This is a genomic window from Stutzerimonas marianensis (assembly GCF_022810315.1).
Classification (GTDB): domain Bacteria; phylum Pseudomonadota; class Gammaproteobacteria; order Pseudomonadales; family Pseudomonadaceae; genus Stutzerimonas; species Stutzerimonas marianensis.
Genome location: NZ_JALGRD010000011.1, coordinates 113,705 through 169,190, shown reverse-complemented (window position 1 = coordinate 169,190; position 55,486 = coordinate 113,705). Strand labels below are relative to the sequence as shown.

The 55,486-nt window shown below is 62.2% G+C and carries 56 protein-coding genes, 2 pseudogenes and 1 riboswitch (1 of these 59 only partly in view); of the genes and pseudogenes, 26 read left to right on the top strand and 32 right to left on the bottom strand.

Translation table 11 applies throughout. The features are described from left to right. Positions 1–167: 167 nt before the first annotated feature. From MST27_RS19185 to MST27_RS19160, 6 genes are all read right to left on the bottom strand, one after another. On the bottom strand, positions 168–497 hold the full coding sequence (locus tag MST27_RS19185; RefSeq protein WP_230724350.1) for a four-helix bundle copper-binding protein: 330 nt from the start codon (positions 495–497) through the stop codon (positions 168–170). Between the two features lie 476 nt (positions 498–973). Next, positions 974–1,783, bottom strand: coding sequence for a c-type cytochrome (locus MST27_RS19180; protein WP_230724351.1), 810 nt, complete (start codon positions 1,781–1,783; stop codon positions 974–976). A 9-nt stretch (positions 1,784–1,792) separates the two neighbouring features. Continuing rightward, positions 1,793–2,791, bottom strand: a complete 999-nt coding sequence (locus MST27_RS19175) for a copper resistance protein B (RefSeq protein ID WP_015275567.1) — start codon at positions 2,789–2,791, stop codon at positions 1,793–1,795. After that, positions 2,781–3,083: a hypothetical protein gene (locus tag MST27_RS19170; protein ID WP_003292637.1), complete on the bottom strand. Its 303-nt coding sequence runs from the start codon at positions 3,081–3,083 to the stop codon at positions 2,781–2,783. The genes MST27_RS19175 and MST27_RS19170 overlap by 11 nt, the downstream gene beginning before the upstream one ends. Before the next feature lie 12 nt (positions 3,084–3,095). After that, on the bottom strand, positions 3,096–4,937 hold the full coding sequence (locus MST27_RS19165; RefSeq protein WP_003292636.1) for a copper resistance system multicopper oxidase: 1,842 nt from the start codon (positions 4,935–4,937) through the stop codon (positions 3,096–3,098). Positions 4,938–5,254: 317 nt separating this feature from the next. Further along, positions 5,255–5,464: a co-regulatory protein PtrA N-terminal domain-containing protein gene (locus tag MST27_RS19160; protein ID WP_015275566.1), complete on the bottom strand. Its 210-nt coding sequence runs from the start codon at positions 5,462–5,464 to the stop codon at positions 5,255–5,257. Positions 5,465–5,888: 424 nt separating this feature from the next. On the opposite strand from MST27_RS19160, the gene MST27_RS19155 reads away from it, so the two are divergent. The 4 genes and pseudogenes from MST27_RS19155 to MST27_RS19140 all read left to right on the top strand — a co-directional run. Further along, positions 5,889–6,569 (top strand): heavy metal response regulator transcription factor, encoded by a 681-nt coding sequence (locus MST27_RS19155; protein WP_003292635.1) that lies wholly within the window; start codon positions 5,889–5,891, stop codon positions 6,567–6,569. A 600-nt stretch (positions 6,570–7,169) separates the two neighbouring features. After that, positions 7,170–7,448 carry a BPSL0761 family protein gene (locus MST27_RS19150; RefSeq protein WP_015275580.1) on the top strand — a complete coding sequence of 93 codons (279 nt, stop codon included), beginning with the start codon at positions 7,170–7,172 and terminating at the stop codon, positions 7,446–7,448. A 212-nt stretch (positions 7,449–7,660) separates the two neighbouring features. Next, on the top strand, positions 7,661–10,186 hold the full coding sequence (gene hrpB, locus MST27_RS19145; protein ID WP_003292681.1) for an ATP-dependent helicase HrpB: 2,526 nt from the start codon (positions 7,661–7,663) through the stop codon (positions 10,184–10,186). Positions 10,187–10,411: 225 nt separating this feature from the next. Beyond that, positions 10,412–10,615 (top strand): annotated as a pseudogene (locus MST27_RS19140) (PDC sensor domain-containing protein); the annotation flags it as partial. Between the two features lie 78 nt (positions 10,616–10,693). On the opposite strand, the gene MST27_RS19135 reads toward MST27_RS19140, so the two are convergent. The 5 genes from MST27_RS19135 to MST27_RS19115 all read right to left on the bottom strand — a co-directional run bounded on the left by MST27_RS19135 (position 10,694) and on the right by MST27_RS19115 (position 16,811). Then, positions 10,694–12,157, bottom strand: coding sequence for a tyrosine-type recombinase/integrase (locus MST27_RS19135; protein WP_243607519.1), 1,464 nt, complete (start codon positions 12,155–12,157; stop codon positions 10,694–10,696). Further along, positions 12,154–12,762 (bottom strand): hypothetical protein, encoded by a 609-nt coding sequence (locus MST27_RS19130; protein WP_230724353.1) that lies wholly within the window; start codon positions 12,760–12,762, stop codon positions 12,154–12,156. The genes MST27_RS19135 and MST27_RS19130 overlap by 4 nt, the downstream gene beginning before the upstream one ends. Next, positions 12,763–13,080 (bottom strand): hypothetical protein, encoded by a 318-nt coding sequence (locus MST27_RS19125; RefSeq protein ID WP_024161792.1) that lies wholly within the window; start codon positions 13,078–13,080, stop codon positions 12,763–12,765. Between the two features lie 175 nt (positions 13,081–13,255). Continuing rightward, positions 13,256–14,860 (bottom strand): integrase, encoded by a 1,605-nt coding sequence (locus MST27_RS19120; RefSeq protein WP_243607518.1) that lies wholly within the window; start codon positions 14,858–14,860, stop codon positions 13,256–13,258. After that, positions 14,850–16,811 (bottom strand): hypothetical protein, encoded by a 1,962-nt coding sequence (locus MST27_RS19115; protein ID WP_230724355.1) that lies wholly within the window; start codon positions 16,809–16,811, stop codon positions 14,850–14,852. The genes MST27_RS19120 and MST27_RS19115 overlap by 11 nt, the downstream gene beginning before the upstream one ends. Before the next feature lie 402 nt (positions 16,812–17,213). Between MST27_RS19115 and hrpB (MST27_RS19110) the strand changes: the two are divergent. Further along, a pseudogene (hrpB, locus tag MST27_RS19110) lies at positions 17,214–19,370 on the top strand (ATP-dependent helicase HrpB); the annotation flags it as partial. Between the two features lie 4 nt (positions 19,371–19,374). Here the strand turns inward: hrpB (MST27_RS19110) and MST27_RS19105 are convergent. Next, on the bottom strand, positions 19,375–20,121 hold the full coding sequence (locus MST27_RS19105) for a substrate-binding periplasmic protein (RefSeq protein ID WP_338052459.1): 747 nt from the start codon (positions 20,119–20,121) through the stop codon (positions 19,375–19,377). A gap of 61 nt (positions 20,122–20,182) precedes the next feature. Then, positions 20,183–21,142, bottom strand: a complete 960-nt coding sequence (locus MST27_RS19100; RefSeq protein ID WP_243607517.1) for an endonuclease/exonuclease/phosphatase family protein — start codon at positions 21,140–21,142, stop codon at positions 20,183–20,185. An 85-nt stretch (positions 21,143–21,227) separates the two neighbouring features. Here MST27_RS19100 and MST27_RS19095 point away from each other — a divergent pair, with 85 nt between their 5' ends. After that, positions 21,228–22,058, top strand: coding sequence for an SDR family oxidoreductase (locus tag MST27_RS19095; protein ID WP_243607516.1), 831 nt, complete (start codon positions 21,228–21,230; stop codon positions 22,056–22,058). A 7-nt stretch (positions 22,059–22,065) separates the two neighbouring features. Here the strand turns inward: MST27_RS19095 and MST27_RS19090 are convergent, their stop codons facing one another. Together MST27_RS19090 and MST27_RS19085 are read right to left on the bottom strand one after the other, a co-directional pair. Then, positions 22,066–22,500 carry a VOC family protein gene (locus tag MST27_RS19090; RefSeq protein WP_243607515.1) on the bottom strand — a complete coding sequence of 145 codons (435 nt, stop codon included), beginning with the start codon at positions 22,498–22,500 and terminating at the stop codon, positions 22,066–22,068. Positions 22,501–22,566: 66 nt separating this feature from the next. Then, positions 22,567–23,244 (bottom strand): YciC family protein, encoded by a 678-nt coding sequence (locus MST27_RS19085; RefSeq protein WP_243607514.1) that lies wholly within the window; start codon positions 23,242–23,244, stop codon positions 22,567–22,569. Between the two features lie 114 nt (positions 23,245–23,358). On the opposite strand from MST27_RS19085, the gene MST27_RS19080 reads away from it, so the two are divergent. From MST27_RS19080 to adhP, 3 genes are all read left to right on the top strand, one after another. Further along, a complete protein-coding gene (locus MST27_RS19080) occupies positions 23,359–23,835 on the top strand; it encodes an NYN domain-containing protein (RefSeq protein ID WP_243607513.1) in 477 nt (158 codons plus the stop codon). Between the two features lie 118 nt (positions 23,836–23,953). After that, a complete protein-coding gene (locus MST27_RS19075) occupies positions 23,954–25,279 on the top strand; it encodes an RNA helicase RhlE1 (protein ID WP_243607512.1) in 1,326 nt (441 codons plus the stop codon). Between the two features lie 115 nt (positions 25,280–25,394). Continuing rightward, complete coding sequence (adhP, locus tag MST27_RS19070; protein WP_243607511.1) at positions 25,395–26,423, top strand: alcohol dehydrogenase AdhP; 1,029 nt, start codon at positions 25,395–25,397, stop codon at positions 26,421–26,423. A 9-nt stretch (positions 26,424–26,432) separates the two neighbouring features. Here the strand turns inward: adhP and MST27_RS19065 are convergent, their stop codons facing one another. Both MST27_RS19065 and MST27_RS19060 read right to left on the bottom strand, forming a co-directional pair. Further along, positions 26,433–27,662, bottom strand: a complete 1,230-nt coding sequence (locus MST27_RS19065; protein ID WP_243607510.1) for a TIGR03862 family flavoprotein — start codon at positions 27,660–27,662, stop codon at positions 26,433–26,435. Between the two features lie 112 nt (positions 27,663–27,774). Next, positions 27,775–28,695 carry a histone deacetylase family protein gene (locus tag MST27_RS19060; protein WP_243607509.1) on the bottom strand — a complete coding sequence of 307 codons (921 nt, stop codon included), beginning with the start codon at positions 28,693–28,695 and terminating at the stop codon, positions 27,775–27,777. A 74-nt stretch (positions 28,696–28,769) separates the two neighbouring features. Between MST27_RS19060 and MST27_RS19055 the strand changes: the two genes are divergently transcribed. From MST27_RS19055 to MST27_RS19045, 3 genes are all read left to right on the top strand, one after another. Next, a complete protein-coding gene (locus MST27_RS19055; RefSeq protein WP_243607508.1) occupies positions 28,770–29,333 on the top strand; it encodes a GNAT family N-acetyltransferase in 564 nt (187 codons plus the stop codon). Positions 29,334–29,412: 79 nt separating this feature from the next. Beyond that, complete coding sequence (tesB, locus tag MST27_RS19050; protein ID WP_243607526.1) at positions 29,413–30,282, top strand: acyl-CoA thioesterase II; 870 nt, start codon at positions 29,413–29,415, stop codon at positions 30,280–30,282. After that, positions 30,279–30,872 carry an HAD family hydrolase gene (locus MST27_RS19045; protein WP_338052458.1) on the top strand — a complete coding sequence of 198 codons (594 nt, stop codon included), beginning with the start codon at positions 30,279–30,281 and terminating at the stop codon, positions 30,870–30,872. The genes tesB and MST27_RS19045 overlap by 4 nt, the downstream gene beginning before the upstream one ends. Positions 30,873–30,976: 104 nt before the next feature. Here the strand turns inward: MST27_RS19045 and trxA are convergent, their stop codons facing one another. The 4 genes from trxA to MST27_RS19025 all read right to left on the bottom strand — a co-directional run bounded on the left by trxA (position 30,977) and on the right by MST27_RS19025 (position 33,587). Further along, positions 30,977–31,846, bottom strand: coding sequence for a thioredoxin (gene trxA, locus MST27_RS19040; RefSeq protein WP_243607507.1), 870 nt, complete (start codon positions 31,844–31,846; stop codon positions 30,977–30,979). Positions 31,847–31,933: 87 nt separating this feature from the next. Then, positions 31,934–32,464, bottom strand: a complete 531-nt coding sequence (thpR, locus tag MST27_RS19035; RefSeq protein WP_243607506.1) for an RNA 2',3'-cyclic phosphodiesterase — start codon at positions 32,462–32,464, stop codon at positions 31,934–31,936. 35 nt (positions 32,465–32,499) lie between these two features. Next, positions 32,500–33,159 (bottom strand): class I SAM-dependent methyltransferase, encoded by a 660-nt coding sequence (locus tag MST27_RS19030; protein WP_243607524.1) that lies wholly within the window; start codon positions 33,157–33,159, stop codon positions 32,500–32,502. Beyond that, positions 33,159–33,587 carry a YbaY family lipoprotein gene (locus MST27_RS19025; RefSeq protein ID WP_243607505.1) on the bottom strand — a complete coding sequence of 143 codons (429 nt, stop codon included), beginning with the start codon at positions 33,585–33,587 and terminating at the stop codon, positions 33,159–33,161. Before MST27_RS19025 ends, MST27_RS19030 begins: the two co-directional genes overlap by 1 nt. 229 nt (positions 33,588–33,816) lie before the next feature. Here MST27_RS19025 and nrdR point away from each other — a divergent pair, with 229 nt between their 5' ends. After that, complete coding sequence (gene nrdR / locus MST27_RS19020; RefSeq protein WP_243607504.1) at positions 33,817–34,284, top strand: transcriptional regulator NrdR; 468 nt, start codon at positions 33,817–33,819, stop codon at positions 34,282–34,284. Continuing rightward, positions 34,281–35,390 carry a bifunctional diaminohydroxyphosphoribosylaminopyrimidine deaminase/5-amino-6-(5-phosphoribosylamino)uracil reductase RibD gene (ribD, locus tag MST27_RS19015; RefSeq protein ID WP_243607503.1) on the top strand — a complete coding sequence of 370 codons (1,110 nt, stop codon included), beginning with the start codon at positions 34,281–34,283 and terminating at the stop codon, positions 35,388–35,390. Before nrdR ends, ribD begins: the two co-directional genes overlap by 4 nt. On the opposite strand, the gene MST27_RS19010 is transcribed toward ribD, so the two are convergent. Continuing rightward, positions 35,286–36,164, bottom strand: coding sequence for a hypothetical protein (locus MST27_RS19010; RefSeq protein WP_243607502.1), 879 nt, complete (start codon positions 36,162–36,164; stop codon positions 35,286–35,288). The two genes, ribD and MST27_RS19010, sit on opposite strands and share 105 nt — an antisense overlap. Positions 36,165–36,468: 304 nt before the next feature. After that, positions 36,469–36,661: riboswitch (FMN riboswitch) on the top strand. Positions 36,662–36,780: 119 nt separating this feature from the next. On the opposite strand from MST27_RS19010, the gene MST27_RS19005 reads away from it, so the two are divergent. The 10 genes from MST27_RS19005 to MST27_RS18960 all read left to right on the top strand — a co-directional run bounded on the left by MST27_RS19005 (position 36,781) and on the right by MST27_RS18960 (position 43,779). Next, on the top strand, positions 36,781–37,443 hold the full coding sequence (locus MST27_RS19005) for a riboflavin synthase (protein ID WP_243607501.1): 663 nt from the start codon (positions 36,781–36,783) through the stop codon (positions 37,441–37,443). A gap of 11 nt (positions 37,444–37,454) precedes the next feature. Then, positions 37,455–38,534: a bifunctional 3,4-dihydroxy-2-butanone-4-phosphate synthase/GTP cyclohydrolase II gene (gene ribBA, locus MST27_RS19000; RefSeq protein ID WP_243607500.1), complete on the top strand. Its 1,080-nt coding sequence runs from the start codon at positions 37,455–37,457 to the stop codon at positions 38,532–38,534. 64 nt (positions 38,535–38,598) lie between these two features. Further along, positions 38,599–39,075, top strand: a complete 477-nt coding sequence (gene ribH, locus MST27_RS18995; protein ID WP_019340068.1) for a 6,7-dimethyl-8-ribityllumazine synthase — start codon at positions 38,599–38,601, stop codon at positions 39,073–39,075. Then, entirely contained in the window at positions 39,072–39,554 is a 483-nt protein-coding gene (gene nusB, locus MST27_RS18990) for a transcription antitermination factor NusB (protein ID WP_243607499.1), read from the top strand. Before ribH ends, nusB begins: the two co-directional genes overlap by 4 nt. Positions 39,555–39,568: 14 nt before the next feature. After that, positions 39,569–40,537, top strand: coding sequence for a thiamine-phosphate kinase (gene thiL / locus MST27_RS18985; protein WP_243607498.1), 969 nt, complete (start codon positions 39,569–39,571; stop codon positions 40,535–40,537). Between the two features lie 71 nt (positions 40,538–40,608). Further along, positions 40,609–41,076 carry a phosphatidylglycerophosphatase A family protein gene (locus MST27_RS18980; protein ID WP_420864256.1) on the top strand — a complete coding sequence of 156 codons (468 nt, stop codon included), beginning with the start codon at positions 40,609–40,611 and terminating at the stop codon, positions 41,074–41,076. Positions 41,077–41,157: 81 nt separating this feature from the next. Then, positions 41,158–41,808: a retropepsin-like aspartic protease family protein gene (locus MST27_RS18975; RefSeq protein ID WP_243607496.1), complete on the top strand. Its 651-nt coding sequence runs from the start codon at positions 41,158–41,160 to the stop codon at positions 41,806–41,808. A 152-nt stretch (positions 41,809–41,960) separates the two neighbouring features. Then, the gene (ribA, locus tag MST27_RS18970) at positions 41,961–42,578 is read left to right on the top strand and encodes a GTP cyclohydrolase II (RefSeq protein ID WP_243607495.1); all 618 of its coding nucleotides are present in this window, start codon (positions 41,961–41,963) and stop codon (positions 42,576–42,578) included. Then, entirely contained in the window at positions 42,575–42,982 is a 408-nt protein-coding gene (locus MST27_RS18965; protein ID WP_243607494.1) for a hypothetical protein, read from the top strand. The genes ribA and MST27_RS18965 overlap by 4 nt, the downstream gene beginning before the upstream one ends. 44 nt (positions 42,983–43,026) lie before the next feature. Next, entirely contained in the window at positions 43,027–43,779 is a 753-nt protein-coding gene (locus tag MST27_RS18960; RefSeq protein ID WP_243607523.1) for a cobalamin-binding protein, read from the top strand. Here the strand turns inward: MST27_RS18960 and dxs are convergent. The 5 genes from dxs to cadR form a co-directional block, all read right to left on the bottom strand. Further along, positions 43,776–45,683, bottom strand: coding sequence for a 1-deoxy-D-xylulose-5-phosphate synthase (gene dxs / locus MST27_RS18955; protein ID WP_243607493.1), 1,908 nt, complete (start codon positions 45,681–45,683; stop codon positions 43,776–43,778). The genes MST27_RS18960 and dxs overlap by 4 nt on opposite strands. A gap of 94 nt (positions 45,684–45,777) precedes the next feature. Then, positions 45,778–46,665, bottom strand: a complete 888-nt coding sequence (locus MST27_RS18950) for a polyprenyl synthetase family protein (RefSeq protein WP_243607492.1) — start codon at positions 46,663–46,665, stop codon at positions 45,778–45,780. After that, on the bottom strand, positions 46,662–46,904 hold the full coding sequence (locus MST27_RS18945; protein WP_243607491.1) for an exodeoxyribonuclease VII small subunit: 243 nt from the start codon (positions 46,902–46,904) through the stop codon (positions 46,662–46,664). The genes MST27_RS18950 and MST27_RS18945 overlap by 4 nt, the downstream gene beginning before the upstream one ends. Positions 46,905–46,997: 93 nt before the next feature. After that, positions 46,998–47,783, bottom strand: a complete 786-nt coding sequence (locus MST27_RS18940; protein WP_243607490.1) for a sulfite exporter TauE/SafE family protein — start codon at positions 47,781–47,783, stop codon at positions 46,998–47,000. Positions 47,784–47,897: 114 nt separating this feature from the next. Beyond that, entirely contained in the window at positions 47,898–48,302 is a 405-nt protein-coding gene (gene cadR / locus MST27_RS18935; RefSeq protein WP_243607489.1) for a Cd(II)/Pb(II)-responsive transcriptional regulator, read from the bottom strand. Positions 48,303–48,383: 81 nt separating this feature from the next. On the opposite strand from cadR, the gene MST27_RS18930 reads away from it, so the two are divergent. After that, on the top strand, positions 48,384–48,998 hold the full coding sequence (locus MST27_RS18930; RefSeq protein WP_243607488.1) for a cation efflux transmembrane domain-containing protein: 615 nt from the start codon (positions 48,384–48,386) through the stop codon (positions 48,996–48,998). On the opposite strand, the gene MST27_RS18925 is transcribed toward MST27_RS18930, so the two are convergent. Both MST27_RS18925 and rloA3 read right to left on the bottom strand, forming a co-directional pair. Beyond that, on the bottom strand, positions 48,995–50,005 hold the full coding sequence (locus MST27_RS18925) for an SDR family oxidoreductase (RefSeq protein WP_243607487.1): 1,011 nt from the start codon (positions 50,003–50,005) through the stop codon (positions 48,995–48,997). The two genes, MST27_RS18930 and MST27_RS18925, sit on opposite strands and share 4 nt — an antisense overlap. A 104-nt stretch (positions 50,006–50,109) precedes the next feature. Further along, entirely contained in the window at positions 50,110–50,634 is a 525-nt protein-coding gene (gene rloA3, locus MST27_RS18920; protein WP_243607486.1) for a retropepsin-like aspartic peptidase RloA3, read from the bottom strand. A 299-nt stretch (positions 50,635–50,933) separates the two neighbouring features. Between rloA3 and MST27_RS18915 the strand changes: the two genes are divergently transcribed. After that, positions 50,934–51,821, top strand: a complete 888-nt coding sequence (locus tag MST27_RS18915; RefSeq protein ID WP_243607485.1) for a manganese catalase family protein — start codon at positions 50,934–50,936, stop codon at positions 51,819–51,821. Positions 51,822–51,909: 88 nt separating this feature from the next. On the opposite strand, the gene MST27_RS18910 is transcribed toward MST27_RS18915, so the two are convergent. The 3 genes from MST27_RS18910 to MST27_RS18900 all read right to left on the bottom strand — a co-directional run. Beyond that, the gene (locus MST27_RS18910; RefSeq protein ID WP_476756134.1) at positions 51,910–54,174 is read right to left on the bottom strand and encodes an MHYT domain-containing protein; all 2,265 of its coding nucleotides are present in this window, start codon (positions 54,172–54,174) and stop codon (positions 51,910–51,912) included. Between the two features lie 563 nt (positions 54,175–54,737). Beyond that, entirely contained in the window at positions 54,738–55,265 is a 528-nt protein-coding gene (gene ppa / locus MST27_RS18905) for an inorganic diphosphatase (protein ID WP_003290517.1), read from the bottom strand. A gap of 140 nt (positions 55,266–55,405) precedes the next feature. Then, positions 55,406–55,486, bottom strand: the end of a protein-coding gene (locus MST27_RS18900; RefSeq protein ID WP_243607483.1) for a M90 family metallopeptidase. 732 nt of this gene lie beyond the right edge of the window; the window shows 81 of its 813 coding nt (coding positions 733–813); its start codon lies off the right edge, out of view; the stop codon is at positions 55,406–55,408.

The following is a 55,486-nucleotide window of genomic DNA, read 5'->3' as shown; positions in this document are numbered from 1 at the left end:
GCAGCATTAAGTTGATTAACCTAGTATTAGCGGTGAAATATGGTAAATGCTTTGGCAAGATAAAGTGCGTTACGGTGTTGGCCATCGGGTCGCGTAATGAGACCTCCTTTTCCTCGACCGGCTCTGGCAACGCTAATTTAGTGTGCCAGAGCGGTGAGTTAGGGGTGTTATGCTGCCATACGCTCACATTCCTCAGCGCAGTTCATGCACGCTTTGGCACACTCTTGGCAGTGATCCATTTGATGTTTCGCACATTCCTCACCGCATGCACGGCATATCTTGGCGCAAAGGGCACAGAACTCCTTGGCGTACTCACTTTCGCGGCTCATCAGGGTAGCGGCAAGCGCACAAATGTCTGCGCAGTCACGGTCCAACTCGATGCAGCGGGCCATCATTTTCATGTCGTCCTCGCGCAAGCACGCAGAGGCACACGTTTCGCACACTAGGGCACAGTTCGAACAAGCTTGGATACAGGAAGCGAACATTGAGTTTGTCATTGCGTTCTCCAGGGTTCGATAGTTGTATGTCGTCGGTGCCTACTAGCCGAATACACCCCATAAGCGTATTAGCAGGCACAAAAATACGACAGGCTCCTATCGAACCCGTTTCGACCAACTTCATTACAATGCTGTAAGGTTCGTCCAACCGCACCGGGGATCTATACGGGCGCAATTGGGGGGCGATAAGTCAAACAGATTGCCTGGCCGGCTTCGCAAGTCTGTTCTAGATGATTGAGTGGGTATGGGAAGCTCCCTGTCGCCACGACTGGGAGCTTCCATTGGGAACGGCCGGAGCGAAAGCCGCTTAACTACGTGAGTCACTAGCCTTGCGGCCTAACGTTTGGAAAGGAAGCAATTGCAAAGCCCTCCGGTACCGTTGCGTCGACTAGGCTGGCCTAGGGCCGACCCCCTGCTTGCTGAGCCGCCTTCTAAGAGCCTCGGTCAGAACCGCGTAGGCACGCACATACCGGATGTTAGTGCTCGTGTTGCTTCCCATCTGCGTGCACATGGTTTTTTGAGGGCGATTTGCCATCCGCATCGACACGGTCATTGTCGATGCTGTGCTCTGCCGTCTGGGGCTGATCTGACGCATGATGGTCATCGCTTTCTTCTGCGCCATGATGCCCAGAGCCTGATTGGCCGGTTGCTCCACCTGAGCTGCTAGAGCCATGATGATCCGAGCTGCCGCTGTCGCCTTGATGGTGGTCGTTCGAGGCCATCTCACCATGTTGCTCACCGTGCCCAGCTGGGGTTTCCCCACCACCATGCTGGTGACCACCGCTAGATGCAACGAGCGCTCGATACGCTCTTCCATCTAGGTCAGGAAGCTTCTGCAGAAAAGCCACCATCCCCCAGATGTACGGGTCAGCCATGCTTTTACCCCACGCAGGCATCCCAGTGGCCTTGATGCCATGCTTGATGACCCAAAATGTCTTTGCTGGGTCATCGTATAGCCCTGCTTCAGCCAAGCTGGGTGGAGCGGGATAAAGGCCATTGCTTAGCTCGGTCTCAGCCATGCCTGGCGCCAAGTGACAACCCACACACATCGAGTCGTAGTTCCCCGCCCCGGCGCGGATTTGGTCTTCATCGTCGAGAGATGGCACGACTATGTCTTCGGAGCGAACCTCAATCGAGCGATTGCGAGCAGTTTCCAAGAAAGCGTGCACGGCTCCCGTATGAGGATCATCCGCGGCAACGTTTATTAGTCCCGAGAAAACAACACCGGCCACCACCAACAGGCCTAGTGCGCAGAAGGCAGCGAAGCTAATAATTATTCTTTTCATCTAGGGTCCTTAAAACCAAAGCCTGATGCCAGCAACGAACCGCGCCTCATCTACGTCTTCGCCTTCATCTCTCGCCATATCGGCGGTATTACCGTATGCCCGGCTCCACGTGACGCCGATGTACGGTGCGAACTCACGAACGATTTCGTATCGGAGGCGGAGCCCCACCTCTGTGTTTGCGAGACCAGCGCCTACTCCGCGCGCAGGATCGTCCTTGCCATAGAAATTGAGCTCGGCAGTCGGTTGGAGGATCAGCCGGTTAGTGAGGAGAATGTCGTACTCGCCTTCAAAACGTGCTGCTGTCTGCCCACCTTCACCGACGAAGGCGGTGGCTTCCGCCTCAAAGTTATACAGAGCCATCCCCTGGACGCCTAAAGCCGCCCACGTCTGCGGCGACTCGGGCTTAAAGTCCTGGCGAACACCTGCTACCACATCCCACCAGGGGCTGATGGCACGCCCGTAGAGCGCCTGAATTTCCGCATCTTCAGTAACGCCATTCGTTCGCTCACCTTCCGAGCGAAACCAGAACCGATTGATATCGCCACCAACCCAGGCAGTAGCTTCCCAACTGAGGGTGCTACCTTCATTTGCGTTCTGGTACTCAAGTTGATCTAGCAGAAGGAACCAGGCCAGATACTTGTCATGGACTGTATGACCTTGAAGACCAGGGAAAGCCGCTTCTCTATCCGCATCGGTCAATACTGGAATGAACGAGGGATGAACCATGCCGGGCATTTCGAGCGTATCGTCATGCTTCATTTGGCCATGGTTCATCGTGCTATGGTCCATCGCACCATGACCCATCGCAGAATGGTCCGTTTGCCCACCGGAGCCATGATTCTTAGCTGCGGGCTTCGCTGAAGATGCAGGGGCTTGAGCTGCCTCAGCAGGAGGGGTTTGATGCATCGAATGATCCATCATCTCGGCAGCGTTGGCTGTCCCTCCAGCCGCTGCGCTCAACGAAACTCCGAGCGCAATCAGAGCAAAGCGAGAAGGTCTAGTGGTCATGGTGCGAATCCACCTCAGTATCAGTGGCCTTGGGGTCATGATCCATCTTGCCGTGCTCCATTTCTCCATGGTCCATCGAGCCATGATCCATGTCGTCGTGGTTCATTTTTGAGTTAGAGGTGCCTTGTGTCTGAGATGCCGGCTTGTTGCCTGGATTCTGCGATGAAGCCGATGATTGCTTGTGCTGATCATGCTTTTGCTCTGCAAACGCAGCTGACATATTCATTACGCCCAGCAGACTGAACATTAACGCGCTGCCGATAAGAGTTTTACGCTTCGTAAAATTTCCCATATAAAGTTCCTCTTACTCGTCCACTCGGACTTCACGAAACATGCCCATTTCCATGTGAAGCAGTAGGTGACAGTGATAAGCCCAACGCCCGAGCGCATCGGCTGTCACGCGGTAGCTGCGCTTCGAACCTGGAGGCATGTCGATCGTGTGCTTGCGAACCATGAACTTTCCATTCTCATCTTCAAGATCGCTCCACATACCATGCAGATGAATCGGATGGGTCATCATGGTGTCGTTGACCAAAGTGATGCGTACCCGCTCGCCATATTTGAGCCGCAGGGGCTCCGAATCAGAGAACTCTATACCGTCAAATGACCAGGAGAACTTCTCCATGTGGCCGGTGAGATGGAGTTCGATCGTCCGACTGGGCTCACGGCCGTCCGGATCGGGGAAAGTGCTTCTCAAGTCGCTATAGGTCAGGACTCGGCGGCCGTTGTCTCGTAAGCCAATACCGGGATCGTTCAGCCTATGAGTTGGGCTCATGGTCTGCATGTCCACCAGTGGGTTATTGGACTCTGAGGGCGGGTGCGATTGCATACCTGCGCTCATCCCAGCCATTCCAGAGTGGTCCATCCCGGACATCCCACCCATTTTGCTGTGATCCATGCCGGCCATTGCGCCCATGTCGCCCATCCCTTGCATGTCACCGTGGTTCATGCCGGACATGTTGCTATGGTCCATCGCGCCCATGTCGCCGCCATGGTCCATGCCCGCCATACCGCCCATGCTGCCGTGATCCATCCCCATGTCGTCCATGGTGATTAGTGGTCGAGGATCGGTTTCTGGAACAGGAGCGCTCAGCCCTTCGGCAACCGCTAGCGTGCCACGGGCGTATCCTGTGCGATCCATCGATTGGGCGAAGATCGTGTAAGCCTCCTCGGTCGCAGGCTCGACAATCACATCGTAGGTTTCTGCCACGGCAATGCGGAATTCGTCGACGCTAACTGGGTTGACGTATTGGCCATCGGCTGCGACTACAGTCATCTTCAGCCCTGGAATGCGGACATCGAAATAGCTCATGGCCGAGCCGTTGATGAACCGCAGACGAAGCTTCTCGCCGGGCTTAAAGATGCCGGTCCAGTTCCCGTCGGGTGCTTGGCCGTTCATTAGATAGGTATAGGTGTAGCCGCTTACGTCGGCGAGGTCGGTGGGACTCATTTTCATCTGAGCCCACATTTTCCGATTCGCAATCGTAGCGGCCCAGCCGTCTTCGCTCACATCGTTAATGAAGTCTCCGACAGTGCGCTTGTGGAAGTTGTAATAATCGGACTGCTTCTTGAGCTTAGAAAGGATTCGAGCGGGATCCTCATCGGACCAATCAGTCAACATCACCACATAGTCGCGGTCATAGCTGAACGGTTCGGGATCCTTCGCATCGATGACCAAGGGACCATAGACACCAAGCTGCTCTTGTAGGCCTGAATGACTGTGGTACCAATAGGTACCGTTCTGTTTAACCTGAAACTTGTAGACATACATGCCATCGGGAGCGATGCCGTGGAAGCTCAATCCAGGCACGCCATCCATGTTGGCCGGCAGGATCATGCCGTGCCAGTGAATCGATGTATCTTCGCTCAACTTATTTCTGACTCGCAGCGTGACGGTATCCCCTTCACGCCAACGTAGAAGCGGCCCTGGGATGGTCCCATTGATAGTCATCGCTGTCCGGGCCGCGCCGGTGATATTGACCGGCGTCTCCCCAATCAGCAGATCGAACTCCGTGCCACTTAGTACGCTGGGCTGGCCTGGGCTAGTCACTGCCCAGACCGGAGCTCGCCACAAGCCAAGACCGCCAAGGATGCCTGCGGCAGTCAAGCCTTTAACAAAGGTTCGCCTAGAGGTTTTACGTTGCATGTGTAGGTTCCAATCAAACTAAGGAGCCAAGCCGAAACCAGCCGTAAGGTTGGTGTTGCCAGCGTTAATTGATCTTAGAAACTCGCGCACGGTCTGTCTTATCAAGCGACTCGCCTTTAATCGTAAATATGGCATGCCTAAGAAAGACGCGGGATTACATTTTTGTAAGCTTAAAGCGCTTCAGAAATCGCCCAAAAAATCGCCTGTGAGCATGTCAATCTCCAGGTGGAAGCTGCGCAATGGCTTTTGATTTCCGTGCAAGGATCCGGTTGCAACGATACTCAAGGTGCATGGTCACAGTTGCGTAAGGTTTCGCTTCAGCAATTAGCGTGGGCGTGCTTCGCTGAAGTTGCTTTTGAGGCTACCTCCTGGGCTTGGTCCTTCTGGTCAGCCTGATAACTAGCGATCGCTATTTGGCGAGCCTGCTCCATACGAGCAAAGGTACGATCACCACCACCTTCTGCCATTGCATAGGAAGAGCTTGCTGCGATGGCGAGCAGTACAGAAACGGATCTGAAGAATTTCATTACTTGTTACCTCGTTCGAAGACATGGGAGACCCAGCGCAGCTCCATAAATAGGGGCTTTGGCTTGGTCCTGTGTCTAAGCTAACCGAGCGTTCCTGTCAGAACCCTGATTTAGACATTACGGTTTCGTCAGTAATGCATAAAAGCAGTGAGCCCAAGCGAAAGCGCAGGTAGCGTGCATGGTGCCTTTTCGTTCAGGCAAATAGGTCTTGTTTCCAGCGGGCAAAAAAAGGGCGCCATCTAGGCGCCGATAGGCCAAAGGAGCATGGAAAAGGCCAAAAAGCAGAGTGTGGGAGCAACTGCTGATGTAGACGTTAACGCTACAAGCTGTCAGACAGATGATGCGAGCATTACGTTTCTGTAAGGTACTGGCTGCACGCCCTGACAATCGGCACACTGCTCCAAATGCCGGAGGGAATACTTTCATGAAGCTTCTTGTTGCTGAAGACGAGCCGAAAACAGGCACCTACCTACAGCAGGGGCTTTCAGAGGCAGGCTTCACAGTCGATAGAGTTGAAAACGGGACCGATGCTGCTCAGCACGCGCTTCATACCACATACGACTTGCTCATCTTAGACGTGATGATGCCTGGCCTGGATGGGTGGCAGGTTTTACAGAAAGTCCGCGCTGCTGGTAATGAGGTTCCCGTGCTCTTTCTCACCGCCCGAGACGGGGTTCAGGATCGAGTAAAGGGATTGGAGTTGGGCGCTGATGATTATCTCATCAAGCCGTTTGCCTTCTCCGAATTGCTAGCCAGGATCCGTACGTTGCTTCGCCGCGGCAATAATGTCCCCAACCAAACAATACTCAAACTCCTCGACCTTGAGGTCGATCTGCTCAGGCGTCGAGTTACGCGATCGGGGAAACGAATAGACCTAACTGCAAAGGAATTCGCACTTCTTGAGCTATTACTTCGGCGTCGCGGGGAAGTGCTCTCAAAGTCACTTATCGCCTCCCAAGTATGGGACATGAATTTCGACAGCGATACCAATGTGATTGAGGTGGCGGTACGACGGCTGAGAGCAAAAATCGATGATGAGTTCGAACCTAAGCTCATACAAACCGCGCGTGGGATGGGCTATTTGATCGACGCGCCAGACCCCTAGAGCGAAATGCTCGGCATTTCACGCGATGGGCCAAGCTACCGGTACCGATGCGGTTAAGGCGAGCCACCGAGCAAGGAGCGGTGCCGAACCTCAGTTCTCCGAGCTGGATTTCTTCAGCTGTGGCACGAAGTGGAAGGCATGGTGCCGCACTTCAATGAAGCGAATGGGCACGTTGCCGCGAGCAAGCTCCTCTATGTATTGAGCTCACGTGCTCGCAAACATCTTCACTTGATCTCAGAGACGGGACGACCGCGAGGACGGTATGGGGTCTATTCCCCGACCGAGTCACTCGCGGCTTGCCACTTCATCTACGACTCGAACTAGGATCACTAGTCGACTTGGCCTCTAAGGGGGTCGACTGCGTTACCGTGAGAGACCTACATCCGCTTCTGGCCATCTTTTGCCTGATGCAACTGACCGCAGCGGGTCGCTCCCTGCGAGTCAGGGCACATGAAGCGTTCCGATCAGATTCGATGCAAATGACTGGTCAGGTCGAGTGCAAATGGGTGGGCAAGTCGGTGCAATTATCCAGGCAGATAAGGCTTCATACCATGTTGACGAGAAGCCGCCTCTCCCCGCGGACATTTCAGGAGCAATACCATGACGATGGCCCATGAGCGCACCCGTAGCGTTGTTCAAACACGGGACTTCCTACAGGAGCTGGCTAGGGACACGAGCCTTCCTGAAAACGTACGGTACCAAGCAAATAATCTACTTCGGCATTACCCGACAGCAGAAGCCGTCTGGTTGGCTGGTCGAGTGGAAGAGCGATCCAAGCAAGAGCTTTCCCTATTGGCCGACAAGCATGGACCTCTACATCCGGTGTTAGTCAGCTGGCTGTTAAATGATCCGATGTTTTCGGATCACGGAGCCAGCTGAGCCGGGGCGCAACACTGGCAAGAGGATCCCCCTCGTCAGGTGTTCAAGGGGCAGATGCTGGCTGTGGCCTTGATGTCCATCATGCCGTTTAAATAGGCCCCGTTTATCTCTGAGCGGCCCGAAGGGAGCCGTGCACTGGGCGTGATTGACATACCGCCGTGCCGTAACAGCTTCCCTCGTATCTATAATTGGTGGCTCAGCTAGGAGCCATCATGAGTTTGTTGCCGATTGAATCTGTTTTGCCCGCTTTAAGAGATGCCTTGTCTGCACGTAATGAAGTTGTACTTGAGGCAGCGCCGGGGGCAGGCAAAACAACGCGAGTACCAATAGCGCTGCTGGAAGAGCCTTGGCTGGCCGACCAGACTATTGTCATGCTCGAACCACGTCGACTAGCTGCCAGAGCCGCAGCTGAGCGACTGGCGAGCGAGCTGGGAGAAAGCGTTGGGCAAACAGTCGGCTATCGAATTCGCTTGGAGAGTAAGGTCGGACCACAGACTCGAATTGAAGTAGTGACTGAAGGCATTCTTACTCGTCGGCTTCAAGACGATCCTGCCCTAGATGGCGTTGGGCTGCTCATATTTGATGAGTATCATCTGCGTAGTCTCGATGCCGATCTGGCGTTGGCCTTGTGTCTCAACGGCCGTGAGTTGTTGCGCGACGAACCGCCGCTGAAGGTGCTGCTGATGTCCGCCACGCTGGAAGGCGAGCGCCTGTCGCGCCTGCTGGACGAGGCGCCTGTGGTACGCAGCGAAGGTCGCATGTATCCGGTGGAGCAGCGTTGGGGGCGGCCGAGTCAGATCGGCGAGGCGCTCGAACCCCGGGTGGTACAGACCATGCTCCAGGCCCTGGCCGATGAACCTGGCAGCCTGCTGGTGTTCCTCCCCGGCCAGGCGGAGATTCGCCGCGTCGCCGAGCAGTTGGCCGAGCGCCTCGCTGGCCGGTCAGAGATCCTGCTCTGCCCGCTCCACGGTGAACTGGACCTCGCTGCCCAGCGCGCGGCCATCGAGCCGGCACCGGCGGGCAAGCGCAAGGTGGTGCTGGCCACCAACATCGCCGAGACCAGCCTGACCATCGATGGCGTGCGCGTGGTGGTGGACGCGGGCCTGGAGCGTGTACCGCGCTTCGACCCGGCCAGTGGCATGACTCGCCTGGACACCCAGCGTATTTCCCGCTCCTCCGCGACCCAGCGTGCCGGCCGTGCCGGCCGTCTGCAGCCGGGTGCCTGCTACCGGCTCTGGTCTGAGGCCCAGCATGAGCAACTGGCCGCCCACGGGAGCGCGGAAATCCTCCAGGCCGACCTTGCCGGACTGGCGTTGCAACTGGCGCGCTGGGGGATTGGTGATCCCAATGAACTGGCCTGGCTCGATCCGCCGCCCACGGCTGCCTACGCCCAGGGCCGTGACCTGCTGCAACGCCTCGGCGCACTGGCCGACGATGGCAACTTGACCCGCCATGGCCAGGCCATGGCCGAACTGCCCGCCCATCCGCGCATTGCCCACCTGCTGTTACGTGGCCACGCCCTGGGACTCGGCGGCCTGGCCTGTGACCTCGCCGCCCTACTGGGCGAGCGCGACATCCTGCGTGGTGGCGGTGCCGACCTGCACAGCCGCCTCGCCTTGCTGGCCGGTAACGACAAGGCAGCGCGTGGCGCTCGTGGCGGCGTGCAGCGTGCTCGCCAACTGGCGCGGCAGTTCCGTTCCTACCTGCGTGGCCCGGCCAGCGAGCCGGTGGCCGATCCGGATCACCCGCGCTGGCTCGGCTGCCTGCTGGCGTTCGCCTACCCGGACCGCATTGCCCAGCAACGTCGTGCCGGAGGGGCCGATTATCGGCTGGCCAATGGCCGTGCAGCCACCTTTGGCGAGCCGGATGCGCTGATGAAGGAGCCCTGGTTGGTGATCGCCGATCTCGGTAGCCGCCAGGGCCAGCGTGAAGAGCGCATCTATCTCGCGGCCGACCTTGATCCCGCACTGTTCGACGGCCCTCTGGCCGAACAGGTAAGGTGCCAGGACCTGCTCGACTGGGAAGAGCGCGAAGGTGTGCTGCGCGCCGAACGTCAGGTGAAAGTGGGTGAGTTGGTGCTGGCCCGCGAAGCCCTTGCCGAACTGGATGACGAGGCCCGCTCGCGTGCGCTGCTCGGTCTGGTGCGACGCAAGGGGCTGGAGCTGCTGCCGTGGAGTGCGGAGCTGCGCCAGTGGCAGGCGCGGGTGGCGCTGCTGCGCCGACTGGACCTGGCCGACACGGGCAGCAGCGAATGGCCAGACCTCTCCGACGCGGCGCTTCTGGCCAGCCTGGAGGAGTGGCTGCAGCCCTGGCTGGGCAAGGTCAGCCGCCTCAGCCATTTCGCCAACCTCGACCTCGCCGGCATCCTCCATGGCCTGCTGCCCTGGCCGCTGCCGCAACGCCTCGACGAGCTGGCGCCGCGTACGCTGGAAGTGCCCTCCGGCTCGCGCATCCGCCTCGACTACAGCGACGAGATGCCGGTTCTCGCGGTGCGCCTCCAAGAGCTGTTCGGCCTCGCCGACACTCCGCGCATCGCCGGTGGCCGTCAGGGCGTCAAGCTGCACCTGCTGTCCCCGGCCCAGCGCCCGGTGCAGGTCACCCAGGACCTGGCGAGTTTCTGGCGCAATACCTACGCGGAAGTGAAGAAAGATTTACGAGGTAGGTACCCTAAGCATTACTGGCCTGAGGACCCGCTTGTGGCCCAGGCTACAGCTAGAGCTAAGCCGCGAAAATCGTAGGCTGTTGCTCAATGCGGGCGTGTGAACCGGAACCCAGTGTTGCCTCGAGAGCAACGCAGGTTGGCTCTCTGTTGAGTGTGCCAGTCAAACCGGCGTACTAGGGCCGTGCGAGTTTTACCGTATTGCCATTCGTAGAGTCGACGTGCCCGTTTTTTGCAGATTTCGGCCCTTTGTAAATGTGTGCTCCGGAACTTAAGCGACGGTTCACCCTTGACACCCTAGTGGAGGATCATAGATGTCGTGGACTTTGGCGGCATCGACCATGCATTCCTGGTTGATCACAACGGCCAAGTGATCTTCAGCCTTGACAAGGGTCAGGTGATGACGAACCTCAAGGACATCTATCCGGACAGAGCCCTACGGATTGAGTCGGGCATTCAGGATGCCACCTTGCACGGGCAGGAGCGGATTGTCTCTTTCGCCCCAGTGAACGACCGGTAAACGTCGTCGTCATTAGACACGCGCTTTATGGACGCTTCGGCAGTGAAGCGAGTTGTATCGCAACATTTAAAGGTGATTATGCCAATGCTCCCAGCTTTTGACTGACTCCGTATTCTCTTCCTCTTCCTTTGTCTCTTTCTTGAGATCTTCTTGCCGAAGTTGCTTTAGCTTCTCCAGTTCACGCACGTACTCGTCAACTGGCATACCATTTTTTAATGCGTTCAGAAGTAGCTCCTCGGCCTGGTCATATATACGGTTAGTCCTGATTATATGGGCAGATGAAACGATGTCTTCGTATCCATCAAGTTTGGCGAATGCAAGATGAATATACCGTTCTACCGAGAGGGGATCTTCGTGGCCAGTCCACAGCATGACGTCGTAAAGAAACTTTTTGCTATTAAGCAGGGCGCTTCTGAAGTCGTCCTTTTGCTTGAACTTGTGTCTTTTGATTAGGAGTACGAAAAGATTGGTGATGAAAGCATGGCGGAACATGTGTGCACAGACTTTTTCTTCGATGCCGGCGTGACTTCTAAGTTGAATCATTTCATTCGTAATACTGCAGGCACCGAGCGGCTTACCAGTCTTTTCTTGAACAAAGAGTCTGTCGTGATCCGTGCCCTTGAAGTTTCGAAGAGATATTCTGCGGGCAAACTGAATATATTTCTTAGCTTCGCTTAGTACCACTCTTGAAATCGGGATAAAACGCTCGGAATAGGTTCCACGTTTCAAGGTTCGCAGACGTAGCAATGGGAACGACATGTTCATGGCATTACGTATGTCCGAAACGGTAATTTCAATTATCTCGCTGCGTCGAGCGCCCGTATGCTCAAGCAAGGAAATCACCAGATTCCGTCGAAGTTGAAGGTGTCTCGATGGGTGGATTTTGTTTGCTGAATCTCGCAAAAGCTTTATATGTTCGCTCGGGATCGGATCGCGCGTGTGGTAGCGCGTTCCAGATACATGAAGAGAGTGGTGATGCAGATAACTCCGCTTTATCGTTCTTCCTGAGCGCGTTGTGATAGTAAATGTTTTCATTACGGCGCGGATGGTTCCATTCTCTGATACAAATGCATCGTCGCCATAAAGACGTCCTACGAATTGCAAAAAATCTAGACAGATCCTACCAATTGCTAGGAGTGTAGTTTCGGTGCGCCTATTTACAGTGGGATCGTTGACAGATCGCTCCTTTCTTAATTCGTCAATGAAGTCTGAGAACTGTTGGTCAGACAGTCCTATAAAGTCAGTTCGGTATCTGAAGCAGTAGCGAACTAGTGGGCTTATTTTGGATGCATACTCCCCAATGCTTCCGCCTTTACCGCCGTGCCTTGATAGGCCTTTTCCACCTCGGCCAGGGCGGTCACGTAGTGCGAGCATGTAGAGATTTGCGACGTTATTGGGCGTGCCATCAGGCCAACAGCAAAACGGCAGGCCAGAACCATCTTTTGTTATAGTACTTCCATGCGCATGGTAGCTAAAGAGTGTTAGCTCTTTAAGTGGTTTAAATAGTTGTTGGCGAAGGTGGTTTGTCACTTGCGATACTCCTCCAGTCGCGTAACTCGCCCGTCTCCGGAAGAAGGGGAGGGGGGGGGTGGCTGTTCTGGAGGGAGGCTCAGTAGAGCAGTAAGTGCCTGAACGGCATCGCTTGCCCGCTTTTCAAGTAGAGCGGGATCTAGATTGCTACGTATATTTCTTAACTCGTTAATTGCCAGGCTTAATCCCTGGAGGAGGACCATGTTGGCGCAGCGCTGCTTATCAAGTCTCTCCTCTAGTTCAGTTACTAGTCGCGAAAGTCCGGACTTAGTGCGTTTTGTTGAAGTGGCCTCTTTGCTGCTATTGACCTTTTCAATGGCCCTCAATGCCGCTAGGCGGAGGGTATCAAGTTCCTTAAATCCTCCCTTGAACTGTAAGTTGGCGTGAGATTTTAAAGTGTTGATGCTCATTGGGGATTTTGACTTTATAGCCCCTGAGTCCTCGAAATTGAATTCGAGCTTGGCTAGCGCTCCTTGGCTTCTGAGAGCCTTTAGAATGTTCTCGTTTTTGGAAAAATAGTCAGGATTACGGTAGATTAGCCTTAAAAGTTCACTGGTTATTAATGTGGAGCTAGCATGTGGCTCTAGGTCGGAGATTTTTTTCATTTAGTCTGTGCTCTGAATTTTTACTACCACGCGCATATGTTGGCCGGTTTCGTCTGTGAAAAACTCTGGCTCAATCTGGACTTTCCCTGTCTTTATCATGTCGGTGATTGCGTCTTCAAGTTCAGCAGTGTCTACTAGAGCAAAATTATCTGTGTTGTAACGAATTTTTAGTATTTCGGCTAGATCTTCGTAAGCAGTGATATCGCCATTATGCAAGCTTTCTGCTATGAACTGAGCCTTAGCGCTACGCAAAACTGCACCATCAGTGGACTCAGTAATGTAATTCCAAACATGCTGCATGTCGGTGTGCCCGAGCATCCACTGCAGTGTCTCCAGTCCTCCAAAACTGCTCGAGTGGAAGAATACCATGGAGAAAAAGCGTCGAAGTTGATGTTGTCGGATATAGTACCTTTCTCCTTTTGAATTTAGTGGTAGTTCGAAATAATCGCACAACAAGTCTAGGTTTCTATTGTAGGCATACATTGTTTGCTGACTAAGCCCGGCATTTCCGAGGAGTCCGGGGGGGGGCAAAGAGGCTAGTCATTTCAGTTATGAATCCGCTTTTTAAAAGTCTCTGCTGCATGGAAATTAAGTTTTTAATCATTTTTACGGCAATGGGTTCGATTGGGCGTGCTTGGCGTTGTCTTATGCCGAACAGGTTGGATGTGCTTTTTCTATTTAAGAAGATCAACCATCTTTCGCTTTTATCTAGGCAGTCTGTCGAGTGCAAATCGAGCATTTCTCCTATTCGGCGAGCCATGATTGTTCCAACTACCATCTGGACACATCCAATATAGATGCGTAAGCACTCAATCAGTCCCACATTATTTCTGAGTTCTATGAAGTAATTTGACTGCTTTCTCAGTGCGCCGTGCCTAATAGACACCGTTTGACATACAAGCCCAAGCTTCCTAATTCCCATGTCGATAAGCTCAGGGGGCATAATGTCTTGTAACTCTCCATTGGTAAGTTGCGTAGGGGCAATTCCATTGAGGTTGCAATGCTCTGCCATGCGGCAGAAACCTTCTATTAGAAGTTCTCCATACTTGAAATGGTACTCGATTGATTTTCTGAAGGCGTCTCTCACTATTGGGTACGGCAGCGTCCGAAACCGAGCAGCTTCAGAGAGTGATGGTTCATAATCAAGTATCTGCTTCAGCTCTGATACTTCGGGAGCTGGAAGCCCAATTTCATGAAGAATTCCAAGGTTGTATGTTAAAAATCTGTAGGCGCGAAATGGACCGGATGTCATTGCTTCATGGTCACCTGTCCTGACCGATGAACCGGGATACTCTCTCGATATTATTTCTCTCTCATTATCAGTATAGAATTCTAATGAGCTTAATGTTTTTAGTTTTAGATGCCCGCCTTTCAGTGTGTTGGCATAAAGCGATTTCGCTAGCTGCAAGGTGTTAGGGGCGCGGACTCCAGCAGTTGATCTTTTTTTATAATATCCATGCAAATGCAAGGCAGCTCTTGCATAAGGTATTAAATCAAAAGGTATTTCCAGGTGATGCTCATCTAGTTGTTCGTCAGTCACAATGCGCATTCGTGGATATTGATCTAGAATGCTATCGAGTTCGATAGAACTGGAAGTGTTTATTAAGCTTAAACAAAATTTGCTGATAGTCTTGGTCCACTCGTAAACCGACTCTTCCGAACCGTTGGCGCTTGAGAAGACGTCTAGCATTCTCTTCATGTGATGGCTGTTGATTCCAGCCAATCCGAATCTGGATAGCTGATATTCTTTTGCATTCAGAAGAATGTAATCGGCAACGTGAATGGCCCTGTTAAACATCGTCATCTGTGCGGCTAGTGAACCTAATTCGATCGCCGATCCTCGAACAGAACGTGTAGATGTTGTTAAAAAATACTTTAGCCCGTCTAGTGATGGCTTGTTTTTTTGGGCAAGCAGAGAAGTTTCGTCGTCTAATGTAATGTCCCAGTTGATCGTGTTGGGGGTCGCAAAATTGAAATCATATTTCCATATGTGCAAGTCGAAATCACTCAGCAACCAACTTGATTTTTTGTATTCTGTCCTAGGGTCGGTGTAGAACGCTTTTAGGAAGTCTAGCTCTGCTGGTAATTCAACATTCATATATCAACTTCTCCATTCTGCGGGGGTTACACCTCTGCTCGGCGACATAAAGGTGGTCTTTCAGTAGTGCGTCATTATCCCTTCTGATCTCGGCAACAACGGCCTTCGTTAGATCTGCCCAGTATCGTGCTACTCCTGTCACTTCTTCGGGTCGTTCCGCTGTAGCCACTGCTTTCTCTAATGATACGAGGGCGGTCATTATCCCTGGATCCACTGAGATGTAGACCTCTGAGTACTGATTCGCTGAATAGGGTTCAGTTGTTTGAGTGTTCTCCGGGTTGACCAGGTGGTCAGGGATGTCTTTTAGTGCATGGTTCTTAAGAAATAGGTTTAACTCTTCCATTGTCTCGAAGTCTGCGGCCTCTATGAGGAAGCTGCTATCTTTCATCGCGTCACAGATTAAGCCGCGCTGAAAAATTCTTATCCAGCGGGCTTGGAAGAAGGCTAGTATTGACTCCGGCAGGTAGTGAGAAAGTTGCAGGCAGTCGTGGTTTGCGTGGCCGAGCGCTTTGGACATGGCTTCGACGCTTTGGGTTTTTAAATATACCTCTACCCCACATGAGGCTCGAAGACTAGAAAGGGTGACTCGAGATAAGAAATTTTTTAGTTCAGTACCCCTCAAGGAAGTATGATTTGAAAATTGTTGTGCAAGTCGTTCAAAAATCCGTGTGTGTTTATCGAATAGCGCTTTGTTCCAAGTCGGAATTACAGCGCTCCGCGGGTGACCGAAACCCTTCCCGCAGGTCAGGAATAACTCCTTCCATCGGCTGTCGCCAATTCCCTTGAGATATTTTCTTAACGGTGCTGTGATCTTTATTACTTCGAAGATTCGCTTTGTTGAGTTCGCGTTTAGTTGTATTTTCTGCTCGCTTAGCTTTCCACCTCTTCTATCCTTGAAGCCGACCAACTGATACCCGGTGTCGGTTTTCACAAAGCCGGATCTTCTACCTTTGTCGTCATACAAACGAAAATTCTTAAGGAAAGATTCTGTGATCTCATTGTGCTCTGCTACCAGTAAGCATTGGTAGGGATAAAGAGTGCCAGCAGCCGGAAGTCCAAGTATATTTGCGACATCAGCAGATAATATGGTGTATCCGTATTGGTGTTCGAAGTCCATGCGCGAGGATGGAAAGCCGTTGCTTTGAAAAATCGCGCAAATTGATTCGTGATCGTAACTCCGACGCTGCCAGCCTTTTCGAGGTTTGATTTCCGAGGAGTTTATCCGTGTGGTTGCGAGTATACGAAGTTGGACTCTCGAGTAAAGTTCATTGGCTTGTTCTGTTGCCCAGGATTTTACGGTTTCGATGTCTTTGTGGATACTTTTGAATAATATTTCTATTGCCTCGTTATCAGTTATTTCGAGAGGGACTCTAGTGATAAGTTTTTCATGGATTTCCACCCCCTCATCAGACACGGACACTCTTGTTTGCGCTCTGTGTTGTTTGGGGCGGATGGGCCGTGGTAGTCCATCCCCAAAAGGGGTTGCCCAAACTCCTGATTGTATAAAGGCCTCTTCGCAGTTCGATATGAACCTGTTCCACGTTTTTATCTGGGTTGGTATATTTAGATTTTCTCTATATGCGGTTAAGAAGTGCTCCTTCATGAAGTGCAAAAAGAATGATTTTATATTTTCTGGGTTTTGGAAGGTTGTAGTTGGCCACTCCAAAGAGTTCTTCGATAAATGGCTGGCCAGCTTGTTGCACAATGTGATGTTGCATCTTGCTTGCTTGGCCGAAAAAGTCTTCCATGTCCGGTAGTACTCTTCTGTAAACTCAGGGCCATGGGAGTGCCATAGTTCTCCCAGCGCGAGAAAACTTGGTACTCCTTTTAGGGAGTCGACTTGCCATCCGTTCCAATAGCGCAAGGCCAATGGGTTCAATTTTTTCTGCTGGGAATCCCAGAGTTCTTTCCCTTCTTCGAGGTCGGCCATCAAATAGTCGAAATTGGGCATGCCTGGAATTTCGTCGCGCAGACTTGTAAGTGTTTCTACGAAACGTCGAGCCCAGCGAATCCGAACAGGCTCTTTGCTATCGGCCAAAGTTCTTGATCGCAATGCACCGACAAAACCGATGATGATCGGCTCGCAGCTTCGACTCGACAGATGGACGTAGGAGAGTTCTGCCTCGATGAGTTGGAGGTAGCACTCGAGCAGCTTCAGCGGAACGTTAATCAACTCCGACGACGCGTGGGTTTGAAAGGCCTTGGCTAGGGGCTCCGAAATTTTTCGGAATGGATAGTTGGGTAAGAACAGGGTGCTGCTGATGATTGTCAACGAATTCTTGTCCTTGCTTTGGGGTGGAAGATCCCGTATTTGCTGGGTTTAGGTATCTAATGATAAATCCATGCGAATGGCAAAATGCGTGAGCGCAGTCTGGATGCCGACCTGGCCCTGGCGCTGACGCTCAATGCGCGTCAGCTGCTACGCGACGAGCCGCTCAAGCTGCTCTTGATGTCGGCGACCCTGGAAGGCCAGCGCCTGTCGGCATTGCTCGGCGAGGCGCCAGTGGTGCGCAGCGAGGGGCGCATGCATCCGGTGGCCGAGCGCTGGGGCCGGCCGTTCCAGACGGGCGAACGCCTCGAGCCGCGGGTGGTACAGACCGTCCTGCAGGCGCTCGACGAGCAGCCCGGTAGCCTGCTGGTATTTCTTCCGGGCCAGGCCGAGATCCGCCGCGTCAACGACGACCTGGCCGAGCCGCTGGCGGCGCGCGGCGTGAGGCTTTGCCCGCTGCATGGCGAGCTGGACCTCAATGCCCAGCGCGCGGCCATCGAACCGGCACCGGCCGGCCAACGCAAGGTGGTGCTGGCGACCAATATCGCCGAGACCAGTCTGACCATCGAAGGCGTGCGGGTCGTGGTCGATTCTGGGCTGGCGCGGGTGCCGCGCTTCGACCCGGGCAGCGGCATGACCCGCCTGGAAACCCGACGCATCTCACGCGCCTCGGCGACCCAGCGCGCCGGGCGCGCGGGGCGGCTGAAGCCGGGCGTCTGCTACCGGCTCTGGTCGGAGGATCAGCATGCGCAACTGGCGGCCTATGGCGAGGCGGAGATTCTCCAGGCGGACTTGGCCGGCGTCGCGCTGCAGCTGGCGCGTTGGGGGGTGGAACCGCACGAGCTGGCCTGGCTGGATGCCCCGCCGACGGCTGCCTACGCCCAGGCGCAGGATTTGCTGCAGCGTCTCGGAGCGCTTGTTCGCACTGCGCGAGGCGCTTGGCAGCTGACGGCGCACGGCCAGGCCATGGCCCAATTGCCGGCGCACCCGCGTATTGCGCATCTGTTGCTGCGTGGGCAGGCGCTTGGGCTTGCGCCGCTGGCGGCGGACCTGGCTTCGCTGTTGGTCGAACGGGACATTCAACCTGCTGGCCAGCGGGGCGATGGTGCGGACATCTCCACGCGGCTGGGCCTGCTCGACGGCAGCGCCGGGCGGCATGCCGGTGCCCAGCGCGTGCGCCAGCTGGCGCGGCAGTTCCGCAATCTGCTGCGCGGTTCCTCGCCCGCCGCGCCGCCGGATGCCGATGATCATCGCTGGCATGGCGCGTTGCTGGCCTTCGCCTATCCCGACCGAATCGCCCGCCAGCGCCGCGAGGCGGGTGGCGAGTACCGGCTGGCCAATGGGCGTGCGGCCGTATTCGGTGAGCCGGATGCACTGATGAAGCAGCCTTGGCTGGTGATCGCCGAGTTGGGAAGTCGCCAGGGACAACGCGAAGCGCGCATCTACCGCGCCGCGGCGCTGGATTCCACATTGTTCGACGGGGTGCTGGCCGAGCAGGTGAGTCAGCGCGACGAGCTGGAGTGGGACGAGCGCGAGGGCGTCTTGCGAGCCGAGCGGCAACGGCGGGTCGGCGAGCTGGTGCTCAGCCGCGAGCCGTTACCCGGGCTGGATGACGACGCGCGGGGCCAGGCGCTGCTCTCCCTGGTCCGCCGCAAGGGGCTCGAACTGCTGGCCTGGACGCCGGAGCTGCGCCAGTGGCAGGCGCGCATCGGCCTGCTGCGTCAGCTCGATCTGGATGCGGGCCGCACCAGCGACTGGCCGGACGTCAGCGATGCCGCGCTGCTGGTACGTCTCGAGGACTGGCTGCTGCCCTACCTGGGCAAGGTCACGCGGCTGGCGCACTTCGCCCAGCTCGATCTCGCCGCGATGCTTGCCACGCTGCTGCCCTGGCCGCTGCCGCAGCGCCTGGGCGAGCAGGCACCAGTGGCCATCACGGTGCCGTCCGGCTCACGCATTCGCCTGGACTACAGCGAGCAACCACCGGTCCTGGCGGTGCGCCTGCAGGAATTGTTCGGCCTCGCCGACACGCCGCGCATCGCCGGCGGCCGGCAGGTCGTCAAGCTGCACCTGCTGTCGCCGGCGCGCCGTCCGGTGCAGGTCACCCAGGACCTGGCGAGCTTCTGGGCCAATACCTATGCCGAGGTGAAGAAGGATCTGAAGGGGCGCTATCCCAAGCACTACTGGCCCGACGACCCGCTGGTCGCCGAACCCACTGCCCGGGCCAAGCCGCGGGGGACCTGAGCCGTCATTCGCCCGGCAGGCTGGTGTCCACGCCGGCGGCGACGAGTTCGGCATAGGCGCGGTCAAGCGCTTGAAGCACTGCCTCGGTATCCGGCACACGGCGCGAGGCGATGAAGCGGATCGGCACGTGATGCAGCCGCTGATAGGGCAGTGGGGCCATTCGCAACTGCTGCTGCGCCTGATTGACCGGGACCTGGTAATCCAGCAGGAAATCTGCGCGGCGGTGCGTCAGCATCTGCAAGGCCGAGGTGTGGCTGCTGGTGCGGTGCAGCCGAATGTTTAGCGCGGGGTCGTGCAGCAGGCGGTTCACGCCTGGCCAGTAGTTGTAGCCGTTGATGACGATCACCCCGCGCCCGGCGAGCCCCTGCGGCAAGGTGGGCGGCGGCGTGTCGGCCCGGTGGTAGAGGTTCAGGCTGATATGCGTCAGCGTCGCTTCGCCCTCGAGGGTATCGGCAGCCAGTTCGGGCTTGCCCGGCGCGCCCGGCCAGACGTCGATGCTGCCGTCCCGCAGGCCGGCATAGAGGCGCGCGCTCGGCAGCGCGCGAAAGCTCGCGGCGTAGCCGGCCCGTTCGATCACCGCGCGCGTCAGGTCGACGAGTGGGCCCCGCGCCTGGCCGGCGGTGTCGCTGTAGATCGCCGGGGGAAAGTCGTAGTAGCCGACGGTCAATGAGCGCTTGGGCTCGACCGCGGCCATCGCGAGACCTGGGCCGACCAGCAGGGCAGCCAGCAAAATCCGGAACGAGGCATTCAAGGGAAATCACGGCTCCTTGTGGTGTGCTCCAGCCAAGCATGGTCGGCGTCCAGCGAGCTGTCTAGCCGCCTGCGGGCAGGAGCAGGCGGACCACCAGCGGCGCATGCGGCGAAACCCCGCTGGCCTGCGGTGGCTGCAACGCATCGAGGCGTTTGATATCGACGCTGTGAATGATGCGAGTGCGCAGCGGTGACGCACCGGGCGATAGCACGCGCGAGGGGTCTTCCGGCGAGGGCGCGGTCAGATCCGGGATCTCGGCGATTGGCGCATGGCCCGGCGCCGGAGGGCGTCGCCAGCTGGCGAAATCGCCCCCGAGCAGCAATGTTCGGCCCTCCGCCAGCCATCCACCGACCCAGCGCTGGACCTGATCGCCCTGGCGTTGAGCCTGCTCGTCGGTGCCGTCGTCCAGCAGCAGATTGCCCAGCGTGATCGCGCCCCCACGGCGAAACGGCAGCTCGACCCGCTGCAACGCGTGCTGTTCGCCGAAGGCGCTCGGCTTGGCAAGCGGCAATTGCAGCCGCTCGCCATGCTCCAGGCGGTAGCGGCTGAGAATGGCCAGCCGAGTGCCGGCGCTGGCGAAGATGTCGGGGTAGGGCAGCCAGCGTGCCTGGCGGTAGAAGGCGCTGCTGCTGCAGGGGTAGCGGTTGCCTAGGCTGGCCTGCAGTGCGGCCAACTGATCGGCCCCGCCGGTTCGGCTGTCGCCATCATCCACCGCCTGCAGCAGAAGGATGTCGGGTTCCTGCTCGAGGATGGTCGCGACGACTGCGCGCAGGTTGCGTTCGAGGCGCTCAGGCTCGACCCGCTCGCCGGTTGGCGTCGGGCCGGCGAGATGGCCGATGTTCCAGCTCATGACCTTCAGCGCCTGGCCGGCGAGCACGGCCGGCGCGCGGCCGGTGCAGGCGGTGGGCGCGGCTTCGTGCGCGGCAGGGCGCCAGGCCAGCAGCCAGGGCGCCGCCGCGAGCATCAGCAGCAGAAGCAGGCTGCTGGCGAGGCTGAGAACGATCACACGGCGGCGAGTCATGGGCGGCTGGCTATGCTGTAGCAGGGGAGCCCCCAATCCTAGCAGGCACGGGTGGCAAGGAGGCAGTCGACGACGGGAGCGCTCGATGCGACGCAAGGTATTCGCCAGCAAGGTATTCGATCGCAAGGTCGTGCTGATCACCGGTGGCTGCGCGGGCATCGGCCGGGCGCTGGCCGAGCGGATGGCCCAGGCCGGGGCGCGCTTGGCCATTTTCGACCTCGACCAGCAGGCGCTCGACGGTCTCGTTCAGCACCTGCGCGACCACCACAACGTCGAGGCGCTGGGGCTGCGCTGCGACGTATCGGACCGCTCGGCGGTGCAACGGGCCATGGCGCTGGTCATCGAGCACTTCGGCGGCCTCGACGTGCTGGTCAATAACGCCGGCATCACCCATCGCAGTCGGGTCATGGAGACGCTGCCGGCGGTGTTCGAGCGGGTGATGGCGGTGAACTTCTACGGCGCGCTGCATTGCACCCAGGCGGCGCTGCCGAGCCTGCAGACCCGGCGCGGTCAGATCATCGTGCTCAGCTCGCGCTCGCAATACGCCCCGGTGCCCGAGCGCGGCGCCTACAACGCCAGCAAGCACGCCCTGCACGGCTTGTTCGATACGCTGCGCTGCGAGCTGGAGGGGAGCGGCGTTCACATCATGCTGGCCTGTCCGGGCTATACCGAGACGGATCTGCGCAAGCGAGTGCTGGGCGGTGACGGCTCCAGCATCGCGCAGCCGGTCCCGGTGATCGGCCGCGCGGCCTCGCCGCAGGACGTGGCCGAAGCCATCTACCAGGGCGCATTGAAGCGTCGCCGCTTGCTGGTGCTTTCCAGTCCCGACTGGCGAGCGCGATTGGCGGCGCGGCTCTTTCCGCGGCTCTTCGATCAGCTGATGCGAGCGCGACTGGCCGCTGGCCCAGCGCGATGAGGCCGAGCTAGCGGTTCGCCTCGGCGCCGTAGAGCGACTGCACGAGGTCCATGTCCCAGTAGGCGGCCTCGATCTTGTGACCGTCCAGGTCCCGGACGAAGCAGCCGTAGTAGGGCTCACCGTAGTCTTCGCGCGGGCCGGGCGCCCCTTCGTCCGTTGCCCCGGCCGCCAGCGCGGCGCGGTGGAAGGCATCGACACCCGCCTTGTCCGCGGCGAAGAAGCCGACGTGGGTGCCGTTGCCGACATTGGCCGGCCGCCCGTCGATGGGTGTCTGCAGCCAGAACTCCGGGTACTCGCGGCCCCAGGCGACGGCGCCGGGATGCGCCAGGATGCGTTTGCAGCCCAGCGCCGCGAGGACCTGATCGTAGAAACGGCAGGCTTCGTCGAAGCGGTTGGTGCCGAGGGAAACGTGGGACAGGATGCTGGGGTTCTCCGTGCTCATGGCAGTGTCCTCCGGGTGGGATCGACTCAGCCTAGCTCGGCGGGCCGCCATGCGCCTGGGCCGACGCTAGCGTTCGTCGGCCGCTGCGGCGGGCCCGCTGCAGAGCATGTAGCAGCGAAACAGCACGACGGTCGCAAGCAGCTGCAGCAGGCCAAGTCCGCTGTCGACCAGCACCGCCAGCGCGCCGGGCGGGGTGTCGCCGTGCCAGAGGCTGGCCGCTAGTCCGGCCTCGAGCAGCCACACCGGCAGCAGGACGATCAGCGTGCAGCCGAGCACCAGCAGGAAGCGACCACGGGTCAGCACGAAGCTCTCCTTCAGCGCCGCCAGCGGCGTCATCCCACGCAGCACCAGCAGGTATTCGGCGAACGCCATGCGCACCATGATCCAGATACCCGGCAGCACGAACAGCGAGGCGCCGAGCATGATCAGCAGCGTCGAAAGGCCCGCCAGCACGGCCAACGCTGGCCACAGTCGCAGCGCCCTGGCAAGCACCTCGCGTACCGTCGGGTCGAAACCTCGGCTGCGGGCGTCGAGATAGAGAATCAACGCGCCGACATAGAAGGGGTAGAAGACCAGCCCGACCAGCAACTCCTGCGCCGGCATCGCGCCTTTGCCCAGCAGCTGGTCGACGATCAGGCGTGTCCCGCTTTCCAGCAGGATCCATGGCAGGCAGAGGCGGATGATCGCCGCCAGGTTGCGGCTGTAGAAAAAACAGGCGTCACGGAAGATCGACAGGACGTTCATGGGCGGTCGGGATGGCTGCGAAATCAGGCGCGCACTTTAGCCCAACCGACAATCGCCGGCGACAGCCGAGGCGTCGCCCCCCATACTGGTCGGCCCTTCATTCCGGAGCGACGCGTGAAGAAGATCGCCCTGTTCGCCGATGTGCAGAATCTCTACTACACGGTGCGCCAGGTTCATGGCTGCCACTTCAACTATGCCGCGCTCTGGGCCGAGCTGAGCGCGCGCGGGGAGATCGTGATCGCCCAGGCCTATGCCATCGACCGCGGCGACGCCCGGCAGCAGCAGTTCCAGCAGATCCTGCGCAACCTGGGCTTCACGGTGAAGCTCAAGCCCTACATCCAGCGCAGCGACGGATCGGCCAAGGGCGACTGGGATGTGGGCATCGCCATCGACGTGCTGGATGCCGTCGGCCAGGTCGACGAGATCGTCCTGGCTTCCGGCGACGGTGACTTCGACCTGCTGCTTGAGCGCGTGCGCGCGGGCGGTGTCGAGGCCACTGCCTACGGCGCGCCCGGCCTGACGGCCCATTCGCTGATCCGTGCCGCAACGCGCTACGTGCCGATCGAGGGTCGGTTGCTGCTCAGATCCTGATGCCGACCGCCGCGGCGAATGCGGGCGCCCGACGCCGCAGGACGCGGTGGTGCCGCCAACCTCCCACCGCTTTTGCGCGTAAACTGCGCGCCTTGTTTTCATCCTCTGGTTGCTGCTCATGACCTTCGCCTCCCTGGGCCTGATCGATCCGTTGCTGCGCACGCTCGAGGCGCTCGACTACCGCAAACCGACGCCTGTCCAGGCAAAGGCCATCCCGGCCGTGCTCAAGGGCCGCGACCTCATGGCCGCGGCGCAGACGGGCACCGGCAAGACGGCGGGCTTTGCCCTGCCCATGCTGCAACGCCTGCTGCAAGAGGGGCCGCCGGTCGGCAGCAACGCGACGCGTGCGCTGGTGCTGGTACCCACCCGCGAGTTGGCCGAACAGGTCCACGAGAGCTTTCGCACCTATGGGCAAGGACTGCCGCTGCGCACCTACGCGGTCTACGGCGGCGTCAGCCTCAACCCGCAGATGATGGCGCTGCGCAAGGGCGTCGATGTGCTCGTCGCCACGCCCGGCCGTTTGCTCGACCTGTACCGGCAGAACGCCGTGAAGTTCGGGCAGCTGCAGGCGCTGGTGCTGGACGAGGCTGACCGCATGCTTGACCTCGGTTTTTCTCAGGAGCTCGACGAGCTGTTCGCCGCGCTGCCGAAGCGCCGACAGACGTTGCTGTTCTCGGCGACCTTCTCCGATCCCATCCGGCAGATGGCGCGCGAGCTGCTGCGCGACCCGCTGTCGATCGAGGTCAGCCCGCGCAACACGGCCGCGAAAACGGTCCGGCAATGGCTGGTGCCGGTGGACAAGAAACGCAAGTCCGAACTCTTCCTGCATCTGTTGGCGGAGAAGCGCTGGGGCCAGGTGCTGGTGTTCGTCAAGACGCGCAAGGGTGTCGACCAACTGGTCGAGGAGCTGCAGACCGAGGGGATTGCCAGCGATGCGATCCACGGCGACAAGCCCCAGGCCTCGCGCCTGCGGGCGCTGGAGCGCTTCAAGGCCGGCGAGGTGCAGGTTCTCGTCGCGACCGACGTGGCGGCGCGCGGGCTGGACATCCACGACTTGCCGCAGGTGGTCAACTTCGACCTGCCGATCGTTGCCGAGGATTACGTGCATCGCATCGGCCGTACCGGACGTGCCGGGGCCAGTGGTGAGGCGGTTTCCCTGGTGGCGGCGGACGAGGTCGATCAGTTGGCGGCCATCGAGACGCTGATCGGCCAGGTGCTGCCCCGTCATGACGAGCCTGGTTTCGTGCCTGATCACCGCGTGCCTGCCACCCAGCCTGGTGGGCAGATCGTCAAGAAGCCGAAGAAACCCAAGAAGCCCAAGGAAGCGGCGGGCAAGGGTCGGATTCACCTGGGTAACTGGTTCGATGAGAACGAAAAGCCCAACGCCAAACCGATCCGCAAGGTGCCGAGCCTGGGCGGCAGCAAGCCGGCCAGGAAGCGCTGAGCCCGGTTCGATCTGCCGACCAGCGGTCGTCAAACGTGCGGTGATACTGATCTGGGTCTAGGTGTGCCCGGTTCTGCCTGCAGCAGACTGGGCTTCCCACGGACTTCTTGGAGCTATGCCCATGACCCAGACCATGAAAGCGGCGGTGGTTCACGCCTTCGGCGAACCGCTGCGCCTCGAGGAAGTGAAGGTGCCGATGCCCGGCCCCGGCCAGATTCTGGTGAAGATCGCCGCGTCGGGTGTCTGCCACACCGACCTGCATGCCGCCGAGGGCGATTGGCCGGTGAAACCGGCGTTGCCGTTCATTCCCGGCCATGAAGGCGTCGGTCACGTCGCCGCGGTCGGTGCCGGGGTGACGCGGGTGAAGGAGGGCGACCGCGTCGGCGTGCCCTGGCTCTATACCGCCTGTGGTTGCTGCGAGCACTGCCTGACCGGCTGGGAAACCCTCTGCGAGAGCCAGCAGAACACCGGTTATTCGGTCAACGGCGGCTACGCGGAATACGTGCTGGCCGATCCGAACTACGTCGGCATCCTGCCGAAGAACGTCGAGTTTGCCGACATCGCGCCCATCCTCTGCGCGGGCGTCACGGTCTACAAAGGGCTGAAGGTGACCAATGCGCGGCCCGGCCAATGGGTGGTGATCTCCGGCATCGGCGGGCTGGGCCATGTGGCGGTGCAGTACGCCAAGGCGATGGGTCTGCACGTGGTGGCGGTCGACGTGGACGATGCCAAACTGGAGCTGGCCAAGCGGCTGGGCGCGAACCTGACCATCAACGCGCGCAGCGAGGACCCGGTCCAGGTGGTCCAGCGCGATATCGGCGGGGCGCACGGCGTGCTGGTCACGGCGGTGTCCAACAGCGCCTTCGGCCAGGCGATCGGCATGGCGCGACGGCACGGTACGGTGGCGCTGGTGGGGTTGCCGCCGGGCGATTTCCCGACGCCGATCTTCGACGTGGTGCTCAAGGCCATCAGCATCACCGGCTCCATCGTCGGCACCCGCGCCGATCTTCAGGAAGCGCTGGACTTCGCCGCCGAGGGCCAGGTTCGCGCCACCATCCATACCAGCAGTCTGGACAACATCAACCAGATATTCGACGACATGCGCAACGGCCGTATCGAAGGCCGTATCGTGATGACGATGTAGCGCGCCGGGTCAGCGGCCGAGCCAGCGCAGCATGCCTTGCGCCGCGGCTCGTCCGCTGGCGAAGCAGGCGGTCAACAGATAGCCGCCGGTCGGCGCTTCCCAGTCGAGCATTTCACCGGCGCAGAACACGCCGGGGAGCTGGCGCAGCATCAGGCCGTCGTCGAGCGCTTCGAAGGGCAGCCCGCCGGCGCTGCTGATGGCTTCATCGAGCGGGCGTGGGTGTCGCAGGGTGATGGGCAGCGCCTTGATGATCTGCGCCAGGCGTTGCGGATCGTTAAAGGCGTCCGCCGCGGCGAGTTCGCGCAAGAGGCCGGCCTTCACCCCGTCCAGCCCGAGCTGCCGCTTGAGGTGCTTGGCCATGCTCTGCGAGCCGCGGGGCCTGGCCAGGGCGCGGGTGATCTTTTCCAGCGAATGATCCGGTAGCAGGTCGAGCAGAATCAGGGCGCAGCCGTCGCGCTCGATCCGCTCGCGGATATCGGCGGACAGTGCATACACCAGGCTGCCCTCGATCCCGGTGGCGGTGACGACGAACTCGCCCTTGCGCGGCTCGCCTTCCGGCAGCCTGAGACTGACGGTTTTCAGCGGCGCGCCGGCGAAACGCTCCTTGAGGTGCGGGCTCCAGCCGGCCACATCGAACCCGCAATTGGCCGGACGCAGGGCGCGCACCTGGACACCTCGCGCCTCGAGCAGTGGCACCCAGGCGCCATCGGAGCCCAGCCGCGCCCAACTGCCACCGCCGAGGGCGAGCAGCACGGCGTCGGCCATGATGTGGCGCTCATCGTCAGGGCCTTGCAGGCGCAGGCTGCCATCGGCGTTCCAGCCCAACCAGCGATGCCGCGTGTGGAGCTGCACGCCCGCCTCGCGCAGGCGGCGCAACCAGGCGCGCAAGAGCGGCGCGGCCTTCATGTCGGTCGGAAACACGCGGCCGGAACTGCCGACGAAGGTGTCGATGCCCAGCTCATGGATCCAGCGGCGCAGTTGCGTTGCGTCGAAGGCTTCGAGCAGCGGGCGAAGTGCCGAGGCCCGCTCGCGGTAGCGCGCGACGAAAGGCTCGAACGCCTCGGAATGGGTGATGTTCATGCCGCCAACCCCGGCCAGCAGGAACTTGCGACCGACCGAGGGCATGGCGTCGTAGAGATCGACCGTAACGCCGGCCTGGCTCAACACGTCAGCGGCCATCAGGCCGGCAGGGCCACCGCCGATGATGGCGATGCGGGGCGGTACGGGAGTCGGAAGCATGGGTCAGGTCTGGCGGTGCGGGGCCGGCATTGTAGCGAATGCCGCTCGCGGACATCGATTGGCGGGCAAGCCGGCGCTGGGTTGCCAGGCTGGCCCGGTCAAGGCAGGGCCCTCAACGCAGGCCGTGACGCTCCCAGGCCGCAGCCGCGGCGAGGTGTAGCTGGGCGTGGCGGCGGGCCAGCACGGCGCGGTCCTTGTCGTAACCGCCGCCGATCACGCCGACCACCGGGATGTCGCGACCCAGACAATGCTCGATCACCGCGCTGTCGCGTCGCGCCAGGCCCGCGTCGGTCAGTTCGAGCAGGCCGAGGGCGTCATCGCGGTGCACGTCGACACCGGCGTCGTAGATGACCAGGTCCGGCTGGTACAGCGGCAGCAGGTAGCCGAGGGTGTCATCCACGACCTTCAGATAATCGTCGTCGCCCAGCCCGGGGGCGAGGCCGATGTCCCAGTCGCTGCGGGCTTTGCGCACCGGAAAATTCTTCTCGCAGTGCAGCGAGACGGTGACGGCATCGGCTACGTCCTCGAGTATCCGCGCGGTGCCGTCGCCCTGATGCACGTCGCAATCGAAGATCAGCACGCGGCCGACGCGTCCGCTCTCGAGCAGCGACAGGGCGATGATCGCCAGGTCATTGAAGATGCAGAAGCCCGAGGCATGGTCGTAGTGAGCATGGTGCGTGCCGCCGGCGAGGTGGCAGGCCAGGCCGTGCTGCAGGGCAAGGTCCGCCGCCAGCAGCGAGCCGCCGACTGCGCGCACGGTGCGCTGCGCCAGCGCCGGGCTCCAGGGCAGGCCGAGCCGGCGCAGCTCCTCGCGGTTCATGTCGCCGCTGCAATAGCGTTCGACGTACCGGCGGTCATGTGCCAGTGAGAGCCTGTTCGGATCGCATAGCTCGGGGCGCAACAAGGCCTCGTCCGTGGTCAAACCGCTGGCGACCAGGTGATCGCGCAGCAGCCGGAACTTCTCCATCGGGAATCGATGCCCCGGCGGTAGCGGCGGGCTGTAGTCGTCGTGGAACACCAGAGGTAGCGGCATCGGTCGACCGGCGATAAGGACCAGTCGGCAGTATGCCGGCAGCGCCGCCGGGGCCTCAACAGACAGGGACAACCATGCAGCCGATAGAACTGGAAACGCCGCGCCTGCGCTTGCGCGGCTGGCACGACCGCGATCTCGACCCGCTCGCCGAGATGTGTGCCGACCCACGGGTGATGCGCTATTTCCCCGCCACCCTTTCCCGCGATGAATGCGCCGCCGCAATGGCGCGGTGCCGCGTCCATTTCATCCGCCATGGGTTCGGCTTCTGGGTGGTGGAGCATAAGGACGCGGCGCGCTTCATCGGCCTGGCCGGCCTGGCCTGGAGTCGCCTGGACCTGCCGTTCTGCCCCGCCGTGGAAATCGGCTGGCGGCTGGTGGCGGACCAGTGGGGCCAGGGGCTGGCGTACGAGGCGGCGCAAGCGGCGCTGGCCTTCGCCTTCGAACAACGGCAGCTGGACGAAGTGGTGAGCTACACCTCACCGCTCAACGAGCGATCCTGGCGGCTGATGGGCAGGCTCGGTATGCAGGCCGACGAGGCGGCGAGCTTCGATCATCCACGTCTGCCCGAGGGTCACCCGCTGCGCCGCCACCTGCTCTACCGCATGAGCCGCGACCAATGGAACGATCGGCGACGATGAGCGCAATCAGTGGAGCGAATCCGGCGCAATGCGTAACATTGCCCGCTTGCCCCGTGCCCGCCTGAAGGATGCCGAAAACATGACCGACACGCTCGATACCCTGGTCAATCTGCTATCGCTCGAACGCATCGAGGAGAACCTCTTCCGTGGCGCCAGCCAGGACCTGGGCTTCCCCCAGTTGTTCGGCGGTCAGGTGGTCGGTCAGGCGCTGTCCGCGGCCAGCCAGACCGTGGTGCCCGAACGCCACGTGCACTCCATGCACGGTTACTTCCTGCGTCCTGGCGACTCCCATCAGCCGGTGGTCTATGACGTGGATCGCGTGCGCGACGGCGGCAGCTTCACCACTCGCCGGGTCAGCGCGATCCAGAAGGGGCAGACGATCTTCACCTGCATCGCTTCCTTCCAGGCCGACGAGACCGGGTATGAACATCAGATACAGATGCCCGAGGTGGAGGGCCCGGAAAACCTGCTCAGCGAGTGGGAGCTGCTGCACAAGCTGACGCCGCTGGTGCCACCGCGCGTCGCCGAGAAGCTGCGGCGGCCCAAGCCCATCGAGATCCGACCGGTCACGCTGCAGGATCCGATCAATCCCCAGCCGATCGAGCCGATCCGACACCTCTGGTTCCGCGCCGATGGCACGCTGCCGGACAATCCCGCGCTGCACAAATACCTGATGGCCTACGCGTCGGACTTCAGCTTCATCGGCACCGCGCTGCAGCCGCACGGCGTGAGTTCCTGGAGCAAGTTCATCCAGCTCGCGAGCCTCGATCATTCGCTGTGGTTCCATCGCGAAGTGCGTGCCGACGAGTGGCTGCTCTACAGCATCGACAGCCCCTGGGCCGGTAACGCGCGCGGGTTCGCCCGCGGCAATATCTTCAACCGCGCCGGGCAGCTGGTCGCCTCGGTCGCCCAGGAAGGCCTGATCCGCGTGCGCGAGGATTGGAAGTGAAACAACTGGCGGACGCCCGGCACTGGGTCTTCGACATGGACGGCACCCTGACCCTTGCCGTGCATGATTTCCCGGCGATCAAGCGGGCGCTCGACATTCCTCAGGACGATGACATCCTGCACCACCTCGCGGCGCTGCCGGACGAGGAGGCGGCGCGAAAGCGCGCCTGGTTGCTCGAGCACGAGCGGGAGCTGGCCTATGCCGCGCGCCCCGCACCTGGCGCTCGCGAGCTGCTTTACCACCTGCGCGATCGCGGTTGCCGGCTCGGCGTGCTGACGCGCAATGCGCACGAGCTCGCGCTGGTGACTCTCGAGGCGGTGGGGATGGGTGAATGCTTCGAATCGGCCGATATCCTGGGGCGCGACGAGGCGCCGCCCAAGCCGCATCCGGGAGGCCTGCTGAACCTGGCCGAGCGCTGGGGCGTCGAGCCGCAGGCAATGGTGATGGTCGGAGATTTCCGCTTCGATCTCGAATGCGCGAAGGCCGCCGGTGCCCGTGGCGTGCTGGTCAACCTGACGGAAAATCCCTGGCCCGAGTTGACCGACCTGCATGCGCTCGACTGCGGGGAACTGCGGCGGTTGCTGGGCTGAACGCTGCGGCCCTAAGCCAGATTACGCCTTCGGCTAATCCGGCTTAGGGCCCACGATTCATGGGGCGGAATGACCGCAGGCGTTTCCGTCGCGGCCCCGCAGGATCAATACAACGCCTGGTACAGCTTGCGGCGATAGGTCGTGACCAGGGGATGGTCGTTGCCCAGTACGTCGAACACCTGAAGCAGCGTCTTGTGCGGCAGACCGTCCGCGTAACCACGGTTGCGTATGAACAGCCTCAGCAAACCGTCCAGAGCCGCTTCGTATTGCTGGCGCGCGAGCTGCTGCACTGCCAGCTGGTAGGCCGCCTCGTCGTCTTCGGGGTTTTGCGCCAGGCGGCTCTTGAGCTCGGCGACTTCCGGCAGGTCGTTGGCCTGACGCAGGAAGGTCAGCTGCGCCCGCGCACCCGCCAGGGCCTGCTTGTGTTCGTCGCCTTTGACCGCGTCCAGTACGGTTTCGGCTTCGCCCAACTCGCCACGCTCGGCCAGGCACCGGGCATAAAGGATCAGCGCCGGCGCGTTCTCGTTGTCCTCGGCCAGGGCCTGCTTGAGCAGGCCTTCCGCTTCGCCGATACGACCCTCCGCGAATAGCGCCTGGGCCGTGTCCAGCAGATCGGCTTGTGGTGCGGCGGGTGCCTGGACGTGCGGCTGCAGCATGGCGCGGATGGCCGACTCCGGTTGCGCGCCGGCGAAGCCGTCCAGCGGCTGGCCGTCCTTGAACAGCACCACCGTCGGCAGGCTGCGTACGCCGAAGCGGGCAACGACTTCCTGCTCGATGTCGCAGTTGACCTTCGCCAGCAGCAGCTCGCCGCCATATTCCTCGGTGATCTTCGCCAGCAGTGGCATCAGCGCCTTGCACGGCGCGCACCACTCGGCCCAGAAATCCACCAGCACGGGTTTGTGAAAGGAGTTTTCCAGCACCAGCTGTTCGAAGTTGGCGCTGGTGACGTCGAAGATGTAGGGAGTCTGGCTCATCGGCACTCTCGAAGTGGGCGCATGCGAAGTTAGGCGTGCATGGTAAGTGGGGATGACCCGTAGCGGAAGCAAGGGCGGGGCCGAGGCTCAGCCTCGCGGCGCGGTCAGCGGCCAGCTCGACAGTTCACGGTATTGCACGCCGTGGCCGACGTTCTCCGAGAGGTAGAGCCCGAAGCGCTCGACTCGCCATTCGAATACCGGTGGCCTGGGCTGCGGCCCGGGCGCTGTCTCGCGCGACAGCGTCACGTGCGGCAGGAAGGGGCGTGAATCGAGCGCGACGCCATGGGCACAGAGCTTCGCATGCAGCTGACCGACCAGATGGCTCAATGGCGGTGGCACCTGGCTCGGGACCAGGCAGGCGAAGCCGTGACCGATGGTGTGCAGTTCATCCAGGCGCAGCACGAAGGCATCGGTGTGCAGCGGGCGAGCCAGTTGGACGAGTGCGTCGAGCGTATGGGCCGGCTGGCTGCCGAGAAACGCCAGGGTCAGGTGCAGGTTGGCCTCGGGCACGGGGCGCCCCGCCAACCCCTGGGCGTCTCGCCAGCGGCAGATCGAGCCGGCCAGGGGCGGCGGGCAGGGCAGGGCGAAAAACAGGCGCAGGGGCTTGTCGGTATTCATGGTCACATCGGCTCCAGCTCGCGGCGCAGCTCGCCTCAGCGCGGGTTCCGCGCCGCGTGATAAAGGCTGACCCGGCGAAACTCCGCAGGCTCGGCCAGGTCCGGCCATGTGCAGGCGTCCAGGACGGCCAGCCGCGCATACCGGGGATGGTGGAAGTCGCGCACCCGCGAATCCGCCACCAGCACCTCCTGGCCGCGACCGAGAAACTGGTCGAGGAGGGGCAGGTTGGCCCGGTCATAGAGCACGTCGGCAACGAGGATCAGGTCGTAGCGGTCGGCCTCGGCGAAGAAGTCTTCGCTATAGCCTAGTTGCACCCCGTTGAGTTCGGCGTTGGCCCGACAGGAGGCCAGCGCGATCGGGTCAATGTCACAGGCGACCACTTCGGCAGCGCCTGCCCGTGCGGCGGCGATGGCCGCGATCCCCGATCCGGCGCCGAAGTCCAGCACGCGTTTGCCGCGCACCCACTGTGGACGCTCATCGAGCCAGCGAGCCAGCACCAGCCCGCTGGCCCAGCAGAAGGACCAGTAGGGTGGTCCCTCCAGGATTCGCCGGGTTTCTTCGGGGCTGAAGGCGCGCGTCATGTTGTCCGGGTCGATGAGCCAGAGGCGGATATCCGTGCCGGGAAGCGGCGTGGCGGTGAGTCTCGCGTCTCCCAGCAATCCGGACAGCTCGGCTTGCAGCCCCGCCGGCGGCATCACGGCGCAGGGACCAGCCGCAGCGGACCCAGCGATTGGCTGGCTGCGCTGGTAACCGGCACGGCCGGCAATCGCATGATCAACTGGCCAGAGCGCGTCACCCGGCCTCGCAGCTCGACGGGCTGATTCTTCGGGAATTTGTCGGCGTTGAACTTGAGGATGAACGGCAATTCGGTGCCGCGTCCCTTGAGGCGGACGTTGCTGAGCAGGCGGTCCGGTTCATCGCGGCGGTTGACTTCCAGGAGCGCCAGCTCGACTTCGCTGTCGGCCGGAACACCGATAAGGCTGCCATGCAGTTCATGCAGCGGCGTGGTGGCCAGCGGTGGTTCCTCGAAGGTGACCGGTGCCGTCGGGCGCTGGGTTTCCTGGCTCGAGCAGGCGGCAAGGAGCATCAGCAGGGCGGACAAAGCAAAGGGGCGTAACGGCACGGACGGCCTCCTCAAAGATGCAGGGAATCAGGCCCTGTGGAAACTGCTGCGCTCGATCATGCGGCGTCAAGAAAACAGGCTCGGTTGCAAGCCGAGTCCTTGCCTGACCTTCGCTCGCGAGGTGTCCACGCGACCTGCAATGGGCGCCTGTATAGCAGCAAGTCCGCCGATTTGTCTTGCCGGAGGGATGCGCTACCATGGCTGTCCCCATGTCTGACAGCTCTAGACCATGCATTGTCCCTTCTGTGGTGCACATGACACCAAGGTCATCGATTCGCGCCTCGTGGCCGAGGGCGACCAGGTGCGCCGCCGCCGTGAATGCCTCGCCTGCGGTGAGCGTTTCACCACCTTCGAAACCGCCGAACTAGTCATGCCCCGGCTGATCAAGCAGGACGGCAGCCGTCAGCCATTCGACGAAGAAAAGCTGCGCGCCGGCATGCAGCGGGCACTGGAGAAACGTCCGGTGAGCGTCGAGCGGCTGGAAGAGGCCATCGCGCATATCAAGCACAAGCTGCGCGCGACCGGTGAGCGCGAGATCAAGTCCCGCGTGCTCGGCGAGCTGGTGATGGCCGAGCTGCAGAAGCTCGATGAAGTCGCCTATATCCGCTTCGCCTCGGTCTACCGTCGTTTCCAGGATCTCAACGAGTTCCGCGAGGAAATCGAGCGGCTCTCGCGCGAGCCCGTCAAGAGCGAATGAACAGCAACGATCACGCCTGGATGGCCCGTGCGCTGCAACTGGCGCGCAAGGGCCTGTACACGACCCATCCAAACCCACGCGTCGGCTGCGTCATCGTCAAGGATGATGTGCTGATTGGTGAAGGCTGGCACCTGCGCGCCGGTGAGCCGCATGCGGAAGTGCACGCCCTGCGCCAGGCCGGCGAGGCGGCCCGCGGCGCGACCGCCTACGTCACCCTCGAGCCCTGCAGTCACCACGGACGCACGCCGCCTTGCGCCGAAGCGTTGGTCAAGGCAGGGGTCGGTCGTGTCGTGGCCGCCATGCAGGACCCCAACCCGCAGGTCGCGGGGCGTGGTCTGGCGCGCTTGCGCAGCGTTGGTATCGAAGTCAGCAGCGGTGTGCTGGAAAACGAGGCGCGGGCACTGAACGCCGGTTTCATCAAGCGGATGGAAACGGGGCTGCCTCATGTGCGCGCCAAGTTGGCGATGAGCCTCGACGGCCGGACGGCCATGGCCAGTGGTGAGAGCCAGTGGATCACCGGGTCGGCCGCGAGGGCCGAGGTGCAGCGCCTGCGCGCGCAGGCCAGCGTGGTGCTCACCGGGGCCGATACGGTGCTGATGGATCATGCCCGGCTGACCGTACGCGCCGCGGAGCTTGGCTTGGATGACGAGCTGACCCAGCTGGCGCTGCAGCGACCCCCGGTGCGCGTGCTGGTCGATGGCCGGCTGCGCGTTCCCCTGGACGCACCGTTTTTCCAGGCGGGTCCGGCCCTGGTCGCCAGCCTTGGCAACGAGCCGGCCGCCCGCTATCAGGCAGGCGGTCATGAATTGCTGGCCCTGCCTACGCCAGAAGGGCGTGTCGATCTGCCGGGCCTGCTGCGTGAATTGGCCGGCCGCGGCGTCAACGAGGTGCTGCTCGAAGCCGGGCCACGACTGGCTGGTGCGTTCGCCGCGCAGGGCCTGATCGATGAATACCTGCTGTTCGTCGCGGCGAAATTTCTCGGTTCCTCGGCGCGTCCCTTGCTAGACCTGCCGCTCGAGCGCATGCGCGAGGCCCGCGAGTTGCGGATCGTCGATATCCGCGCCGTGGGCGATGACTGGAAGATCACCGCCGTCCCGCAAGGCTGACTCGGTCGCTTCTGGAATGGGCTGCGGCCCAGTGGGGCGCAGCCCGTTGTGATCCAGTTTGGCCTTGCGCTTGTTGGCGCCCAGCAGCAGTCGCGCCAGCAGACTGTCGTGGTGCGGGTTGCCGAAATGAAACAGGGCTGTCGCGCGCAGTAGCTTCGGGTCGCATACGTCGTTGGCGTGCAAGCTGCGGTAGCCCGAGAACAGGTAGAGGTTGCCTGGCACCAGCTTCAGGCGAATGGGCTTCAACCAGCCACGGCGCACAGCGAACGCAACGAGCTTCTGGCTGAGTGTGTTATGCAGCACGGCCTTCTCGATCACGTTACGCAACGCATTGAAGCGAATTCCGCGCAGGTTCGGGAAAAGGATCAGGTCCCCGCAGTGCTTGCCTTCGGTCGGAATGTGCAGGGGCAATAGTGCTGTCACTACCGTGGCATCGAAGTGGTAGAAGTGTGATTGCTTCAGCCCGGTCCGGCCCTGCAGGCAACGAATGACCGGGAAGATCTGCTCGGTCGGCGCTGGATCTCGTCCGGCCTGAATGCGATACAGGTCCCTCATCATCTCCTTGAAGGGCGAGGAGAGGGCCAGCGCTGCGATGATGGTGCCGCCCAGCGCTTCGATGCCGTGAATGGCGAAGTACTCGCCAGCATGCGCGACAACCTGCTGCTCGATGAAGCTGCGGCCCTGCTGGAGCACCTCGGGCGCAATATATCGTTCGAGAACGGCGTAGCCGTTCTGGTCGATCTCGGCTGCGTACCGGGCAGCCTCCGTTTGCATAGCCGTAACCCCTGACATACCCATCCCTCGTGGCGTCTATTTAGGGTCGGAGCGTTCTTCCTTTTATCGTGCTGTCGCGCAGATACGTTACGTGCGGCTCCTGCGCGTATGCGGTACGAAGTCGTGCGGGAATGACGTTCCATCCTGATCGTCTTGCAGGCACCTATAACCGGTGCGATGCGTATGGACCAACAGGCGAAGCGGTAGTTTCCGGCGCGTAAAGAAATGTTTCGCACGCCACTGACGGCGCCCCGGCGGCTGCAGCCCCCGCGGAACTGTGGTAAAAACTGCGCCGGGCTTCGGCCCACGTTCTCAGGGCGGGGTGAAATTCCCCACCGGCGGTAATGAAGCAAGCTGAAAGCGCAGCGAGCATGCTCGGCATGCCGGCGTAGGCCGTTTTCAGATGCAACGAGCCCGCGAGCGCTTGCTCAGGCAAGGTCAGCAGACCCGGTGTGATTCCGGGGCCGACGGTATAGTCCGGATGAGAGAGAGCGGGATGCCTCGGCGTGCGCCGTTCGTGCGCGTGCCCACTCCCTATCGATCTGCAGCGCCCTGTTTTTCTCAAAACAGGAGTTCGTTACATGCTTTTTTGCACCAGCCTTCCGCGGGAGGCCGCATGTTCACAGGAATAATCGAAGCCATCGGCACCATCGGTGCGATGACGCCCAAGGGCGGTGACGTCCGTGTGCTGGTCCAGACCGGCAAGCTGGACCTGGCCGACGTCAAGCTTGGCGACAGCATCGCGGTCAACGGCGTCTGCCTGACGGCCGTCGAACTGCCGGGCAACGGTTTCTGGGCCGATGTCAGCCGCGAGACCCTGGCGCGTACCGCCTTCGTCGACCTCAAGCCCGGCAGCCGGGTCAACCTGGAGAAGGCGCTGATGCCCACCAGCCGGCTCGGTGGCCACCTGGTCAGCGGGCACGTCGATGGCGTCGGCGAAGTGGTGTCGCGCGAGGAAAACGCACGGGCCGTGCAGTTCCGCATCCGTGCGCCGCGCGAGCTTGCCCGGTACATCGCGCTCAAGGGGTCGATCACCGTCGATGGCACCAGCCTGACCGTCAATGCCGTCAACGGCGCGGAGTTCGACCTCACCGTAGTGCCGCACACCCTGGCCGAAACTATCATGGTGGACTACCGCCCTGGGCGACAGGTGAACCTTGAGGTGGACCTGCTGGCGCGTTACCTGGAGCGCTTGCTGCTCGGCGAGAAAGCCGCCGAGCCGAATGCCTCGGGCCTCACGGAAAGCTTTCTTGCCGAACACGGCTACCTGAAGAATTGAGGAGACGCCCCATGGCGCTCAACACCGCTGAAGAACTGATCGAAGACATCCGCGCCGGCAAGATGGTCATCCTCATGGATGACGAGGACCGCGAGAACGAAGGTGACATCATCGTCGCCTCCGAATGCGTGACCGCCGAGCACATCAACTTCATGGCCCGCTTCGCCCGTGGTCTGATCTGCATGCCGATGACCCGCGAGCGCTGCGAAACCCTGCAGTTGCCGCTGATGGCGCCGCGCAATGGGTCCGGCTTCGGCACCAAGTTCACCGTCTCCATCGAGGCGGCGGTCGGCGTGACCACCGGCATCTCCGCCGCCGACCGCGCGCGTACCGTGCAGGCCGCGGTGGCGAAGAATGCGGTGGCCGAGGACATCGTCAGCCCCGGTCACATCTTCCCGCTCATGGCGCAACCGGGCGGCGTTCTCGCACGCGCGGGCCACACCGAAGCGGCCTGCGACCTGGCGCGGATGGCCGGCTTCGAGCCCTCCGGGGTGATCTGCGAAATCATGAACGATGACGGCACCATGGCGCGCCGCCCGGAGCTCGAGCTGTTCGCCGAGCAGCACGCACTGAAGATCGGCACCATCGCGGACCTGATCCACTATCGGATGATTCATGAGCGCACCGTCGAGCGGGTCTCGGAGCAACCTCTGGAGACCGAGCTGGGCCAGTTCACCCTGGTCACCTACCGGGACAGCGTGGAAGACACCGTGCACATGGCGTTGACCCGCGGTGAGATCTCGCCGGAAATGCCAACGCTGGTCCGCGTGCACAACATGGAGCCGCTGCGCGACTTGCTGCTGGTCACCGTGCCGGGGCGCTGGAGTCTGCGTGCAGCGATGGGCGAGGTGGCCAAGGCCGGCAGCGGCGTGGTGCTGCTGCTTGGCAATCCGCTGACCGGTCCGCAGCTGCTGGCGCAGCTCAACCGCCAGCAGTCGCCGACCCCCGCGACCTACAGCACCGTCGGGGCCGGGTCGCAGATCCTGCGTGACCTCGGCGTACGCAAGATGCGCCTGATGAGCTCGCCGATGAAGTTCAACGCGATATCCGGCTTTGATCTGGAAGTTGTAGAATACCTGCCCGCCGAATAGACGATGTCAGGGCGCCGCGATGCAACGCGGCGCCTTCGTTCTTTAAAGAGATGAGAAACCACCTATGACACTGAAGACCATCGAAGGTACCTTCATCGCCCCGCAGGGGAAATTCGCCCTGGTCGTTGGCCGCTTCAACAGCTTCGTTGTCGAGAGCCTGGTCAGCGGCGCCGTCGATGCGCTGGTCCGCCATGGCATCGCTGAAGACGCCATCACCATCATCCGCGCGCCGGGTGCCTTCGAAATCCCGCTGGTCGCCCAGAAGGTCGCACAACAGGGTGAGTACGACGCCATCATCGCGCTTGGCGCCGTTATCCGTGGCGGCACCCCCCACTTCGAATACGTCGCTGGCGAATGCACCAAGGGCCTGTCGCAGGTCTCCATGGAGTTCGGCGTACCGGTGGCTTTCGGCGTGCTGACCGTCGATTCCATCGAACAGGCCATCGAGCGCTCCGGTACCAAGGCCGGCAACAAGGGCGCCGAAGCCGCGCTTTCTGCTCTGGAAATGGTGAGTCTGCTGGCGCAGCTGGAGGCCAAGTGAGCCTGAACCACGACGACAGTCAGGGTGCCCCGCAAAAGGCCAAGGGCAAGATCGCCACGCGTCGTGTCGCGCGCAGCCTGGCCATGCAGGCCCTGTATCAATGGCACATGGCTGGCCAGAGCCTCAACGAAATCGAGGCGCAGTTCCGCGTCGACAATGATTTCTCGGGCGTCGACGGCACCTACTTCCATGAGCTGCTGACCGGCGTGGCGCGGGCCAAGACGGAAGTCGACGACGCCATCACGCCGCATCTCGATCGGCCATTGGATGAGCTCGATCCGGTCGAGCTGGCGATCCTGCGCCTGTCGACCTTCGAACTGATGCACCGGATCGACGTGCCGTATCGTGTCGTGATCAATGAAGGCATCGAGCTGGCGAAGGTGTTCGGCGCGACCGACGGGCACAAGTTCGTCAATGGCGTGCTGGACAAGCTGGCGCCGAGCCTGAGAAGTGCGGAGGTCGGCGCTAACAAGCGCTGAGCGAGCCCCGTCTGATGGGTGAATTCGAGCTGATCCGTCGTTACTTCGCCGCCGCCGCCTGTGCCCGGATGAGCGGCGAGGCCGATGGGGTCGCCCTGGGTATCGGCGATGATTGCGCCCTGCTTGGGGTGGCGCCGGGCGAGCAGCTTGCCGTCTCCACCGATACGCTGGTGGCCGGGGTGCATTTCCCAGAACAGGGCGACCCTGGCCTGCTCGGCCAGCGTGCGCTGGCCGTGTCGACCAGCGACCTGGCCGGCATGGGTGCGGCACCTGTGGGGTTCACCCTGGCCCTGACGATTCCCTCCGTGGACCCCGATTGGCTGGCAGCTTTCGCGCACGGTCTGGATGCGATGGCGGCCAGCTGCGGGATGCGCCTGCTGGGCGGCGATACCACGCGCGGCCCATTGAGCATGACGCTGACGGTGTTCGGTCGTCTCCCTTCCGGGCAGGCATTGTTGCGCAGTGGTGCCCGGCCCGGTGACCTGCTTTGCGTCGGTGGTGCGCTGGGTGACGCGGCCGGTGCCTTGCCGATCGTGCTGGGTGAGCGCGACGGGCATACGCCCGAGGCGGCTGAGCTGCTCAGCCGCTACTGGTCGCCGCAACCACAGCTTGGTTTGGGCCAAGCGCTGCGCGGCAGGGCCACCGCGGCGTTGGACATCTCGGATGGCCTGTTGGCTGACTGCGCGCACATCGCTGCGGCATCGTCCGTTTCGCTAATCATCGAGCAATCCCGAGTCCCCTTGTCCAGTGCCCTGCTGGCGGTCGCCGGTGCGGAGGGCGGCCTGCAATGCGCCCTTGCCGGAGGCGATGACTACGTCCTGGCGTTCACGCTGCCGGCGGATGCGGCACCTGGCTTGCGCGAAGAGGGCTGGCCGATCCATGTCATCGGCCACGTTGCCCGAGGCGAGGGCGTGCATCTGCTCGACACCGCTGGCCGCGCCGTTGCCCCGCATCGTCGCGGCTACAACCATTTCCAAGGCTAGCGGCCGCGCGCCTGGCCAGTAGAAGAAGGACGAACGGTTTGACCGATCCCTCGCAGCCTACCGCCGAAAACATGCCGGCCTCGGTATGGAACAATCCGTGGCACAACCTGGCGTTCGGCTTCGGTTCCGGCACGTTGCCGAAGGCACCGGGCACTTGGGGTTCGCTGGTCGCGTTGGCCTTCGTGCCGCTGTGGCAGGCGATGCCAGGCTGGGGGCACGGACTGGTCGCGCTTGCCAGCATGCTCTTCGGCATCTGGCTCTGCGGCAAGGTCGCCCAGGATCTCGGCGTTCATGATCACGAAGGCATCGTCTGGGATGAATTCGCCGGTATCTGGATCACCTTCTGGCTGGTGCCGGCAGGTTGGCACTGGCTGCTGCTGGGCTTCGTCGTGTTCAGGGTCCTGGACATCTTCAAACCCTGGCCGATCAGCTGGGTCGACCGGCAGGTTCACGGTGGGCTGGGCATCATGCTCGACGACATCCTCGCCGGCGTTGTTGCCTGCGGCCTGATGCATCTGGCCGTGTTGCTGGTCGGCTGACAGGTCGGCCTGTGCGTCGGGTCGCTGCACCGCGGCGGAGCCCATGGAAGAATGCCGGTCTGCCTGCCGAGGAACTCATCGATGCGCCTAACCGTTCTCTTGTCCGCCGTGATGCTGTTTTCGCTCCCCATCGCCGCCACCCTGGCCGCGCCGCGGGTGCAGGTTGTGGGATTGTTCCCGGGGGCGGCGGTGATCAATGTCGAGGGCCAGCGCAAGCTGGTTCGCGTGGGGCAGGCCGGACCTGGGGGTGTGGTGGTCGTCAGCGCCGATACCACGGGTGCCGTACTCCGGGTCGAGGGCGTGGAGCGTCGCTATGCCCTCACGCGCGAACTGAGCGCAGGCTTCGCCGAACCGAGCCGCCAGCAGTTGAGCGTGGCCAAGGGGCAGGGTGGCCACTACTGGGTGGCCGGCTCGATCAACAGCCAGTCGGTGCAGTTCCTCGTGGACACAGGCGCCACGTCGGTGGCCATCAACGAGAACCAGGCGCGACGACTCGGCATTGATTACCGGGTCAACGGACGGCAGATCGTGGTCGGCACGGCAAGCGGCAATGCAAAGGCCTGGCGCGTCAACCTCAACAGCGTCAAGGTGGGCGGGATCGACGTGCTCGGTGTGGAAGCCGTTGTGGTCGAGGGTGGCTTCCCGGCCGACGTGCTGCTCGGCATGAGCTTCCTCAACCGGATCAGCTGGCGCGAGGAGCAGGGTGTGCTCAAGCTCGAGTCGAAGATCTGATTCTTTGCTAGTCCAATAACAAGCCGGATGCCGGCGCCTTGCATGGATGAGTGCGGGCAGCCGCGGCGTCGGCTTCTGGCTGGTTTGCTTCCAGCTTCCGGCTTCCAGTTGCTGTTACAATATCCGCTTTTCCGTCTTCTGGAGTCTCTCCGGTGCCTGTCGTGTTCGTCGCCGCTTCCAAACTGCCGACGCCGTTCGGTGTGTTTACCATGCATGGTTTTCTCGACCAGGATACTGGCAAGGAGCATGTCGTTCTGACGATGGGCGACGTGGCCGATGGCAAACCCGTGCTGGGTCGGCTGCATTCGGAGTGCCTGACCGGTGATGCGTTGTTCAGCCTGCGTTGCGATTGCGGTTTTCAGCTGGAAGCGGCCCTGCGCGCGATCGCCGACGAAGGCCGTGGTGCCTTGCTCTATTTGCGTCAGGAAGGCCGCGGCATCGGCTTGCTGAACAAGATTCGCGCCTATGAGCTGCAGGACGGCGGTGCCGATACCGTCGAGGCCAACGAGCGCTTGGGTTTTGCGCCGGATATGCGGGATTACGGCATCTGCCTGCCCATGCTCGAACACCTGGGCATCGCCGAGATCAAGCTGATGACCAACAACCCGCGCAAGGTCAAGGCGTTGCAGGGCTTCGGCATCCGGGTCGCCGAGCGGCGGCCGTTGGAGATTGCCCACAACCCCTACAACCGCAAGTACCTGGCGACCAAGGCCGGCAAGCTCGGACATATGCTCGGCGAGATTCATCAGGGCGAAGCCGAGCAGTCGTGACCCGCGAGGCGATGCGCCGGCAACTGGCGCGTGACGGCTGGCGGCAGGCGCTGCTGATGATCGTGCCGGCGCTGGTCGTTGGTCGGCTTGGCACGTTCGATGAGCGCTTCGGCCTGTTGATCTTCGTTGCCGGCCTCCTTTCGCTCTTTCCCAGCCTGGCGGGTTTTCGCGCCTACAAACATGGGCTGATCCATCTGGAAAAGGTCATGGGCAGTGACGCCGAGCCCGAAGGCTGGAAGTCACTTCGACGGCTCCGCCTGCGCGCGCTCATGCTGGCCTCGTTGCCGGCCTGGATCGCCGCGCTTGGCAGCCTGTTCGGCCTCGATGAAGTTCCGCGCACCTTGCTGGTGGCGGGCAGTCTGGCTTTGCTGGTGCTCTACCGTGTGCCGAGGCAGTTGGCTTGATCCGCTTCTGGCTCGGCCTGCTGCTGTGTCTCGGCGTGCCGGCGATGGCGGCCGAACGTGTCGTCAGCCTGGCACCGTCGCTCAGCGAAATCATGCTGGAACTCGACGCGGCGGACCTGCTGGTCGGCGTGCTGGACGGCGGCCAGCGGCCCGAGGCGTTGGCGCAGGTACCTTCGGTCGGTCGGATTGGCCAGTTGGAAATGGAGAAGCTGCTGTCATTGCGGCCGACGCTGGTCCTGCTCTGGCCCGACAGCATCAGCCGGGCACAACGCGAACAGCTGGAGCAATTCCGAATACCCGTACTGGTTGCCGACCCGGCTTCGCTGGCCGAGCTGGCCCGGCAGTTCGCGCGGATCGGTCAGCGCATTGGGCGAGCTGACAACGGGCGCGAACTGGAGCAGCGATTCAACGAGGGGTTGGCGGACCTGCGCGAGCGCTACGGGCGAGCGCGGCCGGTGTCGGTGTTCTATCAGGTCTGGAATCGCCCCCTGTACACGCTCGGCGGTACGCAGATCGTCAGCGATGCCATTGGCGTTTGCGGGGGGCGGAATCTGTTCGCCGACCTGAGCCTGCCCGCTCCGCAGGTCAGCGTGGAGTCGGTGCTGTCGCGCAACCCGGAGGTGATTCTTGCCGGCAGCGGTGCGCAGCTGGCCGAATGGCGAGCCTGGCCGCAGCTTGAAGCCGTGCGCAAAGAGCAGCTCTGGGAAGTGCCCGACAAGGGGCTGGAGCGACCGAGCTTCCAGATGCTGGGGGCGATCGGGAAGCTCTGCGAGGTGATGGCGGGAGCCGAGCCTTAGGCGGTCCTGACAGGCTCCAGCAAGGCCAGCCGTGCGCGAACGGCCGTTTCGATGCCGGCGGCGTCCAGGCCGCATTCGCGTAGCATTTCGCTGGGCTTGGCGTGCTCGACGTAATAGTCGGGCAGGCCCAGGTGCAGGATCGGGGTGAGCCGGTTGCTGCCAGCGAGGTACTCGCCGACCGCGCTGCCAGCACCGCCCATGATGCTGTTTTCCTCGATCGTGACCAGTAGTCGGTGGCTGCCGGCGAGCTCGGCTACGAGCGTTTCGTCCAGCGGTTTGACGAAACGCATGTCGACCACGGTGGCACCCAGCGATTCGCCGACCTTCATGGCCTCGGCCAGCTGAACGCCAAAGACCAGGAGGGCGACGTCCTCACCCTGGCGGCGCACCACGCCCTTGCCGATCTCCAGCGGTTCGAGGCCGGGCTCGATGGTCGCGTTCGGGCCGTTGCCGCGTGGGTAGCGCACTGCAGCAGGCCCCTGGAAGTGGTAACCGGTGGTCAGCATGCGGCGCATTTCGTTCTCATCACTCGGCGTCATGACCAGCATGCCGGGGATGCAGCGCAGGTAGGACAGGTCGAAACTGCCGGCGTGTGTCGGCCCGTCCTCGCCGACCAGCCCGGCGCGGTCGATGGCGAAGAGCACATCGAGATTCTGCACCGCGACGTCATGGATCAACTGATCGTAGGCGCGCTGGAGGAAGGTCGAATAGATCGCCACGACCGGCTTGGCGCCCTCGCAGGCCATGCCGGCGGCGAGCGTCACGGCGTGCTGTTCGGCGATCGCTACATCGAAGTAGCGATCGGGATAGCGCTCGCTGAATGCGATCAGGTCGGAGCCTTCCTTCATCGCCGGCGTGATGCCGGTGAGGCGGGGGTCGGCGGCCGCCATGTCACACAGCCATTGGCCAAAGACATTCGAGTATTTGGGGCCGCTGGGTTTCTTCGGCGCGGCGGGACTGCCGACCGGCTCCAGTTTGCTGATGGCGTGCCAGGTAATGGGGTCGACTTCGGCGGGGGCGAAGCCCTTGCCCTTTTTCGTTACCACGTGCAGGAACTGTGGGCCGGACAGGTCGCGCATGTTGCGCAGCGTCGCGATCAGTGTCGGCAGGTCATGACCGTCGATGGGGCCGATGTAGTTCCAGCCGAGCTCTTCGAACAGGGTGCCGGGTACCAGCATGCCCTTGGCGTACTCTTCGGTGCGGCGCGCGATCTCCCAGGCACCCGGCAGTCGCGAAAGCACCTTTTTGCTGCCTTCGCGCATGCTCGAATAGGTGCGACTGGAGAGAATCTTCGCCAGATAGTTGGACAACCCGCCCACGTTGCGTGAGATCGACATGTCGTTGTCGTTCAGCACCACGAGCATGTCCGCGCCGACCTCCGGGGCGTGGTTCAGCGCTTCGAAGGCCATGCCGGCAGTAAGCGCACCGTCACCGATCACCGCGATCGACTTGCGCTTCTTGCCCTGCAGGCGGGCGGCGATCGCCATGCCCAGTGCGGCGCTGATGGAGGTGCTGGAATGGCCGACGCCGAAGGTGTCGTATTCGCTCTCGCTGCGGCGTGGAAACGCGGCCAGGCCGTCCTTCTGGCGCAGACTTTCCATGCGCTCGCGACGACCGGTCAGGATCTTGTGCGGGTACGCCTGGTGGCCGACGTCCCAGACCAGGCGGTCCTTCGGCGTGTCGTAGACGTAGTGCAGCGCGATGGTCAGTTCGATCACGCCGAGCCCGGCCCCGAAGTGACCGCCGGTGCGCCCGACGCTGTAAAGCAGGTCCTGGCGCAGCTCATCGGCGAGTGCTTCAAGTTCCGCTTCGCCCAGTCGGCGCAACCGCTCTGGCGTGGCTGCGCGGTCTAGAACGGGTGTCGCAGGGCGCACCCGAGGAATCTCATGGAACGTCTTGGGCATCAGGCGAATCGTTTTATTTGAAAAAAGAGCCGCAGTTTAACTGATGGTTACAGCGAGAAGAACGACCCCGGTGCCAACGGTAGCGGCTGCGTGTTCAACTGCGTCGCTCGACGACGAAGCGCGCCAGTTCGCGCAGCGGTTCGGCGCTGGCCGGAAACGGCTCGATGGCCGCCAGTGCCAGGTCGCGAAGCTCGAGGGCGTAGCGCTTGGCCTCGTCCAGGCCGAGCAGGGCTGGATAGGTCGGTTTGTCGCGCGCGATATCCGCGCCCTGATGCTTGCCGAGCGTAGCGGTATCGCTTTCCACGTCGAGTATGTCGTCCTGCACCTGGAAGGCGAGGCCGACGGCCTGGGCGTACTGTTGCAGCGCGGCGAGCTTCTCCGTATCGGCACGTCCGCTGGCCAGGGCGCCAAGGCGCACGCTGGCCTCGATCAGCGCGCCGGTCTTGTGCCGGTGCATGAGCTCGAGTGCCGCGCGGTCGAGTTTCAGACCGACGGAGCCCAAATCGATGGCCTGCCCGCCGACCATGCCGGCGGGACCGGCGGCGCGGGCCAGGCTGATGAGCATCTGCAGGCGCAGGGCCGGATCCGCTGGGTTGTGCGTCTCTGCGGCGAGGGCTTCGAAGGCCAGGCTCTGCAGGCCGTCTCCGGCGAGGATGGCACAGGCTTCGTCGAAGGCCTTGTGCGTGGTGGGCTGGCCCCGGCGCAGGTCATCGTCGTCCATTGCCGGCAGGTCGTCGTGGACGAGGGAATAGGCATGGATCAGCTCCACCGCACAGGCGGCACCGTCGGCATCGGCGCGGTCGCCGTCCAGTGCTTCGCAAGCGGCATAGACCAGCAGTGGTCGCACGCGCTTGCCACCGTTCATGACGCTGTAGCGCATGGCCCGGTACAGGCGTTCGAGTTGTGGATGAGGTGGGGCGAAGAGCGTATCGAGGCAGCGGTCGACGCGTTGCTGGCAGCGTTTCTGGTAGTCCGCAATCATGCTTCGGGGTCCACCTCGAAGGGGACTTCCTGCAGCTTCCCGTCACGTTCCAGCAGCATCTGCACCTTCTGCTCGGCCTGGTTCAGCGCGGCCTGGCAATCGCGGGTCAGGCCGATGCCCTGTTCGAAGCAGGTCAGCGAGTCCTCCAGCGACAGCTCGCCACTTTCGAGGCGTTCGACCAGCTGCTGTAGCTCGGCGAGGGATTGTTCGAAATCGAGGGCGACTTTCTTGCGGGCCATGGCGAAGCGGGTCTCTGCGGCTGCTCTGGAACGGTCGCGACACTAGCAGAGCTGAGCCGCATAAGCCATAAGCCGAGCGGGTGGTCCTTTTGGCTAGGCGTTCGCCAGCAGCGGCCCGTATTGAGCATGGAAGTAGTACAGCGTCATGCCTGCACCCACCAGGATCACGAAGCGGCGCAGCCAGGGCGCCGGCAGCGTCTTGCTCAGCGCGCCGCCGGCATAGCCGCCCAGCGTGGTGCCGACCAGCAGGATCGCCAGCTCGTAACCGCTGACCCGGCCGGCGATGATGAAGGTGGCCGTGGCGACGCTGTAGATCACGGCGGAAATCAGGTTTTTCAGCGCATTGGCGCGGACCAGCTGATGGCCTTCGATGGAGAAGGCGGCCAACTGCAGGATGCCCATTCCGGCGCCGAAGTAACCGCCGTAGATCGACACCAGGCCGTGCGCGGCAAGCGAGGCAGGCGCGTGTGGTGGAATCGCGTTGTCTTCCTTGCGCCGTGCCGCCAGCCACCGGCTCAGCCAGGGGCTGGCGGCGAACAGCGCGGTGGCCAGCAGGAGCAGCCAGGGAATCAGCAGACTGAAGACGTCGTCGCCGCTGGCCAGCAGCAGGAGACCGCCCAGCAGGCCGCCGGCCAGACCCGCCACCAGCAAGGGGATCAGGTAACGCCCGAGCGGGCGCAGGGCTGATCGCGCGGCCCAGGCAGCTGCCAGGCTCGCGGGCCAGAGCGCGACGGCGTTGGTCGCGTTGGCCGTGACCGGCGCAAGGCCGGTGGCCAACAGGGCGGGGAAGGAGAAGAAGGTACCGCCGCCGGCGAGGGCATTCATGCCGCCGGCGGCGAATCCGGCCGCGATGAGCAACAGCAGGTCGAACAGGGGCATCAGGGTGCCTCGTGCAAAACGGAGGCGCAGAGTAGCCAAGCGGGACGCCATCGGCCAAGCAGGTGTGGCGCGCCGCGCCTGATATTGGCCGGAACGTCGCCTCTCGCGGTCCGGCTAGGCGCGCGGCTGGCGGCTGCCCAGCTCGTTGAGGATGCCGCAGCCCTCGACCGGATGCTCGCCGCTGCAGGCGCTGCGCAGCGTCTGCAGTTGCCGCTCGAGCGCGTGCAGGCTGTCCAGCCGCGCGCGGACCCGCTCGAGTTGCTCGTCGATCAGCAGGTTGATGTCGCCGCAGCTGGCATTGGGGTGGGTGGAGAATTCCAGCAGGCGGCGGACGTCGGCCAGCCCGATGTCCAGCGCGCGGCAGTGGCGAATGAACGTCAGCTGCGCCAGTTGTCGCTCGGAATAGGCGCGGTAGCCGTTAGCGCCACGCTCGGGCGCCGGCATCAGGCCGATCTTCTCGTAGTAGCGAATGGTCTCGACGTCCACGCCAGCCGCGGCGCTCAGCTCACCGATGCGCATGGTGCCTCCGGTCAGGGGGTATTGACCCTGTAGCGACTCCAGGGTGTGCAATCACGCCGACTATAGTCGAGGAGGCTTTCCATGTCGTCGAAATGCTGTGATTCAGGGTGCGCCACACCGGCGGTCGGGCCTGCCTTTCGCAAGGCGCTTTGGGTGGCGCTGGTCATCAATCTGGCGATGTTCGGTGTGGAGATCGTCAGCGGCCTGCGTTCGGGGTCGGTTTCCTTGCTCGCCGATGCCATTGACTTCGCCGGCGATGCAGCCAACTACGGCATCTCGCTGGTGGTCCTGTCGATGGGCCTGGTCTGGCGTGCGCGTGCCGCGCTGCTCAAGGGCGTGACCATGATGGCCTTCGGTCTGTTCGTGCTGGCACGTGCCGGCTGGTCGCTACACGCCGGCGTGCTCCCCGAGCCGCTGACCATGGGCGTCATTGGTGCGCTGGCGCTGCTGGCCAACGTGGCGGTCGCGTTGATGCTCTACGCCTTTCGCGAGGGCGATTCAAACATGCGCTCGGTCTGGCTGTGCAGCCGTAATGACGCGCTGGGCAACATCGCGGTGATGGCCGCTGCAGCCGGCGTGTTCGGGACCGGCTCTGCCTGGCCCGACCTTGGCGTCGCCCTGGTGATGGCTGGCCTGGCGCTGTCGGCAGGCTATTCGGTGATACGCCAGGCACGCCAGGAGTTGCGCACGGCCTAGCGCAGGTCGCGGCGGGCGATCGAGGCGACCAGCGCAACCGCCCCAACGGTTGCCGCGGCCAACCCGGCGACGGCGAGTTTGCCGACCGTCTCGCTGCTCAATGCCGTCGCATGGTCCTTGACGCGATCGTCGAAACGCCCGTCGACGCGATGCAGGCCCTCGACGGGCTCGAAGAGGTTGTCTGGCTGGTCGGGCCGCGACGGTTCATCCGTCAACTGCCCGTCCCAGGCCTGTCTCGCCATCATTCGGTCGAGCAGGCCGGGCATGAAGAAATTGCCGATGATGGCCTTGAACGATGCGCTGCCCAGCCACAGCTCGCGCGGTGCGTCCTGCGCGGCTCGCAAGATGGCCCGCGCAGCGACCTCGGGCGTATGGATCGGCGGAACGGGCTGCGGGCGATGGTCCATCTTGTTGCGCGACCAGTCGAACTGCGGCGTGTTGTGTGCCGGCAACTGGACCATGGTCACGCGCACCCGGCTGCGATCGTGGATGAGCTCGCAGCGCAGCGAATCGGTGAAGCCGCGGATGGCGAACTTTGCCGCGCAATAGGCCGATTGCAGCGGGATCGCCCGATACGAAAGGGCCGATCCGACCTGCACGATGGTCCCGTGGTTGCGCGGCCGCATATGCCGCAGCGCCGCCAGGGTGCCATGTACGAAGCCCAGATAGGTGACATCCGTCACCCGCTTGTACTCGGCCGCGCTGATCTGCTGCACCGGGCCGAACACGGTGGCCATCGCCGCGTTCACCCAGACGTCGATGGGGCCCAGCTCGGCCTCGACGCGATCGGCTGCGTGATCGATCGCCTCGGCATCGGCCACGTCCGCGGCAATCGGCAGAACGGTCGCGCCCAGGGCTCGCAGTGCGCCGGCGGTATCATCCAGCCCAGCTGCCCCGCGGGCGATCAGGGCGACGCGGTAGCCGGCTCGGGCGAAGGCATGGGCCGTCGCGCGACCCACGCCGGCAGTGGCTCCGCAGATGACGACGGTCGGTTGGTGATCGTGCATGAAAGGCTCCAGGCGAAACACATGGTGTTTTGTATCAGAGCCCCGTGACAGGCCTTCCGGTTCCCGGCCAGGCCCGCTTGGCGATGGATGACGGGCTCAGCGGTTCAGGCGTCGCACCTGGGTTCTTGCGTGAAGGTCCGGGCGGCATCCACCGGGCCGATCTCTTCGAGCAGACGGCGGCCGATGAGCACCGGGTAGTTCATCTTGTCGCGGTCGTTCAGCGAGAACTGCGCTTCGTGGACGCGGCGGCCCAGGCACACCTTCATCAGCACCACAGGGCGCTCCTCGGCGCCACCCGCACCACGCACCTTGGTGGTTCGGACAACCTTGCGCTCCAGACGGGTCTCGACCTGTTCATCGTTCTGGATGTCGTCCAGCTCGAGGGTGAAACGCACCCAGTCGTCACCGTCTTTTTCGAAGCGCTCGATGTTCTCGGCGTGCATCGATGACGTGAGCGCGCCGGTATCGAGCTTGAACTTGACGCGCGTCTTTTCCGGCAGAACCAGACCTTCCTCGACCCAGCCCAGTGTTTCCCTGGATTCGGCCAGCGCTGGCAGGACGGACAGTGACGTGACGACAAGCACCAGGCCGGTGAGGCCGGGCAGGCGGAGCAGGGATGTGCGAGACATGGCGTCACCTGAATGATGGGGTGACAAATAGATGCAGGCGCGCGGCAGACGTTCCACTCGCAGACGCTAGTAGCTGATCTGAACCCGCCGCCGCTCACCCGACACGGCGCATCGACAAAGCGCCGACGCATTCATCCCATTGCTATCGCCAATCCCGCAGATAGGAAAATTCAATCGGACGGGCGTCCCGAACGACGATCCACCTTACAGGGCGTGCAGTGCCAACCGGCAGGGCACGACCCGCATAACCGTTCAGGGAGGCATTCAATTAGGGAAGTCCACACGTTAAGAGGTGAACCATGTTCGTCCATAACAAACGGCTTCAATACACCGTGCGAGTGGCTGGACCCAATCCGGGCCTGGCGAACCTGATGCTGGAACAGTTCGGCGGCCCGCAAGGCGAGCTCGCCGCGGCGATGCGTTATTTCACCCAGGGCGTTGCCGAAGATGACCCAGGTCGCAAGGACCTGCTGATGGACATCGCTACCGAGGAGCTCAGTCACCTAGAGGTGATCGGCTCCATCGTCGGCATGCTCAACAAGGGCGCCAAGGGCCAGATGGCAGAAGGCGTGGAGGAAGAGGCCGAGCTGTATCGCTCGCTCACCGGCAACGGCAACGATTCGCACATCACCTCCCTACTATATGGCGGCGGGGCGCCCCTGGTCAATTCCGGCGGCATACCCTGGACCGCGGCCTATGTCGACACCATCGGCGAACCCACCGCCGACCTGCGTTCGAACATTGCCGCCGAGGCGCGGGCGAAAATCGTCTATGAACGGCTGATCAACGTGACCGACGACCCCGGCATCAAGGATGCGCTGAAATTCCTGATGACCCGGGAAATCGCTCACCAGAAATCCTTCGAGAAGGCGCTGCATTCCATCCAGCCCAACTTCCCGCAGGGCAAGCTGCCGGGCGAGCCGCAGTACGCCAACGTCTACTACAACATGTCCCAGGGCGAGGGCGACCTGCGGGGCCCCTGGAACCAGGGACCGGAATGGGAGTTCGTCGAAACGCCCCAGCCGGCCGTGGACGGCGGCGACGGCAAGCCCACTGTGAAGCTGGCCAAGGATCAGCAAAAGGTCGTGCAGCAGATGGCGGTGCGCACGCAGTCCGACGTCTCGGTCGATCCCGTGACCGGTGCCGACCTGGGCGCTGGCGAAGCGGTGAAGAAAGGCAAGGCCTGACCTTGTCAGCACGGGACCGATGCGGCGTTGGGCCGTATCGGTTTCCGTTTCCCTCCCGAAGCATGCTTGTCCATAGGTTCCGTTTCTGTCAGCGGCGTGTATGCAGCGGCACCACGACGTTCGAGTTCGGGCGCCCTAGCGTTTCGCCGATGGCGACGGTGAGCGTCTGTTGGGTGAAGGGCTTGGCCAGCGTATGCAAGCGGCGACCTTCTTCCGTCAGCTCGGCAAAGCCACTGACCAGCAATATCGGCAGGGTCGGTCGCTCGGCCTGAACGAATCGCGCGAGCTGAGTGCCGGTCATGCCCGGCATCATCTGGTCGGTGATCAGCAGGTCGAACGCCCGCGGCTGGCGAAGGCGTTCGAGCGCCGCCTCGCCGCTGTTCACGGCCGTGACGCGATGACCCAGATCTTCCAGCAGCGCGGCGGTGTTGGCCAGCACCAGCGGGTCGTCGTCCACCACCAGCACGGTCAGCGCGGGAACCGATGTCGCCGCCGCTTCGGCCGGCTCGGGCGCAGCGAGTGCAGCGGCCCGAGCGGTACCCAGCGGAAGCCACAGTTCGATGGTCGTGCCGTGGCCCAGGGTACTGTCGATCACCAGGCGGCCACCGGACTGCTCGGCCAATCCGTGAGCCATCGACAGGCCGAGGCCCGTTCCCGTGCCGGGGCCCTTGGTCGTATAGAAGGGCTCGGTCGCCCGGCTCAGCGTTTCGGGTGTCATGCCGGTGCCCGTGTCATGCACGACCAGGGCGACGAACTCCTGCGTCGGCGTATCGCCTGTACGCACCTGGCCTTCGATGCAGATCGAGCCTCCGTTCGGCATGGCATCGCGCGCATTGACCACGAGATTGATCAACACCATCTCCAGCTGGTTCGCGTCGACATAGGCCGGCGGCAGGCCGAGCGGAAATCGTGTTTCGATGCTGACGTTCGCAGTGACCGAGCGCTGCAGCAATTCACGCATGTTCAGCACCACGTCATGCAGCATGACGGAGCTGGGGTTGAGGTCCTGCTTGCGGGCGAACGCCAGCATCCGTTGCACGAGGCCAGCGCCTCGCTGCGTGGCGAGCAGGGCGTTTTCGATCAGGCTGCCGGCACGTGGCGCGGTGTCGCTCGGCAAGCGCTTGCGCAGCAGCTCGAGATTGCCGCCAATCACGGCGAGCAGGTTATTGAAATCATGGGCGATGCCTCCGGTGAGCTTGCCAATCGCCTCGAGCTTCTGTGCCTGGCGGAGCGCGGCCTCGGCATGCCGGCGTTCGGTGATATTCACCAGGCCGCCGATGATCAGTGCGCCCCGCGTGGTCTGCTCGAGCCGCGTGGAGGCGAGCACGTCAATGAAGGCGCCGGCCCGGGCCACCAGGCGGTACTCGGCATCCAGGCATTCGCCGGTCTTCAGCAGCTGTGGCCAGTCCTGGGTGAGCATCTGACGGGCGGAACGCTCGGTCATGAAGTTGATCAGCGGTCGGCCGAGCACGTCCTCCCGGCGATAGCCCATGAGGGCGAGCCAGGCGTCGCTGACCGATTCCAGGCGGCCATCCTGGTCCAGCGCATGCAGCGGCAGCGGGGTCTTGCTGTAGAGCTCGCGAAAGCGTTCCTCGCTCTGGCGCAGGGCGCTGGCCTCACGTTCGCTGAGCGCCGCCATGCGTCGGTCGTGCATGGAGGCGGCCAGCCCGAAGAAGAGCACGATGAAGGTCGAGCCGGCGACCGACAGCGCGAGGGTCAGCAGATCCAGGCCGCTGCCCGGTGGCGCCGGCATGGCATCGTGCAGAGGTGTGAAGCGTGCGCCAGCCATGGCCGAGTAGTGCATCCCCGCCACGGCGAACCCCATCGCCACTGCCGCTACGGTCTGCAGCATCAGCCGCGGACCGCGGGCGGACAGCCAGAGCGCGACCGTCGCGGCACCGATGGCGATCAGAAAGGAAATGGCCACCCATAGTCCGTCGTAGGACAGCTCTGCATGCATCGTCATGGCGGCCATGCCCATGTAGTGCATCGAACCGATGCCCAGGCCCATGAACAGGCCACCAATGCCGAGCGTCAGGCGGCTCAGCCCGCGGCGGCTCACCGCGAAGAAGCTGATGGCCGTGACGACGATAGGCAGGACCAATGACCAGAGCGTCAGCGCAAGGTCGTATCTGATCTCCATCCCGGGCATGCCGAAGGCCAGCATCCCGACGAAGTGCATCGACCAGATGCTGCCGCCCATCGAGACGGCCGCCGAGCACAGCCAGGCATGGTGAAGCCAGCCGGTCGAGGCGCGCGCGCGGCTGGCCAGATCGAGCGCCGTGAAGGAGCCGGCGATGGCGATGAGAATGGACAGGCTCACCAAGGCCATGTTGTAGGTTGTAGGCATCATCAGCTCCGTACTGGCTAGCGAGGCTGTCGCGCTATTACTTAGACGAGTCGCGCAGAGGCGCCAGGTTCCCTCATCCTGCCGGCGGCGCTCGGACTTTGTGATGGGCGTGACATTACATGACCGCGCCGCCGAATGTTTACGGCGACGGCCTTGCAGTTGGGCTTTAGCGTGCTGGCATAAAAAAAGCGCGTCATCGACGGACCAAGAGCACTGTGACAGGCGCGACGAGGAAGCCTGGCTTCAGGGACCGGCGCCCGTGGCAAGGCTGATCGCGGCGATGAATGGGTTGCCGTGAAGCGGATCGCGCAGCAGCGTGCAGTGAATACTGTAGAGCGTCCGGACCAGCGTGACGTCTTGGCTTCTGAAGAGAGGGCGACCGGCTCCTGTAGAGCGCAGGGCCTTGGCGATGCGAGCCCAGCTCGCCGGTGAGTATCAGCGTTGATCCGACAACGGTCGGGCCTTCAGCCGCCAGGGCCATGAAGAGCCGCACCGGCATCAGCTGACTCAATGCATGGCGCAATAAAAAAGCCGGCTTGTGGCCGGCTTTTCTTCAGTGCCTCGGCTTACTTCTGATAAGCCTCGGCAGCTTTGATGATGGCGGCGCGGGCGGCGTCGGCGCCTTCCCAGCCTTCGACCTTGACCCACTTGCCCTTCTCGAGATCCTTGTAGTTCTCGAAGAAGTGCTTGATCTGCTCGATCAGCAGCGGCGGCAGGTCGGTGTATTCCTTCACGTCCTTGTACAGCTGGGTCAGCTTGTCGTGCGGGACGGCGATCAGCTTGGCGTCGCCGCCGGCTTCGTCGGTCATGTTCAGCACGCCCACCGGACGGCAGCGGATGACCGAGCCGGGAGCGACCGGGTAGGGCGTCACGACCAGCACGTCGAGCGGGTCGCCGTCATCGGCCAGGGTGTGCGGAATGAAACCGTAGTTGGCCGGGTAGAACATCGGGGTGGCCATGAAGCGGTCGACGAACAGGCAATCGGTGTCGTGATCGATTTCGTACTTGATCGGCGCGTGGTTGGCCGGGATTTCGATGGCGACGTAGATGTCGTTTGGCAGGTCTTTGCCGGCCGGGACTTTGCTGTAGCTCATGAACATTGCTCCGTGGTCGGCCAACGCGGCCTGGGGCTTAAAAAAGTGGGCGCGATTATAGGCGCACTGTCGGGCGTTTTGCCATGTCGCTTGCGGCGGGTCGCCGCTGGCAGGTGGCGCGCGCATTCGACGGCTCGAAGTCAGCCAGGTTCCGCGTAGGCCGGGTGGCTGTCCTGCAGGTGTTTCAGGCGTGCTGCCGGGTCCTGTCGATAGAAGTGCTT

Bases quoted from the DNA above. Each gene is read 5' to 3' on its own strand.
- MST27_RS19160 (WP_015275566.1), bottom strand. From the start codon at position 5,464: ATGAAATTCTTCAGATCCGTTTCTGTACTGCTCGCCATCGCAGCAAGC.
- MST27_RS19085 (WP_243607514.1), bottom strand. From the start codon at position 23,244: ATGAACGTCCTGTCGATCTTCCGTGACGCCTGTTTTTTCTACAGCCGC.
- MST27_RS18960 (WP_243607523.1), top strand. From the start codon at position 43,027: ATGGCGGCCGAACGTGTCGTCAGCCTGGCACCGTCGCTCAGCGAAATC.
- hrpB (WP_003292681.1), top strand. From the start codon at position 7,661: ATGAGTTTGTTGCCGATTGAATCTGTTTTGCCCGCTTTAAGAGATGCC.
- MST27_RS19090 (WP_243607515.1), bottom strand. From the start codon at position 22,500: ATGAGCACGGAGAACCCCAGCATCCTGTCCCACGTTTCCCTCGGCACC.
- MST27_RS18915 (WP_243607485.1), top strand. From the start codon at position 50,934: ATGTTCGTCCATAACAAACGGCTTCAATACACCGTGCGAGTGGCTGGA.
- ribD (WP_243607503.1), top strand. From the start codon at position 34,281: ATGAACAGCAACGATCACGCCTGGATGGCCCGTGCGCTGCAACTGGCG.
- MST27_RS19100 (WP_243607517.1), bottom strand. From the start codon at position 21,142: ATGACTCGCCGCCGTGTGATCGTTCTCAGCCTCGCCAGCAGCCTGCTT.
- MST27_RS19180 (WP_230724351.1), bottom strand. From the start codon at position 1,783: ATGAAAAGAATAATTATTAGCTTCGCTGCCTTCTGCGCACTAGGCCTG.
- MST27_RS18945 (WP_243607491.1), bottom strand. From the start codon at position 46,904: ATGGCCCGCAAGAAAGTCGCCCTCGATTTCGAACAATCCCTCGCCGAG.
- MST27_RS19170 (WP_003292637.1), bottom strand. From the start codon at position 3,083: ATGGGAAATTTTACGAAGCGTAAAACTCTTATCGGCAGCGCGTTAATG.
- MST27_RS19060 (WP_243607509.1), bottom strand. From the start codon at position 28,695: ATGCCGCTACCTCTGGTGTTCCACGACGACTACAGCCCGCCGCTACCG.
- adhP (WP_243607511.1), top strand. From the start codon at position 25,395: ATGCCCATGACCCAGACCATGAAAGCGGCGGTGGTTCACGCCTTCGGC.
- MST27_RS19005 (WP_243607501.1), top strand. From the start codon at position 36,781: ATGTTCACAGGAATAATCGAAGCCATCGGCACCATCGGTGCGATGACG.
- MST27_RS19120 (WP_243607518.1), bottom strand. From the start codon at position 14,860: ATGAATGTTGAATTACCAGCAGAGCTAGACTTCCTAAAAGCGTTCTAC.
- MST27_RS18980 (WP_420864256.1), top strand. From the start codon at position 40,609: ATGCCGGCCTCGGTATGGAACAATCCGTGGCACAACCTGGCGTTCGGC.
- trxA (WP_243607507.1), bottom strand. From the start codon at position 31,846: ATGAGCCAGACTCCCTACATCTTCGACGTCACCAGCGCCAACTTCGAA.
- MST27_RS18950 (WP_243607492.1), bottom strand. From the start codon at position 46,665: ATGATTGCGGACTACCAGAAACGCTGCCAGCAACGCGTCGACCGCTGC.
- rloA3 (WP_243607486.1), bottom strand. From the start codon at position 50,634: ATGTCTCGCACATCCCTGCTCCGCCTGCCCGGCCTCACCGGCCTGGTG.
- MST27_RS18925 (WP_243607487.1), bottom strand. From the start codon at position 50,005: ATGCACGATCACCAACCGACCGTCGTCATCTGCGGAGCCACTGCCGGC.
- ribH (WP_019340068.1), top strand. From the start codon at position 38,599: ATGACACTGAAGACCATCGAAGGTACCTTCATCGCCCCGCAGGGGAAA.
- ribBA (WP_243607500.1), top strand. From the start codon at position 37,455: ATGGCGCTCAACACCGCTGAAGAACTGATCGAAGACATCCGCGCCGGC.
- MST27_RS19065 (WP_243607510.1), bottom strand. From the start codon at position 27,662: ATGCTTCCGACTCCCGTACCGCCCCGCATCGCCATCATCGGCGGTGGC.
- tesB (WP_243607526.1), top strand. From the start codon at position 29,413: ATGACCGACACGCTCGATACCCTGGTCAATCTGCTATCGCTCGAACGC.
- MST27_RS19115 (WP_230724355.1), bottom strand. From the start codon at position 16,811: ATGCCCAATTTCGACTATTTGATGGCCGACCTCGAAGAAGGGAAAGAA.
- MST27_RS19150 (WP_015275580.1), top strand. From the start codon at position 7,170: ATGACGATGGCCCATGAGCGCACCCGTAGCGTTGTTCAAACACGGGAC.
- MST27_RS19125 (WP_024161792.1), bottom strand. From the start codon at position 13,080: ATGCTCGGGCACACCGACATGCAGCATGTTTGGAATTACATTACTGAG.
- MST27_RS19155 (WP_003292635.1), top strand. From the start codon at position 5,889: ATGAAGCTTCTTGTTGCTGAAGACGAGCCGAAAACAGGCACCTACCTA.
- MST27_RS19165 (WP_003292636.1), bottom strand. From the start codon at position 4,937: ATGCAACGTAAAACCTCTAGGCGAACCTTTGTTAAAGGCTTGACTGCC.
- thiL (WP_243607498.1), top strand. From the start codon at position 39,569: ATGGGTGAATTCGAGCTGATCCGTCGTTACTTCGCCGCCGCCGCCTGT.
- MST27_RS18975 (WP_243607496.1), top strand. From the start codon at position 41,158: ATGCGCCTAACCGTTCTCTTGTCCGCCGTGATGCTGTTTTCGCTCCCC.
- MST27_RS19075 (WP_243607512.1), top strand. From the start codon at position 23,954: ATGACCTTCGCCTCCCTGGGCCTGATCGATCCGTTGCTGCGCACGCTC.
- MST27_RS19175 (WP_015275567.1), bottom strand. From the start codon at position 2,791: ATGACCACTAGACCTTCTCGCTTTGCTCTGATTGCGCTCGGAGTTTCG.
- MST27_RS19095 (WP_243607516.1), top strand. From the start codon at position 21,228: ATGCGACGCAAGGTATTCGCCAGCAAGGTATTCGATCGCAAGGTCGTG.
- MST27_RS18930 (WP_243607488.1), top strand. From the start codon at position 48,384: ATGTCGTCGAAATGCTGTGATTCAGGGTGCGCCACACCGGCGGTCGGG.
- MST27_RS18910 (WP_476756134.1), bottom strand. From the start codon at position 54,174: ATGATGCCTACAACCTACAACATGGCCTTGGTGAGCCTGTCCATTCTC.
- ppa (WP_003290517.1), bottom strand. From the start codon at position 55,265: ATGAGCTACAGCAAAGTCCCGGCCGGCAAAGACCTGCCAAACGACATC.
- MST27_RS19030 (WP_243607524.1), bottom strand. From the start codon at position 33,159: ATGCCGCCGGCGGGGCTGCAAGCCGAGCTGTCCGGATTGCTGGGAGAC.
- thpR (WP_243607506.1), bottom strand. From the start codon at position 32,464: ATGAATACCGACAAGCCCCTGCGCCTGTTTTTCGCCCTGCCCTGCCCG.
- MST27_RS19055 (WP_243607508.1), top strand. From the start codon at position 28,770: ATGCAGCCGATAGAACTGGAAACGCCGCGCCTGCGCTTGCGCGGCTGG.
- MST27_RS19185 (WP_230724350.1), bottom strand. From the start codon at position 497: ATGACAAACTCAATGTTCGCTTCCTGTATCCAAGCTTGTTCGAACTGT.
- cadR (WP_243607489.1), bottom strand. From the start codon at position 48,302: ATGCGCATCGGTGAGCTGAGCGCCGCGGCTGGCGTGGACGTCGAGACC.
- MST27_RS18940 (WP_243607490.1), bottom strand. From the start codon at position 47,783: ATGCCCCTGTTCGACCTGCTGTTGCTCATCGCGGCCGGATTCGCCGCC.
- MST27_RS19130 (WP_230724353.1), bottom strand. From the start codon at position 12,762: ATGAAAAAAATCTCCGACCTAGAGCCACATGCTAGCTCCACATTAATA.
- MST27_RS19010 (WP_243607502.1), bottom strand. From the start codon at position 36,164: ATGCAAACGGAGGCTGCCCGGTACGCAGCCGAGATCGACCAGAACGGC.
- dxs (WP_243607493.1), bottom strand. From the start codon at position 45,683: ATGCCCAAGACGTTCCATGAGATTCCTCGGGTGCGCCCTGCGACACCC.
- nrdR (WP_243607504.1), top strand. From the start codon at position 33,817: ATGCATTGTCCCTTCTGTGGTGCACATGACACCAAGGTCATCGATTCG.